Here is a 56,493-nt window from a genome sequence, read left to right as displayed (position 1 = left end):
TCCGGGGCCTTCACGCCTTGTCTGAGCACGGCATCGCCGTCATCGGCGTGCCCGGCACCATCGACAACGATATCGCCTGCTCCAGCTACACCATCGGCTATGACACCGCCTGCAACACCGCCGTGGAGTGTATCGACAAGCTCCAGGATACGATGCAGTCCCACGAGCGCTGCTCCGTGGTGGAGGTCATGGGGCACCGGGCGGGCCACCTGGCTCTCTATGTGGGCTTGTCCTGCGGCGCCACCGCCGTCCTCATCCCGGAAAAGCCCGTGGACTTTGAGGCCGATGTGATCGAGCCTATCCGCCGTGCCCGGCTCACCGGCCGCACCCATTATATGATCATTGTGGCCGAGGGCGTGGGCAGTTCCTACGAAGTGGCGTCCAGGATCAAGGACGCCACCGCGCTGGACACCCGGGTCACCGTGCTGGGTCATATCCAGCGGGGCGGCGCTCCCTCCGCCCGTGACCGTGTCAACGCCACCCATATGGGCTATTCCGCCGTTATGCTTCTGGCCAATGGCCAAACCGACCGGGTCGTGTGCCAGCAAAACAGCCAGTATGTGGACTTTGACATCCGGGAAGCGCTGAGCATGAAGAAGGGGATCGACGAGGACAAGTACACCGTTATGCGCACTATGATCGGACAGGAAACTGTCTGATTGGAACCTCAACATTTAGAATAAAGGAGTTTTGGATCATGCCTCTTGTCACATCTGCTGAAATGTTCCGCAAAGCCTATGATGGCGGCTATGCCATCGGCGCGTTCAATGTCAACAACATGGAGATCGTGCAGGCCATTACCGAGGCCGCGGCTGAGGTGAAGGCCCCCGTGATCCTCCAAGCCTCCGCCGGGGCCCGGAAGTATGCCAAGGGCGTCTACCTGCGCAAGCTGGTGGAGGCCGCCGTGGAGGATACCGGTCTGCCCATCGTGCTCCATTTGGATCACGGCGCGGACTTTGAAACCTGCAAGGATTGCGTGGATGGCGGTTTCACCTCCGTGATGATCGACGCCTCCTCCAAGCCCTTTGAGGAGAATATCGCCATCACCAAAAAGGTGGTGGAGTATGCCCATGACCACGGCGTAGTGGTGGAGGCCGAGCTGGGCGCTCTGGCCGGCATCGAAGACGACGTACAGGTTTCTGCGGAAGACTCTCACTACACCAGACCCGAGGAAGTGGAAGAGTTCGTCTCCAAGACCGGCTGCGACTCCCTGGCCATCGCCATCGGCACCAGCCACGGCGCCTACAAGTTTAAGCCCGGCACCGATCCCAAGCTCCGTTTCGATATCCTGGAGGAGGTCTCCAAGCGGCTGCCCGGCTTCCCCATCGTACTTCACGGCGCCTCTTCAGTACCGCAGCGCTTCGTAAAGATCATCAACGACCACGGCGGCAAGATGCCCGGCGCCATCGGCGTACCGGAGGATCAGCTTCGCCAGGCCGCCCGGCTGGCGGTGTGCAAGATCAATATCGACTCCGATCTGCGCTTGGGTATGACCGCCGGGATCCGGGAGCACTTTGACGCCCATCCGGATCACTTTGATCCCCGCCAATACATGGGGGACGGCCGGGCCTATATCAAGGAGATCGTCAAAGACAAGATCGTCAATGTTCTGGGCTGCGACGGCAAGGCCTGAGACAAATAGAAAAGAGGCGCGGTCATATGACCGCGCCTCTTTTTTCCTTATAGGGGCCGCCCACGCTTACGTCAGATCCTTCAGCGCCTTGAGAAAACCGTCCACGGACTTCATGGACGTGGCAAAGGATGTGACGAAGCGGATGATGGTGTGGCTCTTGTCCGCCTTGCCCCAGACTTCATAGGTACACAGCTTGTCCAAATGGGGGAGCAGCTCGTTGGGGACGATGGGGAAGATCTGGTTGGTGGTAGACTCAGTCATCATGGGGATGCCTAAGTTTTTAAGGCCGCCCTGCAGATATTGCGCCACCTCCACGGCGTTTCGGGCAATTTTGAAGTAGAGCCCGTCCTGCAGCAGTGCCTGGAACTGTACGCCCAACAGCCAGCCCTTGGCCAGCACCGCGCCATGCTGCTTTTTCATGCGGAAAAAGTTTTCTGTCAGCGCCGGGTTGGTGACCACCAGCGCTTCGCCCATCATGGCACCGTTCTTGGTGCCGCCGATGTAAAAAGCGTCGGTGAGCGCGGCGATGTCTGCCAAAGTCAGGTCGTTCTCCACCGAGGCCAGGGCACAGCCCAGACGTGCGCCGTCCAGGAACAGATACAGGTCGTTGGCCTGACAGCAGCGATAAAGGGCGGCCAGCTCCGCCTTGGTATACACGCCGCCGGTCTCCGTGGCGTCGGAGATATAGACCAGCCGGGGCTTCGTCACATGCTCGTCCTTGCAAGCCTCCACGATGGGGAGGATACGGGCGGGGGTAAGCTTGCCGTTGGCGGGCGCCTGAGCTTGGAGGATCTTGTGGCCAGTGGCCTCCACAGCGCCGGCCTCATGGCCGTTGATGTGACCGGTGGTGGGGGAGATGACGCTCTCCCACGGCCGCAGAAGCGCAGCGATGGTGACGAAGTTGGTCTGGGTACCGCCCACCATGAACTGCACATCGGCGTTGGGCGCCTCGCACAGTCCGCGGATCAGATCGGCAGCGGACTTGCAGTAATCGTCCCCGCCGTAACCGATGACACTCTCACCGTTGACAGCGGTCAGGGCCTCCAAGACTTTGGGATGGCAGCCCTCAGAATAATCGTTGCGAAAATGATACATAGCCGCGTCCTCCTTCGACCCTTAGAATTTGAAGCTGTCCTTCAGGCTCACCGCCCGGTTGAAAACCAGATGGCCGGGCTTGGAGTCCTTGCTGTCGGCGCAGAAATAGCCCTGACGCATAAACTGATACCGCTCCTCTACCTTGGGGCAGGAGAGACCGGCCTCCACCTTGCAGCCGGTAAGCACCTCCAGGGAGTCAGGATTCAAGCACTCCATAAAGTCCTTGTCTCCGGCATCGGGCGCCTCGTCAGAGAAGAGGTTGTCGTAGAGCCGCACTTCCGCGTCCAGGGCCGTGGCGGCGTCCACCCAGTGGAGCGTGGCGCCCTTGACCTTGCGGCCATCGGCGGGATCGCCCCCCCGGCTGTCGGGATCGTACTCGGCGGCGATCTCAATGACATTGCCCGCCTCATCGGTCTCATAGCCCACACACTTGATGAGATAGGCCCCCTTCAACCGGCACTCAGGGCCGCCGGGATAGAGGCGCTTATACTTGGGCACCGGCTCAGGCAGGAAATCCTCCGCCTCCACCCACAGCTCCCGGGAGAAGGTGACCTTCCGGGTACCGGCGCTCTCATCGCCGGGGAGATTCTCCACCTCAAACTCCTCACTGCGCCCGGCAGGATAGTTGGTGATGACCAGCTTGATGGGCCGCAGGACGGCCATGACCCGGCAGGCAGTCTCGTTCAAATCCTCCCGAAGGCAATGCTCCAAAAAGCCGTACTCCACCACATTGGCCGCCTTGGCCACACCGATACGCTCGCAGAAGTTCCGGATGGAGCGGGGCGTATAGCCCCGGCGGCGCAGACCGCAGAGGGTGGGCATACGGGGATCGTCCCAGCCGGAGACCTTGCCCTCTTCCACCAAAGCCCGGAGCTTGCGCTTGCTCATAACGGTATGGTCGATGCCCAGACGGGCAAACTCGATCTGCCGGGGCTTGGAGGGCAGGTCGCAGTTTTCCACCACCCAGTTATAAAGGGGACGGTGTGCCTCAAACTCCAGAGAGCACAGGGAGTGGGTGATACCCTCCAGCGCGTCCTGGATGGGGTGGGCAAAGTCGTACATGGGATAAATACACCATTTATCCCCCTGCCGGTGGTGGTGCATATGGTTGATACGATAGAGGACAGGGTCGCGCATATTGAAGTTGCCGCTGGCCAGGTCGATCTTGGCCCGCAGCGTCATGGCGCCATTGGGGAACTCACCGGCCCGCATCCGGGCAAAGAGATCCAGGCTTTCCTCAATGGGACGATCCCGGTAGGGACTGCGGGCCGGAACGCCGATACTGCCCCGGTACTCCTTAAATTGCTCAGGGCTCAGCTCACAGACGTAGGCCAAACCCTTTTTGATCAGGCCAACCGCCTGGCGGTAATCCTCCTCAAAATAGTCTGAGCCATAGAAAAAGCGGTCGCCCCAGTCGAAGCCCAGCCAATGAATGTCCTCCTTGATGGCATCCACAAACTCCTCGTCTTCCTTGGTGGGGTTGGTGTCATCCATGCGCAGGTTGCACAGGCCGCCGTACTTTTCCGCCGTACCGAAGTCAATGGTGAGAGCCTTACAGTGGCCAATGTGTAGATAACCGTTGGGCTCAGGGGGAAAACGGGTATGGACGGTCATCCCGGCAAACTGTCCGCCGGGGGCGATGTCCTCATCAATAAAATCATGGATAAAATTCTGGCTCATGACAGGCTTTGTCTCTTCCGGCATAGCGGATTCGCTCCTTCTCTTTCGAATAAGGTATATTTTACCCTGTAGGGCTTCAAATTGCAATCATTTCTTTTCCAGCCGGGCCGCCCAGTCGGCCTCCTTAAAGCCGAAGAAGGCGAAGTCCTCGCCCACCAGCACAGGCCGCCTCACCAGCATCCCGTCGGAGGCGAGAAGGGCGAACTGCTCCTCTTCGCTCATGGTGGGAAGCTTGTCCTTCAGCTCCAGGGCCTTATACTGAAGTCCACTGGTGTTGAACAGTCGTTTCAGAGGAAGGCCGCTTTTGGCGTGCCATGCGCGCAGCTCGGCCTGGGTGGGATTCTGCGCCTTGATATCTCGGCATTCGCAGGAAAGCCCCCGGCGATCCAGCCATGCCTTGGCCTTTTGACAGGTGGTACATTTGGGGTAGTGGACAAACAACACGAAACATTCCTCCCGCTTCGGTACAATGATTTGGTCTCATCTTATCACATCCCGGCCCCTATGGCAAGAAAAGGTGTTGTTGCCCTGTCGGCCTTATGATATAATGGCAAAAATATCAAGAAAGGGGTTGGGCAAACGATGGATGTACAGGAGTGGAAAGCGCTTTGGAAAGAGGAGGAGGCCCAGGCCCACATCCGCGGCTGGGATTTCTCCCACCTTGCCGGCCGCTATGATCAGGAAACACCGCCGTGGAATTATCGGGAGATCGTTCAAAGCTATCTCACCCCCGGTATGAAGCTGCTCGACATTGGTACCGGCGGGGGAGAATTCCTGCTGTCTTTGGGACACCCCTACGAAAACACTGCCGCCACAGAGGGCTATCCGCCAAATGTAGCGCTGTGCCGAAAGACCCTTCTTCCCCTGGGGATCGACCTTCGGGAGATGACGGACTACGGGCACATGCCCTTTGACGACGCTCAATTCGATATCGTTATCAACCGCCATGGAGATTATCGTGTTTCAGAACTGCGACGGGTGTTGAAAAAAGGTGGATTTTTCATCACCCAGCAGGTGGGGGAGGACAACGACCGGGAACTGGTGGAGCTTCTGCTCCCCGGAACTCCCAAGCCCTTTCCCGGCCTGAACCTGCAGGAACAGAGACGGCTGTTCGAGGCGGCGGGGTTTGAGATCTTAAGGGCAGAGGAGTGCTTCCGGCCCATCCGATTCTATGACATAGGGGCCCTGGTGTGGTTCGCCCGGATCATTGAGTGGGAGTTCCCGGCCTTCTCCGTGGACGCCTGCTTTGACCGCCTGTTGGAAGCCCAGCGTATCCTGGACGAGCGGGGCGTTATCGAGGGGCGCGTCCACCGCTATGTGCTTGTGGCCAGAAGGCCGGAAGATGGTTGACAAATGAAGATCCACATATTATAATACGCCTACAGCGATGAAGAGGCCAAGTAGGCCGTGCGTTTGCCGCAAAGAGAGACCCCGGTTTGGTGGAAGGGGGAGGGCAAAGTGCGGAAGAATACCCCTCGGAGCTGCCGCCCCAACATTTTTAGATCAGTAGGGTAGGCCGGGTGTGCCCGTTACAGCGCCGCCGTGTGTAAGCACGGCATGAGGCCGTTTTCGCGAGAAAATGGCAAACCAGAGGTGGTACCGCGTAAGATCACGCCCTCTGTCCCAAAGGGACAGAGGCGTTTTTTATGCCCCCGAAACAACAGAAAGGATGGATCGACATGACGATTTACGACGAATTGGTGGCCCGGGGCCTCATTGCCCAGGTGACCAGCGAGGAGGAGGTCAAGGAGCTTATCAACAACGGCAAAGCCACCTTCTATATCGGCTTTGACTGCACGGCGGACAGCCTGACGGCCGGCCACTTTGTGGCCCTGACCCTGATGCGGCGGCTCCAGTCGGCGGGCAACAAGCCCATTGCCCTCATTGGCGGCGGCACCACCATGATCGGCGACCCCTCCGGCCGCACCGATATGCGGAAAATGCTCACCAAGGAAGACATCGACCACAACGCCGAGTGCTTTAAGCGGCAGATGGAGAAATTCATCGACTTCGGCGAAGGCAAGGCCATGATGCTCAACAACGCCGACTGGCTGCTGGGGCTCAACTATGTAGAGCTGCTGCGGGAGGTGGGTGCCTGCTTCTCGGTAAACAATATGCTTCGGGCCGACTGCTACAAGCAGCGCATGGAGCGGGGCCTCAGCTTTCTGGAGTTTAACTATATGATCATGCAGTCCTATGACTTCTATCATATGTTCCAGACAGTGGGCTGCAATATGCAGTGCGGCGGCAACGACCAGTGGAGCAATATGCTGGGCGGCACCGAACTCATCCGCCGGAAGCTGGGCAAGGATTCTCATTGCATGACCATTACCCTCCTCACCGACTCCCAGGGCAACAAGATGGGGAAGACCGCCGGCAACGCCGTGTGGCTGGATCCCAACAAGACCAGCCCCTATGACTTCTACCAGTACTGGCGCAATGTGGGGGACGCCGACGTGATGAAGTGCATCCGTCTGCTGACCTTCCTGCCCTTGGAACAGATCGACGAGATGGACACCTGGACTGACGGCAGGATCAACGAGGCCAAAGAGATCCTGGCCTTTGAGCTGACCAAGATGGTTCACGGGGAAGAGGAGGCCAAAAAGGTTCAGGCTGCTGCCCGGGCCCTCTTTGCCGGCGGCGGAGACAGCTCCAATATGCCCTCCACCACCCTGGCAGACAGTGATTTTTCCGAGGGCGCCATCGGCCTTCTCGACCTGATGCTCAAGTGCGGCCTCGCCCCTTCCAAAAAGGAAGCCCGCCGGCTGGTAGAGCAGGGAGGCGTAGAGGTTGGCGGTGAAAAAGCCACCGATCCCACGATCCATTTTGAGCCCGCCGCCTTTGCCGGCGATGGCCTGATTCTTAAGAAAGGCAAAAAAGTGTTCCACCGGGTGGTGACACAGTAAGCTTTTTGTGCTATCATCCAGGAAGAGGAGGGATGGCTCATGGATGAGAGGCCAAGGAAGTGGTATCAGCTGGACAGCCGCAGCCTGTCCAATCTTCTGGTGGTATGCGGCGGGATCCTGCTCTATTTGGTTTTGACCCACCTACCGCAGGTGAAGGCCTTGATGGGCCGGTTTTTGGATGTGCTCAGCCCCTTTATCGCCGGATTCATCATCGCCTATCTTCTGAATACCCCCACCAACTTTTTTGAGCGGAAGGTCTATTACAACAGTGCGCACAAGCGGACGCTGGCCATCGTCACGGTCTATCTCATCGCCCTGGCCGTCATTATGGTGCTTCTTCAGCTTATTCTGCCCCAGGTTGGCGCCTCTATCTTCAGTTTGGTGAACAATCTATCCATCTATCTGGAGAATCTCAACCGGATGGTTCAGGATCTGATCCAGCGCTTCGGTCTGGAGGGGGAAGGCCTCACCGGCTTTGTGGACGACTACCAGACCCTCATTCGTAAAGCCGCTGATTTCCTCACCTCATCAATGCCAAATCTGCTGAACTTCGGCGTGGCGGTCGGAAACGGCGTGGTCACTGCCCTTACCGCGCTCATCGCCTCCATCTATATGCTGTCAGGGAAGAACCGGCTCTCCGGGCAGCTCAAGAAGCTCATTTACGCCCTCTTTCCCGCCAAGGGCGTGCGCCATATCCTGTCGGTATCCAGCCGGGCCAACACCATCTTTGTGGGCTTTATCAACGGCAAGCTGCTGGATTCCGCCATTATCGGCGTTCTCTGCTTTGTGCTGTCCACCATCCTTCGCGTCCCCTATGCGGTACTGATCAGCGTTATCATCGGCGTGACCAATATCGTGCCTTTCTTTGGGCCCATCATCGGCGCGGTGCCCAGCGTAATGATCCTGGTCATTGTGGATCCCTGGGCCGCCCTGCGGTTTCTCATCCTCATCATCGCCCTCCAGCAATTCGACGGGAATATCCTGGGGCCCAAGATCCTGGGTGATTCCACAGGCCTTTCCGCCATCTGGGTGCTGGTGGCCATTGTGGTCGGCGGCGGTCTTTTCGGCTTTACCGGGATGCTCTTGGGCGTGCCTACTTTCGCTGTGCTCTATGCTCTGATGCGGGAGTGGGCAGACCGGCGTCTGATGGAAAAGGGGATCGACGCCGACGGCCGGTCTTTGCGCCCCGGCGGGCCGGAAGACGACCACTCCAATACATAAGCAGCAAAAAGGAGCCGCTGAGTTCTCAGCGGCTCCTTTTGATTCAAATGATCTGTTCCACCAGTTCCTTCATGGAATACAGCCCCGGCTGTTTGACCTGCGCCAGGAATCGTGCGGCCCGAAGCGCCCCAGAGGCGAAGACCTCCCGGCTCATTGCGGAATGCTTCAGCTCAATGACCTCGTCCCGGCCGGCAAAAATGACCTCGTGGTCGCCCACGATACCGCCGCCCCGGACGGAAGAAATGCCGATCTCCCGCTTTTCCCGGGGCTTTCGGACGCTTTGGCGCTCATACACGTATTGCGGCTCGTAGGGAAGGGCCTCCCGGGCGGCCTGGGCCAGCATGAGAGCCGTACCGCTGGGGGCGTCCACCTTTCTGCTGTGGTGACGCTCTACGATCTCTACGTCAAAACTGTCTCCCAAGGCCGCCGCTGTCCGGTTCACCAACTCCATGAGCACATTGATCCCCAGCGACATATTACCTGAACGAAAGATGGGGATAGCCCCGGCTGCCTCGTCAATGGCGTCGAGCTGCGCCTGGGAATAGCCCGTGGTGGCCAGCACCAGGGGAATATTTCGGCTCACCCCCAACTCCAGCAGGGCGGGAAGGGCGGCGGGGGAGGAGAAGTCGATGAGCGCGTCGGCCTCGCCCTGAAAAGCGGCAGGGTGAGAGAGAACAGGGAAGTCCTCCCGCTCCGCGCCCAGTAGGTCGAAGCCGGCCACCACCTCCACATCCCCCGCCTCCTGGCAGATCTGGGCGACAACGTTCCCCATATGTCCGTTACAGCCGGAAATGAGCATCTTCAGCATAGTAAAACGTCCTTTCCGATCTTCAGGCCAGCAGGCCCATGCGCACCATGGAAGAGCGCAGCAGCTCCAAATGCTCCGGCGTCATATCGCACAGGGGAAGCCGCAGGCCGCCCATGTTCCGCCCGGTCAGATTGAGGGCGGTTTTGATAGGGATGGGATTTACGTCCACAAAGAGCGCGTCTATGAAGTCCATATACTCAATTTGGAGCTTGGAGGCGGCGGCAAAGTCGTCCGCCAGGCACAGGTGGCTCATACGCACCATCACCTGAGGAACAATGTTGGCGGCCACCGAGATGACTCCCTGGGCGCCCAGACTCATCATGGGCACTACCTGGTCGTCATTGCCGGACCAAATATAGAAGTCATTCCCGCACAGGAAGCGGGTGTGCGCCAGCAGAGAAAAGTTACCGCTGGCCTCCTTTACCCCGTTGATCTTGGGATTTTCCGACAGCTTTTTATAGGTTTCTGCCGTAAAGCTCACCCCGGTACGGGAAGGCACGTTGTAGAGGATAATGGGCAGCTCCACCCGGTCGGCGATATATTCGTAATGCTTGATAAGACCGCTCTGGGTGGCCTTGTTGTAATAGGGCGTCACCAGCAAAAGGGCGTCCGCCCCGGAATCCTGTGCGTGCTGGGAGAGATAGACGGCCGCAGAGGTATCGTTGCTGCCTGCGCCGGCCACCACCTTCACCCGGTGATCCACCCGCTTGACACAGTACTCTACCACGGCGATGTGTTCCCGAATGGACATCGTCGCGCTCTCGCCGGTGGTGCCGCAGACACAAATGGCATCGATGCCGGCGGCGATCTGCTCCTCAATAAGCGCGCCGAACGCCTCATAATTTACCGCGCCGCTGCTGTCAAAGGGGGTGACGATTGCAGTACAGGCTCCGCTGAATACAGGTTCCCGCATGAAGATCAATCCTTTCTGGCTGCCAGAATTATTTCCGATCCATATAGCCCTTGGCGCAGAGGAGCTCCGCCAGTTCTACCGCCCCGCCGGCGGCGCCCCGGAGCGTGTTGTGGGACAAACACACGAATTTGTAATCATATTGGGTGTCGGGACGAAGGCGGCCGATGGAGATGGCCATGCCCTTTTCCAGATCCCGATCCAGCTTGGCCTGCGGCCGGTCAGGCTCTTCAAAGTAATGGAAGAACTGCTTGGGCGCCATGGGCAGGCCCAATTCCTGGGGCACTCCCTTGAAGTTGGCCCAAATCTCTTTCATCTCCTCCATAGAGGGCTTTTTCCTGAATGTGACAAAGACAGCCGCGGTGTGGCCGTTGGTCACAGGTACCCGAAGACATTGGGCGGTAATGGAGGGGCTTTCCGCATTGACGATGACGCCATTTTCCACCTTGCCCCAGACCTTCAGCGGCTCCTGCTCGCTCTTTTCCTCCTCGCCGCCAATATAGGGGATCAGATTGTCCACCATCTCGGGCCAAGTCTCAAAATTCTTGCCCGCACCGGAAATGGCCTGATAGGTGCAGGCCAATACCTTCTCCAGTCCGAATTTTTCCCGCAGAGGGGAGAGGGCGGGAGCGTAGGACTGGATGGAGCAGTTGGATTTGACGGCGATGAACCCCCGCTTGGTGCCCAACCGCTTGCGCTGGGCGGGGATAACGTCCAGATGCTCCGGGTTCAGCTCCGGCACCACCATAGGCACATCGGGCGTCCAGCGGTGGGCGGAGTTGTTGGATACCACCGGGCATTCCGCTTTCGCATATGCCTCCTCCAGCGCCTTGATCTCTTCCTTTTTCATATCCACGGCAGAGAAGACGAAATCCACCTGACCCGCGATCGTCTCCAGGTCTGCCTCGGCGTCCAGCACCGGCATATCCTTGACTGCGTCGGGCATGGGCACTTCCAGCTTCCAGCGGCCCGCAACCGCCTCACCATAGGGCTTGCCCGCACTGCGGGCACTGGCGGCCAGAGCAGTGAGTTCAAACCAGGGATGCCCGCAGGTCAGGGTGATGAACCGCTGCCCCACCATGCCCGTACAGCCAATGATACCTACCTTGAATTTTTCCATTGCAATCTACCTCCAAATCTTATTCCATATATACGCAGTGAAAAAGAAAAAATCAGCGGCTTTACCAGCGGCTGATTTTGTATTATAATGTCAAAGACAGCATGGTCTCGTCCCATCTCACGCACCGCTTAAATAAGTTTTTTTGATACTACCACAAACGGGCCGGCAGTGTCAATACATAATAAAGGAGTACGCCATGAAACGTAAATGGTTATCTGTGCTATGCGCGCTGACGCTATCCATCGCCGCAGCCTTTCCCGCCGCTCAGGCGACAGAGTCCGCCGGGATCGGGCGCGTCACCCCACCTGTATTCGTGGGCTTAGCTTACGGCACTACCGCCTTGGGGGGCGCCAACCTGGCAAATGACGCCGGCTCCGGCTACCGTCTGGGCTACTTGGATGAGGATCGTGTCTTTGTCCCTCTGGGCTATACCTCCGAGACCGGCATCTCCGTGGTCAAGACTCAGAATGTCTGGTACGGCATCGACTCCAAATACAGCGACTCTCTCAAATGCTATTCCAGCAATATTTCCTCTGACATCGCGGTGGGCTGCTGGCACGTTCAGCTCCCCGCCGAAGCAGTTTTGACCACCTTTGAGGACGCCCTGGCCCAGGCCCAGGCTGTGGGCGGTTTTCCCGCCTGGATCAGCGGAGAGTGGCAGGTTCGCCTGGGGGCCTACACCACGCAGGCCGAGGCGCAGACCGCCGCAGAGACAGCGGGAGGGACGGTGGTGGGCACCAGTTCATATGGCGTCTCCGTGGTAAAGACCGGCACCTCCACCGTCCTGTTCCAGTTTGACGGTGGAAGCGAACGCTCCCTCACCGTTGACCCCGGCCTGGACGACAGCGTCAAGTCCACCACATATTTCCGCAGCAACCGCTATTACGGGGCGTTTCTGTTCCGCCGGGTGAGCGGGGGAGACCTTACCGTCGTCAATGTGGTAGACTTCGAAGACTACACAGAATGTGTCATCTCGCGGGAAATGAGCCGGAGCTGGCCCCTGGAGGCCCTGAAGGCCCAGGCTGTTGCCTCCCGGTGCTACTATGAGACCAGAGCAAACCGCCACGGCTCTCAAGGCTTCGACATCTGCTCCACTACCCACTGTCAGGTCTATTTCGGCATGGCCAACACCGGTGAGCGTACCGCCCAGGCTGTGGCCGAAACGGCGGGGCTGCGGGCCTGGTACGACGGGGAACTGGCCCAGACCTATTATTTCTCCTCTGACGGCGGCGCCACGGAGAACGTCCGCAACGTATGGAGCGGCAACGAACAGATCCCCTACCTGTGCGGTGTGGTGGATCCCTATGAGGCCACTATCTCGGACAAGATCCCCTATTGGAACCATACGCAGACCTTTACCGGTGCGGAGATCACCCGCATCCTCCAAGGCAAGAACTACAACTGCGCCACCATTGTGGACTTTCAGATCACCGAGACCACGCCCACAGGAAACGTAAAGTCTATTGCCTTTACGGACGCAATTGGGAAGACCTTTCCCTTTACCCGGGAGTCTGTCCGAACTATTTTGGGCCTATACTCTATGCACTACACCGTTACCAAGTCGGGCGGAACCACGGCAGAGCCATACTACACCGACGGCGGAGGGACTATCTCCTCTATGAGCGGAGTTTATGCCATCGGCGGAGACGGCAGTACCAGAAAGCTCTCCGGTAATCCCTATGTCATCACCGGCAGCGGTGTTCAGTACCTGCCCGCCCCCGTGGGGGGGACGACTACCGGGGATGCGGCCTTTACCGTTCAGAGCTCCGGCTGGGGGCACCACGTGGGGATGAGCCAGTGGGGGGCCTATGCTATGGCGCAGCAGGGTAAGACCTTTGATGAAATTTTAAAATTTTACTATCCCGGTGTGGAAATCTATTAAAAAAGGGAACTTTTCTATGAAAACCTCGGATTTTTATTATGATCTGCCTCCGGAGCTCATTGCCCAGACTCCGTTGGCACGTCGGGATGGTTCCCGTCTCATGCTTCTGGATAAGGCGACAGGGGAGACCCAGCACAGGCATTTCTATGAGCTGCCCCAGTTCCTCCGGCCAGGCGACTGCCTGGTGCTCAACGACTCCCGAGTGCTCCCCGCCCGACTTTTGGGCCACCGGGAGCCCTCCGGCGGCGTGGCAGAGGTCTTGCTGCTCATCGACCGGGGAGAGAAGCGGTGGGAATGTCTGGTTCGGCCGGGCCGGAAGCTGAAGCCGGGCCAAAAGCTCTCCTTTGGAGACGGCACTCTCCTCTCCGCCACAGTATTGGAGGCGCTCCCCGGCGGAAACCGTATCGTGGAGTTCCACTATGAGGGGATCTTTCTGGAGATCCTGGAGCGGCTGGGCAAAATGCCTCTACCACCCTATATCAAAGAAGAGCTGAACGACCCCGAGCGGTATCAGACAGTCTACTCCCGGGAGGTGGGCTCCGCCGCCGCACCCACTGCCGGCCTCCACTTCACCAAAGAGCTTTTGACGCAGGTGGAGCAAATGGGTGTAAAGGTCTGCTACGTAACACTCCATGTGGGCCTCGGCACCTTCCGCCCGGTGAAGGAGGACGACCCGTTGGAGCATGAGATGCACGCAGAATACTGCATGATCTCCGCCCAAACCGCCGATATCATCAATCAGACCAAAAAAAATGGCGGCCGGGTCATCTGCGTGGGCACTACCTCCTGCCGCACCATCGAAAGCTGGGCAGGGGAGAATGGAGAGCTGAAGGAAAGCGCTGGATGGACAAACATATACATCTATCCCGGCTACCGATTCAAGGCCCTGGACGCGCTTATCACCAATTTCCACCTGCCGGAGAGCACCCTCATTATGCTGGTCTCCGCTCTGGCGGGCCGGGAAAATGTGCTGGCAGCTTATCAGGAGGCGGTAAAGGAGCGATATCGCTTCTTCTCCTTCGGAGACGCCATGTTCATCTCGTAAAGGAGGGTGGATCATGAAACTGACCGAGCTTCCCAACATCGGCCCGGTGCTGGCTGACAACCTCAAAAAAGTCGGCGTGGAGACCCCGGAGGCGCTACGGTCACTGGGGGCGGAGGAGATTTGGCTTCGGATCCGTTTACAGGTGGACGCCGGCGCCTGCCTCCACCAGCTTCAGGCTCTGGCTGGCGCGGAGGCGGGTGTTCCCAAAAAGGAACTGCCTCCGGAGCGAAAAGCGGCTTTGAAGTCCTTCTTCAATTCCCATAAGTAAAGGAGTTTTCCTGTGTTTGAAGTAATAAAAACCGAAGGACGGGCCCGGCGGGGCGTTTTCACCTGCGCCCACGGCACCGCCCAAACCCCTGTATTCATGAATGTGGGGACGCAGGGGGCGATCAAAGGGGCGGTATCCGCCCACGATCTGAAGGCCATCGGCTGTCAAATCGAGCTTTCCAACACTTATCACCTCCACCTGCGGCCCGGGGACGATGTGGTACGCCAGCTGGGCGGCCTCCATAAATTTATGGATTGGTCGAGCCCTATCCTTACCGATTCCGGCGGCTTTCAGGTCTTCTCTCTGGCCGGACTCCGGAAGATAAAGGAGGAGGGGGTCTATTTTTCCTCCCACATCGACGGCAGGAAAATTTTCATGGGCCCCGAGGAATCCATGCAGATCCAGTCTCATCTGGGCAGCGATGTGGCCATGGCCTTTGATGAGTGTGTGGAGAACCCCGCAGAATACGACTATGCCAAAGCCTCCTGCGAGCGGACGGTTCGGTGGTTGGAGCGCTGCAAAGCAGAGCACGACAAGTTAAACTCCTTGCCAGATGTTGTAAACCCGCAGCAGATGCTTTTTGGCATCAACCAGGGGGCCACATACCCCGATCTGCGGATCTGGCACATGGAGGAGATCCGGAAAATCGACTGTGACGGCTACGCCATCGGAGGCTTGGCGGTGGGGGAGCCCACCCAGGTAATGTACGACATCATCGACGCGGTAGAACCCCATATGCCGACGGACAAGCCCCGGTATCTCATGGGGGTGGGCACGCCCTCCAACATCATTGAGGCGGTGGCGCGGGGCGTAGACTTTTTCGACTGCGTCATGCCTGCCCGGAACGCCCGCCACGGAAAGCTCTACACCTGGGAGGGCTCCATCAACCTAAAAAATGAGAAGTATAAGCTGGACGATTCTCCCATCGACCCCACCTGCCATTGTCCCGCCTGTCAGCACTTCTCCCGCGCTTACCTGCGCCACCTCTTTGTAGCGGGGGAGATGCTGGCTATGCGCCTGGCCGTGCTCCACAACCTCTATTTTTACAACACCCTCATGGAGCGCATCCGCGCCGCCCTGGACGCCGGGGAGTTTGCCGCCTTCCGCCGGGAGTATTCCGGGAAGCTGGACGGAAAAATCTGAGTTTCTTTTGGGAAAGACTTGCAAAACAGACAGGTTTAGGCTATACTGGCATTATTGCACAAATAGTTCAAAATTATTTTTGGAGGGAATTTATTTTGGATTACATGACTATTATCATGCTGGTGGTAATGATCGCCATCTTCTACTTCATGCTGATCCGCCCGGAAAACAAGCGGAAGAAGGAAGCGGAGGAGATGCGCTCCAACCTTCAGGTAGGGGACGTGATCACCAGCATCGGCGGCATTGTCGGCACCGTATGCGCTGTGAAGGAGAACACCATCGTCATCGAGACCGGCGCTGACCGTGTCCGCATCGAGTTCACCAAGTGGGCTGTATCCAGCAAGGGCGCCCAGACCACCGAAACCGCCGCCAAATAAGATCGGTAGACATGCTAAATACCCTCTCCGCATAGGATGTGATGAAAACATCCGTGTGGGGAGGGTATTTTTTATGCGGAAAAACGAGGAAGATCATGGTGCCGTGCTCTTACGGTATGGAAAGAGTATTCTGCTGGGAGGCGGAGCGGCGCTCCTGCTGTGTCTTGGATTCCTGCTTCTGGCCGCCGTAGGCATCTCTCGGGGGCTTCTGGATGCCTCCATTCGTTATCAGCTCACGGTGGTAGCCTGCGTACTGGGCAGCTTCTGCGGAGGAGGGATCGCTGTGCGCCGGTGCGGTACACGGGGACTCTTTGTTGGCCTGGCCGTGGGTGGGGTACTGTTTCTTCTGCAGCTCACCATCGGCCTGCTGCTCTTCGACACCTTCTCCCTGGACAGTGGCGCCCTGGGTCTCCTTTTTGGTGCCCTTTGCGGCGGCGCCGCCGCTGGGATCCTGATCGGGGGAGGGGGGCGCCGGGGCGGCGTCCGGGAAAAAAAGAAGCGGCGGCGTTGACATTTTTTCGGAAGGGTGACTGTAAGCGTTTGTCAATGGTGACATAAAAGAAGAAAAGTAAATGTTGTGTGAAGTACAGCTCTCGGACGCCCTATATTGTGCCGAGGGCTGTATTTAGAATCTGTCCGCTTTCCGCTTCCTTTCTTTTCAGGTCAAAGGTAGACATAATTCATTTTACATAATTTTGCCACATAATGAATTTTTTTCAAAAGGGGCTTGCTTTGTAGAAGAAAGTAGATTAAAATAGAGCTACACTGTTCGATGCGGTTTTCACTGGAGGCATGGTCTTGTCCTCACCGGCATAGATTTCTTCTATGGAGGTGAGCGCCATGGGAAGAGCAGTTACGGGATTCTGGTGGTCGCCGACGACAGAGGGCACCCCAACTCTTGTCGTTACGGCGGTCTTTTTTGCGTTCGGAGGACTGGCTGGCTGCCTGATTGCCTTAAGTGTGGCGGGGGGCGGCGCCGAGGCTTTGCAGATCTATCTGGAAAGCTTTCTCACCGCGGCACAGACTGGGGCCATGACCACCCCGTCCACAGTTGAGGTATTGTGGAGAACCTTCCGTTGGTTCCTGGCGGTCTTTTTATTGGGATTCACCGCCCTTGGGATCTTCGGTATCCCGGCGCTGGTCTCCGCCCGGGGGTTCTTTCTGGCTTTTTCTGTGGCTGCCTTTGCCCAAGCCTATGGACGCCGAGGGCTCACTATCGCATTCTTTCTGATGGGGATCCCCGGTCTGTTCTCGATTCCGGCCCTCTTCCTGTTATCGGCCCAGAGTCTTCACGCCTCTTGGCGGTTGGCGCTGCGCGCCCCGGGACAGGGCAGGCGCGAGCTTCCATACCATCGCGATTATTTTTTGCGTAGCGGCTTTTGTGCCGCCGCTGTGTGTTTTGGCTTTCTTTTGGAGCGATATCTGGTTCCCGTTCTTGTGACGGGCGCCGCAAATGTTATGCTCCAATAGAGGGTACTTTGGCAAAGGAAGAGGGTGAGAAAATGGATCTGTTGGCTGCCTACCAACACTTTTTGACGGAGGAAAAGGGCTCTTCCGAAAACACCGTCAGCTCCTACGTCCGCGATATCAGTCAATACCTCCATTGGCTCACCAGTGAAAGCGTCTCTCCCGAGAGCGCCACACAATCCGATGTGGATCGCTACACCAAATATTTATTGAGCCTGGGGAAGTCCAACGCTACTGTTACCCGGTCTCTCGCCTCTCTCAAATCCTTCTACGCCTATCTCCAGCGGGAGGGGATCGTCCCCGCCAACCCCGCCAAGGGCCTCTCCCTGGAAAAGGTGGAGCGCAAGCTGCCCCAGATCCTCACCAGCAAAGAGGTGGAGCTATTCAAGGAGATCACCCCACACACCCTGCGCCATTCCTTCGCGGCCCATCTGTTGGAAAACGGCGCCGACCTTCACTCCATTCAGGAAATGCTGGGGCATGCTGATATCTCTTCCACGCAGGTATATACCCGGGTCATCAATCCCAAGCTGAAGGACGTTTACAACAAGGCCCATCCCAGAACGTAAAAAGACGGTTTTCCACTGTGGAAAGCCGTCTTTTTTCATTGGATAAATATTGAGCTTATCACATCTATAAAAAAGTTCGTTTTCCTGTTGAAAAAAGTCTATAAACGAGATATACTATATGCGTGCAACAACGACTTTTACCATTTGGAGGTAACATATCATGGCACAGATCACCAAAGATACCATCATTGGCGATATCCTGGATATCGCCCCTCAGTCCGCTCCTCTTTTCATGTCTATTGGCATGCACTGCCTGGGCTGCCCCTCCTCCCGCGGTGAGACCGTGGAGCAGGCCTGCATGGTTCACGGCGTGGATGTGGACGCTCTGCTGGCAGAGATCAACAAGCTGATCCCCGCCGCCCAGTAAGTTCCAAACCTGAAAGGGGAGCGGCATCGCCGCTCCCTTTTCTTCTTTTGAAGGGAGGCCCCATCGTGAAACGTCCGTTCTCTCTCTCTCCGCGGCTCCAGGCGGTGGCCGACCTGGTGCCCCCCGGCGTCCGTCTGGCCGATGTGGGCACCGACCACGGGCGGCTGCCTGTATGGCTGGTTCAGCACGGCCGCGTTGATCGCGCTATATGCTCCGACCTGCGCCCCGCCCCCCTGAGCCGTGCCAGGGCTTTGGCTGCGCGCTGGGACGTCTCAGACAAAATCTCCTTCCGTTTGTGCGACGGTCTTTCCGACATCCCCGCCCAGGAAGCAGAAGTGGTCACCATCGCCGGCATGGGCGGCGAGACCATTGCCGACATCCTCCACGCCTCCCGCTGGACAGGGGAGGCCGGACACCGATACATCCTTCAGCCTATGAGCGGGACGGATGGCCTGCGCCGCTATCTCTCCGCCAGTGGGCTTGCCGTCTTTCAGGAGGTATTGGTACCGGAGGGGGAGACGCTGTACGTGATCCTGCTGGCTGAGCCGGGAGAGATGAAGCCGCTCACCGAGGGAGAAATATGGGTAGGCCGGCAGAGCCGGGGCATGGAAAGCCCCCTGCGTGGCCGCTATTTGGAGCAGGAGCTTCAAAGGCTCCGCCGGGCGGTGATTGGGCTGGAGCGGTCTCAGCGTCCGGAGGACGCGGAGAAGCGGAAATGGTATGAACTTGCCGCTTGGGAGATCGGAAACATGAAAAAGGAGTGGGATTCATGGCAGCAGTAAAGGAAATCGAAGCATTTTTGTTCTCCAAGGCCCCCAAAGACCTGGCCATGAGCTGGGATAACGTGGGACTTCTGGTGGGGTATCCGGATCGCGAGGTCAAAAAGGCACTGGTCGCCTTGGATATCACAGAGGAGGTCGCCGCTGAGGCCGCCGAGCTTGGCGTGGAGCTCATCGTGGCCCATCACCCCGTGATGAACTGCGCCTGGGAAAAGGTGCAGACGGTGCGCGACGACACACTTCAGGGCCGTATTCTTATCAAGCTGCTCACCAACGGCATTTCCGGCATCTGTATGCACACCAACTTAGATGCGGTGGAGGGGGGCGTCAATGACGCCCTGGCCCATCGGCTGGGCCTGAAAAATATTCGGCAGCTCCACCAGGAGGGCTTGGATCCCCAGGGCCGCCCCTATGGCATCGGCCGGGCGGGGGATGTCGGTGGTTTTGACGATCTGCACGCCTTTGCCTCCTTTATTCGGGATACGCTGAACGCCAACGGTCTCCGCCTGGAAGACGCAGGCCGGCCCGTCCGCAGGGTGGCGGTGGGCGGCGGCGCCTGCGGGGATATGCTCTCTGACGCAGCGGAGCTGGGTTGTGATACCTTTGTCACCGCCGACGTGAAATATAACGTCTTTCTGGATGCCCGCGCCATGGGGATCAATCTCATTGACGCCGGCCACTTCTCTACAGAAAATGTGGTCTGCCCTGTGTTGGCGGATTGGCTGGGAAAGGGCTTCCCAAATATGGAGATTTTCCTCTCAAAGCGGCATAAAGAGGTATTTTCCTCCCTTTGACCCGTTGCAAAGCGTTTCTTTTTGTGGTAAACTATACCCGCAATTTTTCAAGAAGGGATAGATACTATGTCTGGACATTCCAAATGGCATAACATCCAGAAGACCAAGGGAGCGCAGGATGCCAAGCGCTCTGCCGCCTTTACCAAGATCGCCAAGGAGATGATCGTGGCGGTAAAGCAGGGAGGCAGCGGCGACCCCGCCAACAACTCCCGCCTGGCCACCGTGATCGCCAAGGCCCGGGCAGCCAATATGCCCAACGACAACATTAAGCGCACCATCGACCGGGCCCTGGGCTCCGGCAACACGGACAGCTACGAGAGCGTCACCTACGAGGGGTACGGCCCCTCCGGCGTGGCCATTATTGTAGACGCCCTCACCGACAACCGTCAGCGCACCGCTCCTGAAGTCCGCCACCTGCTGGATAAGTATGGCAAGGGCCTGGGCGCCACCGGCTGCGTGTCCTGGTCTTTCGACCAGAAGGGCGTTATCGTCATCGAGAAGGAAGACCTGGATGAGGACACCGTGATGATGGACGCGCTGGACTGCGGCGCCGAGGACATGAGCGCGGAGGAAGAGGTTTTTGAGATCACCACCACGCCTGAGGATTTCGGCTCCGTACTGGAAAAGTTGGAGGCCAAAGGTTACGCCTTCCTCAGCGCCGCTGTGGAGATGGTTCCCCAGAACTACGTGAAGCTGGAGTCCGAAGAGGATGTAAAGAACATGGAGAAGCTGGTAGAGCTCCTGGAAGCCAACGACGATGTGCAGAATGTCTGGCACAACTGGGATCAGAACTGACACTCACAATTACAGTATTTGAACGAAAAGGAAGGCCCGGCAAGATCCTGCCGGGCCTTCCTTTATCGAATAGAGGGTGTACAGAGGGGTTATTGCGCGCCGGTGGCGATGGCCAGGGGCATGGCAATGGCCGCACAGCCGGGCAGTGACCAGAAAAAATCTGAACGCACATATAAAAAGGGCGCCGCTGTATGAGCGGCGCCCTTCCATATTGCGCAAGTAAGCCTGTAAGCCGGGTTCTGTCTTTTAAGACAGCCATCTATCTCGACGCGCCGTTGCCGACGCGCTCCAGCCGCCTCCTGAACACAGCCGGGCCGGCTATATGTGTTCCCACGGCGTTGCTCCGGATAGAGTTTACAGCGATGGACGCTTCCACGCCATCGGGTGAGCTCTTACCTCACCTTTCCACCTTTTCCCGCCCTTTCAGGCAGGTAGTCTATTTCTGTTGCACTTTTCCTGGGGTCGCCCCCGGCGGGTGTTACCCGTTATCCTTGCCCTGTGGAGCCCGGACTTTCCTCAGAGCGGGCCTTTCGGCCTCGCCCCGCGGCTGCCCAGCTTGCTTGCCCATATATTTTATCTGATTCCCCCTTGAAAGTCAAACTTGTTTTCATTGAAATTCGGGATAAAACCTACTATAATATCCCTGTATGCCGCTTATAATAGTTTTGCCAATATTTTCTGTGAGGAGGAAGTGCATATGAGCCTCACCATGCGAGATTATCTCAATACGCTCAAGGGAAAACAGGTGGCTGTGCTGGGCCTCGGCGTTTCCAATGTCCCCTTGGTCAAGCTGCTTTTGAACGCCGGGATCTCCGTTACTGCCTGTGACAAGCGGGAGGCGGCCGATAGCCAGATGGAGGCCCTTGCGCGGCAGGGGGCCCGTCTCTGCCTGGGAAAAGGCTATCTGGACGCCCTGGACGGGTACGATGTGATCTTCCGCACCCCCGGCATGCGGCCTGACCTGCCCCAGCTTCTGGATGCGGTAAAACGTGGAAGTGTGCTCACCTCCGAGATGGAGGTTTTTTTCCAGGTCTGCCCCTGTCCCATCATCGGCATCACCGGCAGCGACGGAAAGACCACTACCACCACCATTATTGCCGAGCTGCTGAAGGCGGCAGGATACACCGTTCACCTGGGGGGCAATATCGGCAAGCCCCTTTTGCCTGAAGTCGAGCAGATCGCTTCCACTGATTTCGCTGTGGTGGAGCTCAGCTCCTTTCAGCTTATGACCATGGATATGAGCCCCCACATCACCGTGGTCACCAACCTGGCCCCCAACCATCTGGACGTACACAGATCCATGGAGGAATATGTCTCCGCCAAGGAGAACATCTTCACCCACCAGAGCAGGGAAGACCGCCTTATTCTCAATGCCGACAATGACATCACCCACTCTTTTATCGGCATGGAAAAGGGCGCCCTCACGCTCTTCAGCCGCAGGGGAGAGCCGCAAGGCTCCGCGGTGTTCCTCCGGGACGGCGTCATCTGTCTTCGAGACGATCGAGGGGAGAGGGCCGTCCTGCCCCGGAACAGCATCCTGCTCCCCGGCGACCACAATGTGGAGAACTACATGGCGGCCATCGCCGCGGTGAACGGTCTGGTGTCCGACGAGGTCATCCGGGCCTTTGCCGCCAAATTCAGCGGAGTGGAGCACCGCATCGAGCTGGTGCGAACGCTGAACGGGGTGCGCTACTATAACGACTCCATTGCCTCCAGCCCCACCCGCACTATGGCAGGGCTCAAGTGCTTCCCGGAAAAGGTCATCCTCATTGCCGGCGGCTATGACAAGCGCATTCCCTTTGATGTGCTTGGCCCTTCTATTGCAGAGCATGTAAAGCTTCTTATCTTGACGGGCGATACCGCCGCTAAGATCCGTGCCGCAGTAGAGGCCGCCCCGGACTATTCTCCCGGCCGCCCCGTCATCGAGGAGTACGACAGCCTTGCCGAGGCGGTAAATGCCGCGCATGCCGCAGCTCAGAGCGGCGATGTGGTGCTGCTCTCTCCGGCCTGTGCCTCCTTCGACAGATTCAAGAATTTTATGGAGCGCGGAAATACCTTTAAACGGTTGGTGCAGGCGCTGGATGACTGAAAAGGAGCAAAAGAATGGAGCTTTATGACACGCTGAACCATTTGTGTTCTCTTCCCGGCCCATCCGGCTTCGAGTTCCCTGTGGCCCAGGCCTCCCAAGAGCTGCTGGCCCCTTGGGTGGACGAGGTCTCCATCGACCGGATGGGGAATGTCATCGGTCTTCGTCGGTGCGGCAGGCCCAACGCCAAGCGGCTTTTGTTGGACGCCCATCTGGACGAGATCGGCCTCATCGTCACCGGGATCGAAGAGGGATTCCTCCGCTTTGCGCCCATTGGCGGCGTGGATCCCAGAATGCTTCCCGCCAGGGAGCTGACCATTCTCACCAAGCCGAAGCCCCTCTTTGGCGTTGTGGCCTGTCTGCCGCCGCATGTACAGACCGCCGCCGACCAGGACAAGGCAGCGGCCATCGAAGACCTGCGCGTAGACGTGGGCCTTACCCAGTCCCAGGCGGAAGCCCTTATCCCCATCGGCACCCCCATGGTCTACCGGGAAAGCTGCACCCCCTTGGCCGGAGGCCAGGTCTGCGGCAAATCTCTGGATGACCGCTCCTGCTTTACCGTCCTGCTTCGAACGGCGGAGCTTTTACAGAAGGCCGAGCTGGATGTAGACCTCTATATTATGGGCAGCGTCCGGGAAGAGATCTCCGGGGCAGGAGCCATTGTGGGCGCCAACGCCATAGCCCCGGACTGGTGCGCAGCGGTGGATGTGACCTTTGCCCGCACGCCCGGCCTCTCTGAGGACGACGTCCCCTGCAAACTGTACGGCGGCCCTGCCATCGGCGTGGGGCCAAATATGACCCGGAGCCTGACCCAGCGGCTGATCTCGAAGGCCAAAGTGGGAGATATCCCTTACCAATTAGAGGTCATGGAGGGTCATACGGGCACCAATGGCTGGCATATGCAGATCTGCCGGGAGGGGATCCCCACGGCCGTGGTATCCCTGCCCCTGAAGTATATGCACAGTCCCATTGAGGCCGTGGCGCTGGAGGACATGGAGCACACCGCCCGCCTCCTGGCCGCCTTTACCCAGGATATCGGAAAGGAGGCGGTCTGAGTGCTGCTGGACACCTTGAAGGAGCTGTGCGCCCTTAACGGCCCCTCCAGCTTTGAAGCCCCTGTCCGAGACTATTTGAAGCGCCGTGCCCAGGCCGCCGGAGCCAAGATACGGGTCGACGGCATGGGAAATCTCATCTGCTTCAAGGCGGGGGCCCAAGCCGCCCCCAACCGGCTGATGCTCTGCGCCCATATGGACGAGGTCGGTCTCATCGTCAAGCGTATTACCGACGAGGGTTACCTGAAATTTGCCTGCCTGGGCGGCGTCGACCACCGGGTGCTTATTGGAAAACAGGTTTTTCTCGGAACGGCGGGCGTCCCCGGGGTCATTGGACTAAAGGCCATTCACCTTACCACCGCTGAGGAGCGAAAGAAGACCCCCGAGTTGGAAAGCCTCTTCATCGACATCGGCGCCAAGAACAGGGAGGAGGCAGAAGCTCTCACCTATGTGGGAGATTTTGGTGTCTTTTCCGGTGAGATCGTGGAATATGGCGACCGTATGCTCAAGGCCAAAGCTATCGATGACCGCATCGGCTGTGCTGTAATGATCGAGTTGCTGGAGCGGGAGCTCCCCATGGACGTGACCTTTGCCTTTACCGTCCAAGAGGAGGTAGGCACCCGCGGGGCCTTTGGCGCGGCCTTCTCCGTGACGCCGGAACTGGCGCTCATCCTGGAGGGCACCACCGCCGCCGACACTCCCGCCACCGAACCCCATCGGCGGGTCTGCCGCCCCGGCGGCGGGCCGGTGATCCCCTATATGGACGGCACCACGGTCTACGATCTTGAGCTTTTCTCTCTGCTGTGTACTCTGGCGGAGGAAATGGGCATTCCCTGGCAAACCAAGGAGTACCTCTCCGGCGGCACTGACGCCAAAGCTGTCCAACGTACCAAAAGTGGTGTGCGGGTAGGGGCGCTCTCCGCCGCCGTTCGATATCTCCACTCGCCCTCCAGCGTGGCCGCTATGGCCGATTTTGAGCATATTCAGGCGCTTGCGTTTCACTTCATCGAGGCCGTCGCCCAGGGGAGGATCTCATAATGAAAATGGAACTTTATGAATTATTCACACAACTCGCCGCCATCCATGGCCCTTCCGGCCGGGAAGGGCCAATATCCCAAGCTATTTCCAAGCTGGCCACGCCCTTTGCCGACGAGTTGACCACCGACGTGATGGGAAATCTTATCATCCACAGAAAGGGAAGTGGCCCCAAACTGATGATCTGCGCCCACATGGATACTGTCGGCCTGGTGGCCACCTATCTGGAAGACAATGGCTCCATTCGCTTTGGCAGGTTGGGCGGCACTCAGCCCCAGGCGCTGGTGAACGTCCCAGTCCTCTTTGAAAACGGTACGGCCGGCGCGGTGAAGCTCCAGGGCAGCAGTGACAGCGCCAAGCCCGCTTTAGACGACCTCTACGTGGATATCGGCGCGGGGAGCCGGGCGGAGGCCGCCGCCCTGGTCAACCCCGGCGACACCGCCGTCTACGCCGGGCAAACTATGAAAACAGGGAACCGGATCATTTCCCCCCATTTGGATAACCGGATCGCCTGCGCCGCCCTCCTTAAGGTATTGAAGCGGCTAAAGGGCAGGGAAAATGACCTCTACTTCGTTTTCTCCGTCCAAGAGGAGGTGGGGCTGCGGGGCGCCAAGCCCGCGGCCTACGGGATCGATCCGGATTACGCTCTGGTGGTAGATGTCACCGGGGCCTACGACTATCCTGACGCGCCCAAGGTCGGCAGCGCCCAACTTGGAAAGGGCGCCGCCATCAAGGTCATGGACACCTCTGTGATCTGCCATCCGGCCATGGTGGAACGGCTTACCACGCTGGCCACCGAGCAGGGGATCCCCGCCCAGATGGATGTCCTCACCAAAGGCGGCACTGACGCCGGGCCTATCTGTCACACCCGCCTGGGCGTGGTCACCGGCGGCGTATCCATCCCTTGCCGGTATATTCATACCCCCACTGAGGTCGCAGACCTCTCCGACGCAGCGGCGTGTGTCAGGCTTATATCCGCGCTGGCAGAAAGCACTTTATAAAGAAAAATAAGGATGTGTAAAATAAAATGGCTTTACAGATAAGCGAGAAGACTCGCCTTTTGGGGCAGCAGGCAGAAGCTGACCTGGCAGAGCAGTTTCATCTTGTAGACACCATTGCTCAAACCAATGCCGAGAAGGTCTTGGAGGCCTTCCAGGCTCTTCGGGTATCGGAGGGCGACTTTGCCGGCACCACGGGCTATGGCTACAATGACCAGGGGCGGGACAAGCTGGAGGCGATCTATGCCCATATTTTTCGTACAGAGGACGCTTTGGTTCGTGTTCAATTCGTCAACGGCACCCATGCCATCTACTGCGCTCTCTGCGGTGCCCTAAAACCAGGTCAGACCCTTCTCTACGCCGTCGGAGCGCCCTATGACACCATTCAGAGCGCCATTGGCATCACCGGCAATGCTCCAGGATCCCTCAAGTCCTATGGTATTGGCTACCGTCAGGTAGATCTCACTCCCGACGAAAAACCTGACCTGGAGGGGATCGCACAGACGCTTCGGTCGGACGCTTCCATCCGGGCAGTAATGATCCAGCGCTCCAGAGGCTACGCCACCCGGGCATCTCTGTCTGTCGCGGAGATCGGCGCCATCTGTGATGCTGTCCACAGCGTTCGGCAGGATGTGTCTATTCTTGTAGACAACTGCTACGGCGAGTTTGTGGAGCTTCTGGAGCCCACGGAAGTCGGGGCTGATCTTGTGGTGGGTTCTCTCATCAAAAACCCCGGCGGCGGATTGGCTCCCACCGGGGGATATATTGCCGGCCGCCGAGATCTGGTCGAAGGCGCCGCTATGCGCCTCACCGTCCCCGGCATCGGGAAGGAGTGCGGATGCAGCTTAGGCAACAACCGCAGTCTCTATCAAGGGCTTTTCCTTGCACCCCATGTGGCGGCGCAGGCGGTCAAGACCGCCCTTTTTGCCGCCCGTATGATGGAACTTCTGGGCTATGACGCCAATCCCGCATCCAGCGAGATCCGCCATGACATCATCCAGATGATCCGTTTTGGATCGCCGGAACCACTGAAAAAGTTCTGTAAAGGAATTCAGCTTGGCGCTCCTGTGGACTCTTACGTAACTCCTGAGCCCTGGGATATGCCGGGCTATGACGATCCCGTCATTATGGCGGCGGGCGCTTTCATTCAGGGCGCCTCTATCGAACTGTCCTGCGACGGCCCTATGCGCGCTCCCTACACCGCCTATCTTCAGGGCGGATTGAGTTACGAATCCGGCAAGCTTGGCATCCTTTTGGCTGTGGAAGCTCTGAAGTCCTGAAACAAGCCCCTTTCCGCATAGTCTTTTTCAGGAGGTGAGATTATGCAGATAAGGCGGCGTATTCCCTTTCCCTGGCTGCGACCGGCAAGAGGCCGCCGTGAGGGGAGGGGACAGCTTTTTCTTTCCGTCCTCCTTGGCCTGGGACTGGCCCTTTTTCTTATTCATCAGTTTGACGCCGCTTTGCGGCCGCAATTGATCGCCCTGGCGGAAACTCGCGTGCGCAACAAGATCACTCTTATCGCCGACCAAGCGGTCTCTCAGGCGCTGTCTGACCAAGCGCTTTCCTATACGGATATGGTACGTCTGCAGACAGATGGGGGCGAAATTGCCACCCTCTCCACGGATACTGTCCGGCTGAATCTTCTTCGCACCTCGATCCTGGAGGAGATCGTTACCCAGGTCGAAGACCTGGACAGTCACTTCCTGGATGTCCCTCTGGGAGCTCTCACTGGGATCGACCTGCTCTCCGCGCTGGGCCCTGCACTTCCTGTCCAGGTGCTCTCCGTGGCCTCGACAGAAGGGAGCTACCGCAATGACTTTACCAGCGCCGGGGTCAATCAGACGATTCACCGCATCCTGTTGGATGTCTCCATCACCGCACGGCTCCTTCTGCCCGGCGGCATCGTAGAGACCCAGATCGACACGCCCGTATGTATTGCCGAGACCGTTATCATCGGCCAGCCGCCCCAGACCTACCTCAACCGGAACCAATGAAAGGGGGGAAGTGGATGTCCACTATCGCCTCATACTTCATCAAAATGACGCTTCCCGCCATAATGGGAGCGCTTCTCTGGGCCATCAGCCGCCCGCTGCGAAAACGCCGCCTGGCCCTTCAAGGCCGGCGGGCGGGCTCCGCGCGTGAAGGGGCTCTGCTGCTGCTTTTCATGTTCGTGTGCGGGCTTTTATGGCTCACCCTTACGCCGCCGGATCTAAACTATTTTCTCCGCACCGGCCAATGGCTCTATACTCCCGGGGTGCCATTTCAGGGCGGGATCAATTTGATCCCGTTTGCGGAAAGCCTGCGGCTATTTCAGTTCTATGTCAAAAACGAGATGTGGAGCGCCATTTGGGTCAATTTCCCCGGAAATGTTATCATGTTTTTGCCCATTGGCTTCTTTGCCGGCCTTTTATCGGACAAGCCCAAATGGTGGAAAAGTACGGCTATTACCGCTTTTTTATCCCTTTTTATTGAATGTTTTCAGATTTTTGTCGCCCGGGGAACTGATGTGGACGACCTCATTTTGAACACCTTGGGCTGGATTTTGGGCCACAGCCTTTTTTTGTTGCTTCGTCGGATCGATCCCGGCCTTGTACGCCGCTGCCAAAAGGTATAAAGGAGAATCGCTTGATATGGATATCAAACAGGAGATCGCGCAGCTCCGAGACGAGTTGGAGCGGGCCAGCTACGAGTATTACATGTTAGATGCTCCCACAATGTCGGACTACGAATTCGACCATAAGCTCCGCCGTCTGGAGGAACTGGAGGCCGAGCACCCCGACCTCATTACCCCCGACTCGCCCACGCAGCGAGTGGGGGGACGGGTGGCGGAAGGCTTTACCGAGGTGACCCATCAGGTGCCTCTGGAAAGCCTTCAGGATGTCTTTTCCATGGAGGAGCTATCCGAGTTCGGTCAGCGGGTAGGGGAGGCCGTAGAGGGCGTATCTTACGACGTGGAGCCCAAGGTGGACGGACTCTCCGTTGCCTTGGAATACGAAAACGGCGTTTTTGTGCGGGGCGCTACCCGGGGCGACGGCAGGGTGGGGGAGGATGTAACGCAAAATCTGCGCACCATTCGCACCATTCCCCTGCGTCTTCCCGAGGCCCTGCCCAGGCTCATCGTACGGGGAGAAGTCTTCATGCCGAAATCAGTCTTCCATAAGCTCAATGAAGAGCGGGAGCTGAACGGTCAGCCTCTTTTCGCCAATCCCCGGAACGCCGCCGCCGGGTCTCTGCGGCAGCTGGATCCCAAGATCGCCGCGGAACGGAAGCTGGACATCCTGATCTTCAACATCCAGCATGTAGAGGGGAAGTCCTTTACAGCCCATCTCGAAGCCCTGGAATACCTGGAATCCCAACATTTTCGTGTGATCCCACACATACGTTGCACTTCCATCGATGAATGCTTTGGGCATATTCAAGCCATCGGTGACAATCGCGAAAGGTTTGAATTTGATATTGACGGCGCTGTTGTAAAGGTAAATTCCCTTGCAGATAGAGAGGCCCTCGGCAGCACTGCTAAGTTCCCCCGCTGGGCCGTCGCCTATAAATATCCCCCCGAACAGAAGGAGTCTACAATTGTAGACATCCTTGTCCAGGTAGGCCGCACCGGGGTCTTGACCCCGAAAGCGGTGGTAGCTCCGGTACGGCTGGCGGGCACCACCGTCACCAATGCCACACTGCACAACCAGGACTTTATAACGGAAAAGGACGTTCGGATCGGAGACACTGTCCTCGTCCAAAAGGCAGGGGAGATCATCCCGGAGATCGTCTCTGTTCTCAAGGAGCGGCGGCCGCCGGACACCGTGCCTTATCATCTGCCGGATCACTGTCCTGTTTGCGGGGCTCCCGTGGTTCGGGATGAGGATGGCGCTGCTCTGCGCTGTACCGGTGCCGAATGTCCCGCCCAACTTCTCCGGCACCTGGCACATTTTGCCTCCCGGGATGCCATGGACATCGAGGGGCTGGGGAGTGCCAATGTGGAGAATCTGGTCAACGCCGGCCTTCTGAAGACCCCCGGCGACCTATACAGTCTTCGGGCCGAAGACGTTGCCAAGCTGGAGCGCATGGGGAAAAAGTCGGCGGAGAACCTTATCTCCGCCATTGAAAAATCTAAGGAAAACGATCTTTCGAGGCTTCTTTATGCCTTTGGCATTCGTCAGGTCGGCCAGCGCGCCGCCCAGCTCCTGGCCCGCCAGTTCGGTTCTCTGGACGCCCTGATCGCCGCTACAGAAGAGGACCTGGCCGCAGTGCCCGACATCGGCCCCGTCACGGCTCAAAACATCACCGCCTGGTTCGCCGATCCACAATCTCAGCATTTGGTGGAGACCCTCCGTACGGCTGGGGTAAATATGGAAAGTCGCGCCCAGCCGGTGGGTGACAAGTTCTCCGGGCTTACCTTTGTCCTCACCGGTGAGCTGACCGGCTTCACCCGGAAGGAAGCAGGGGAGCGTATTCAGGCGCTGGGCGGGAAGGTCTCCGGCTCCGTATCCAAGAAGACCTCCTATGTGGTCGCGGGCGAGGCTGCCGGCTCTAAGCTCCGCAAGGCTCAGGAGCTGGATGTTCCCATATTGGACGAGGCCGCCTTCCTCCAATTATTGGAGCAATAAATATGTCGAAAAACACCCCTATGGGCCTGTTCCCAGAGGGGTGTTTTTTCAACGACCCTTGACTTTTTTCAAATCATCTTCTTTTTGATTGTGAAAAAGTTTGACAAGTTGGCTCGGATAGGGTAGACTTAGTATAGAAAGACGCAGAAACAAGGAGTTGCAAATACCATGAAGAAGGACAAAGTTTCCAGCGCTGTTATCCGCCGCTTGCCCCGATATTACCGGCATCTTAGCGATCTGGCCCGGCAGGGCGTTGTGCGGATCTCCTCCAGTGCTCTGGGCAAGTCCATGCATCTCACCGCCTCCCAGATCCGTCAGGATCTCTCCTGCTTTGGCGAGTTCGGACAGCAGGGGTATGGCTACAATGTGGAGTCGCTCCGCAAGGAGGTCGCGGATATTTTAGGCATGAATCAGGGCCACACCGCAGTTATCCTGGGCGCCGGCAACCTGGGGCGGGCCCTGCTGGAAAACTTCCACTTTGACCGCAGCGGCGTACGTCTCACCGCCGCCTTTGACGTGTGTCCGGAGCTCATTGGCCACGATATCTCCGGCGTGCCCATTTACCCCATTGAGGAGCTTGAGCACTATCTCAGCGCTCACCCCACCAGCATCGGTGTTCTTACCGTTCCCGGCTCTGTAGCAGGGGAGATGTCGGAGCGTCTCATTGCCGGCGGCGTAAAGGGGATCTGGAACTTTACCAACTCAGAACTCCATGCGGATTCCGGCATCGTGGTGGAAAACGTCCACTTTGCCGACAGCCTCCTGGCGCTCAGCTACTTTATTTCGGAGGCGTCATGAAACACCGAAAGGTAATGGCCTTGCTGTTGGCAGGGACTCTCATCTGCGCCGGCGGCGCCATCGCCGCGGATCCCGGCTCTGCCGCCGATCCTCTCATTGCCCTGGGCTGGCTGAAAAGCACCTTCATTCCCAACGCTGTCACCCAGGCAGACGCCAGGGCAGAGGAGCGCATAGACGCATTGGAGAACTCCTCCACCTCCAGTGGTACTGAGCTGCGCATCAAGCGGGGAGACGTGCTTCGGTTGGACAGTGGCGCGGCCCTAACTCCACTGGCAGGGGGACTTTCGCTCTCCAGTGCCGGCACGGTAGTGGACATCACCACCGGAGAAGAGCACACCGGCTTACCTGTGACCGGCCATCGCTATCTGGCTGCGGAGCAGACCCAGGCCGCTTTCTCCGTCACCACCGATACGGCGGTGGTACGTCTCACCGGCCCCTATCAGCTCAGTCCCAGCACTGAGACGGACTACAACGCCCTGGCTGACGCATTGAAGACCATGGGCCTTTTTAAGGGCACTGACACACCCTATGGCTCCGGCTACGACTTGGAGCTGGCCCCAACCCGTATTCAGGGCCTCGTCCTTTTCCTGCGCCTGATGGGGGAGGAGCAGTCCGCGCTCAGCTACCCCGGCAGCGGGATCCACTTTACCGACGTCCCTGACTGGGCGCTGCCCTATGTCGCCTATGCCTATGATAGAGGCTATACCAAGGGGCAGGGCGTAGACGAGCAGTGGCGGGTCATCTTCGGCAGCGACGCCCCCATCTCCGCTGGAGACTACACCACCTTTCTCCTGCGGGCTTTGGGCTATATGGAGGGCAGTGATTTTCAGTGGGAGACCGCTTTGACCGACGCGCAGACCTTGGGCGTCCTGACCGCAGGGGAGGGCACGCTGCTCGCGCAAAAGCCCTTCCTGCGGGCACAAACCGTCTACCTGTCCTACTTCGCCCTATCGGCAAAAACCGCAGGGGAGGGGGGAGGCACCCTTCTGGAACGCCTGGCCGCAGCGGGCGCCATTGATGCCGCCACAGCCCAAAGTGCCATGTCAGGTCTTTCTTCTCAGCGTTTGTAAAGGGAATTGCCTTTTCGTCATTTATAATTAAAACCGCTGCCGAACGAATTCGGCAGCGGTTTCTTTTTCTTCTGCGGCGGCATAGGATGGCGGGAAAGGAGGGACGCTTATGACCACTCTCACGCTCCCTTACGACCGTGCTGCCGCCGTGGCCTACGCCCACCGATGGGCATATGGCCGCAATCCCAAATTCTATGACTACGAAGAGATCGGCGGCGACTGCACCAACTTCGCCTCACAGTGTCTTTACGCCGGCACCGGCGTGATGAATTACACCCCGACCTACGGTTGGTATTACATTGATGCCAACAATAAGGCCCCCGCCTGGACCGGAGTCGAGTACTTCCGCAACTTTCTCCTGCGCGGCAAGCCTACACCAGGCCCCTTTGCCACCGAGGTCGGCCTTCAGGATCTGCTGCCTGGCGACTTCATTCAGCTCAATTTCAAGGGCGAGATCTATTCTCATACACCCATTATAGTATCCATAGGCCGCCCGGCCACGCCGGAAACGATACTCCTGGCCGCCCATTCCTATGACGCGGACTACCGGCCCCTGAGCACCTATACCTATCAGGCCATCCGATATCTCCACATATTGGGGGCAAACCCGCCGGAAAATTTTACTTCGGCTCCTCCTGACCGGCCGTCTTTTTCTTCTTTGGGCTGACTTTTCCCAGGGGGTTGGCCATGGCCGCCAGACGGAGGTTTTCATTGTCCACGTGGGTATAGATCTGTGTGGTGTTCAGGTTGTCGTGACCCAGCACCTCCTGAAGCGTACGCACATCCACACCACTCTGAAGCATCAGTGTCGCGGCGGTGTGACGAAGCTTGTGCGGTGAGTATTGACTGGCGTCCAGCCCCGCCTTTGTCAAATACTTCTTCACAAGCTTCTCCACTGCCGCCTTAGAAATGCGCGTCCTGCGCCGGCTGAGAAACAGCGCCCGCTTATCAATGGTCTGTTCAGAACCTCTAACCGTCAAATAGTCCTGAATTGACTGGATACAGGCATCATTTAGGTACAAAATCCGCTCTTTATTGCCCTTGCCCAAAACCCGGAGCTGATCGCCCCGCACATCGGTTAGGTTTAATCCAATTAGTTCCGAAATCCGAACTCCGCAGTTCAAAAACAGGGTCAAAATGCACCGATCCCGCTCCTGAAATGGGCCGTCAACGCTTTCCAGCAGCTGGATCGAGCTATCCAGATCCAGATACCGGGGCAGCGATTTTTTCATCCTGGGGGAATCCAGATCCTGCATGGGATTTTCAGTAAGCACTTTGGCCTTATTGGTGAGATATTTATAAAAGGATCGGATCGCCGCCACTTTGCGAGCCCTGGAGGTGGCTTTGAGGCCATATCCAGTCTGATCGCTGTTGGGATGCTGCGCCCGGTCGCGGCTGAGATAGTTCATATAGGAGTAGACGTCGGACAGGCTCACAGAGCGGACAAGATCCAAGTCCACATCTCCGATATCAATGTCATCCAGTTCGGCTGTTCTGGGCACAAGACCTTTTTCCAGTTTGATGTAACGAAGGAAATTGCGCAGGTCTAAGAAGTATTCATCCACAGTTTTCTTGGAGTGTCCCTGAATACTTTCGTGGTAGGTCAGAAAATCCCGCAGAATGGGTGGCGCTTCCGTGCGATAGTCCATATTGTCCATAGAGGCTTTGAAGAGAGCAAAACGACCCATTTGGTCAAAAGCCCTGAAACCAGGCCCTTTTTCCCTCCCCTGAAGTAAACAAAATTTTTATTTTGTTTACTTTTGAATCTACCTCCAAAACCTCCCCTCTGTTTTTCATGGGCGCCCGTTTTCTGTCATAACACCGCCGACAGTACCTCCCGGATATTCCGCACCTTGATCAGTTGCAGACCGTCAGGCGCAACTACCTTGCCGCAGCGGGACGGGATCATGCATTTCGTAAAGCCAAGCCGCCGCACTTCGCTCAGGCGCTGGTTCAGCGCGTTCACGGAGCGAAGCTCGCCGGTCAAGCCCACCTCACCGATGGCTGCCAGGTCGCCGGGAACGCTCTTATCCCGGAAGCTGGACGCCAAAGCGATGACTGTGGCCAAATCAACGGCGGGTTCCTCCAGCTCCAAGCCGCCCACCACATTCACATAGGCGTCGCAGGAGTGAACTAACAGACCTCCCCGCTTCTCCAGTACCGCCAACAAAAGCATGGTGCGGTTAAAGTCCACGCCGGACACCATCCGCCGTGGCCGGTCGGAGCTAGTGGGCGTCAGAAGCGCCTGCACCTCGGCCAGCACCGGCCGCACGCCCTCCATGGCACAGGTGACGCAGGTGCCCGGCGTATCGGTGGGCCGGCCCTCCAGCAGCATCTCAGAGGGATTCGGCACCTCGGTAAGCCCGGTATCCGCCATCTCAAAGACGCCGATCTCGTTGGTGGCTCCAAACCGGTTTTTGGCCGCCCTGAGGATCCGGTAGGTCGTCTGCTGCTCCCCTTCAAAGTAGAGCACACAGTCCACCATATGCTCCAGCACCTTGGGCCCGGCGATGGAGCCCTCCTTGTTCACGTGTCCGATAACAAATACCGTAATCCCTCGCCCCTTGGCGATGTTCATCAGCGCCAGGGTACAGTCCTTCACCTGGCCCACGCTGCCCGGCGAGGTGGTCAGATCGCCGTTATAGAGGGTCTGGATAGAATCCACGATAAGGACGTCGGGCTTGAGCTCGTCCACCGCCTCCAGAATGTTCTCCAGATTGGTCTCCGCCAGCAGGTAGAGACCCTCCCCCCTTACCCGAAGCCGCTCTGCGCGCAGCTTGATCTGCCGCTCTGATTCCTCACCGGAAACATATAAAACATTGGCAAAACGGCACAAACTATCACAAATTTGCAGCATAAGTGTGGATTTCCCGATGCCGGGAGCTCCGCCCACCAGCACCAGAGAGCCCTTCACGGCGCCGCCGCCCAGTACCCGGTCAAGCTCGTTCATCCCCGTCTCAAAGCGAAGCTCATCCGTAGTCTCCACCTCGGCAATGGGCCTGGGGCGGGCATAGCTCAGGCCCCCGCCCTCCCGCCGTCCTGAGGTGGACTTGGGCGCCTTGCTCTTGGGCTCGGCGGGCTGCTCTACGATGGTGTTCCAAGCGCCGCAGGCCGGACATTGGCCTTGCCACCGCAGGACTTCATTGCCGCAATCGGTACAGTAGAATACAGTCTTGGCTTTGGCCATTGCTCTCTCCCCTGTTTCTTCATTGGTTTGTTCGATTATAGCACATTCTCCCCTATTTCGCCACCCACTTGTTGGGGAACCGGAAAACAATTTTGAAGGGGCGGCCATTCCTTTCGGATGGCCGCCCCTCACTTTTTTCAAATATTTGATATCTCAGGCGTTCCTTCCCCGCCGGCCTCTTCCCCACTCCTTAGAAGTGCCGAGGTAATGCACAGCGCCAGTTGGGTCTGGTAGCCATCCTGCCGAAGCCTTGCCTCCTCCCCAGCGTTGGACAGAAAGCCACACTCTATCAGGATCGCCGGGCAATTGATATGCTTCATCAGATATACTGAGTCGGGGATCTTGGTCGGCGTGCGCTTATTCTCCGGGTCAAGGCCCTGCCGCAGCGTTTCCTGGGTCAGCTTTGCCAAGGCTTCACTTTCCTCCCCCTCCCGGAAAAAGGTCTGCGCCCCATGATAGGCTGGATTGGAAAAGGTATTCTGGTGGATGCTCACAAGCAGGGCGTTCGGTGTGGATTCCACTGTAGCCACGCGATTGTGGAGGTCGGAGACCTTCTTCTGCCGCAGCGTTTCGCAGCCCGGATCATAGAGGGACACGTCGGTCTCCCGCAGCAGGATGGGCGAAAGGCCGTAAAAGCCCAAAAGCTGATCCAGCTTCAATGTCACCGCCAGGTTGATGTGACTCTCCGGCACCCCGGTGATAGAAACCGCGCCGCCGTCCTCCCCGCCATGGCCCGCGTCTAAAATGAGCTGCCGCTGTGTAAGCCGCACTGGGGCAAAGCTCTCCACCGCGCGTCTCCGCCGTCCGCCCACGCCCACAGAAGCCAATACCGCCACAGCAAGCATCATGGCCAAAACTTTTTTCCCGCTCCATTTTTTCATCATACATTCCTCCCTCTGCCACTTTATGGACTGTCCCGCCCGGTTATGCCCGTCCCCTTCACGCCCGCCTTCTCTCCTCCGCCCGATTTAGAACATAGGATATCACGGAGGATATTTTCTCCAATCAATTGCCAAGGAGGAAAACGCATTGTATCCCGATCAAGGAACAAATAAGCCTGCCTGCGCCGACAGCTGCGGTACCCTGCCGGAGTGCGCCCCGCTGGCAGTTCCCTATGTCCCCTTTCAGCAGACAAGTCCCAAGCGTTATGAGGCCAATGACGCTTTGAGCAATGGCACCCTCTTCCCCGGGCTCAACCTGCCCTTTCACCTGAAAGTAGATGCTCCCAATGCCGTCAGCGGCCCTCTGGGCGAGCTCCAGGCCCTGGAATTCGTCCTGTTGGAGCTGGGACTTTACCTGGATACCCACCAGGCCGACGAGGAGGCCTTTGCCCTGTTCCAGCAGTACGCCGCCCTGGAGAAGGCCGGCCGGGAAAAGTATGAGGCCATGTGCGGCCCGGTCACCCTGTTCGCCACGGCCGATCAAAAGAGCTTTTCCACCTGGATCAACAACCCCTGGCCCTGGGACTACCCGGAAGGAGGCAAAAAGTAAGCCATGTTCATGTATGAAAAGAAGCTCCAGTACCCTGTCAAGATCAAGAACACCAGCCCCAAGCTGGCCTCAGTCATCATCAGCCAATACGGCGGGCCTGACGGTGAACTGGGCGCCGCCATGCGCTACCTCTCCCAGCGCTATGCCATGCCCTATCCCGAGCTGAAAGCGCTGCTCACCGACATCGGCACCGAGGAGCTGGGCCATATGGAGATGGTGGCCGCCATCGTCCATCAGCTCACCCGGAGCCTCACCGAGGAGCAGATCCGGACTGCCGGCTTTGACACCTACTTTGTGGATCACACCACCGGCATCTATCCCCAGTTCGCCTCCGGTTATCCCTGGTCTGCCTCCACCATGCAGTCCACCGGCGACATCCTGGCCGACCTTACGGAGGATCTGGCGGCGGAGCAGAAGGCCCGGCTGACTTACGACAATATTCTTCGGCTGTCCGATGACCCGGACGTCAACGACGTCATCCGGTTCCTACGGGAGCGGGAGATCGTCCATTTCCAGCGCTTTGGCGAGGCCATTCGTCTGGCCAAGGAGCGCATGGATCAGAAAAACGTCTATTTTGTCAATCCCGCCTTCGACGCCCCCAAAAAGAGCTGAAACCGTCTGTTTCATCTGCGTTTGGCAAAAGCCCCACCCTGTTTTAAAACAGGGTGGGGCTTTTTGTTACAGATTGGTGTACCCCATAAGGGATTGGTCGATCTCACGAGCGGCACCGCGGCCCTCCCGGATCGCCCAAACCACCAGGGACTGGCCCCGGCGCATATCGCCGGCGGCAAAGATATTCTCCACATTGGTGGCGTAACTCTCAGGGACAGTCTTCACATTCGAACGCGCCCCCGTCTCTACGCCAAAGGCTCGCGGCACATAGGCCTGGGGTCCCAGGAAGCCCGCCGCGATGAGCAACAGGTCACAGGGCAACTCCTCCTCCGTTCCTGGAAGGGACTTCAGATCCCCGCCCAGCCTCACTGTTTTGACCCCCCTGAGCCTGTTTTTCTCATCGGAAAGCAACGCAGTCACCGTGGTCTGATACACACGGGGATCCGCGCCGAATTTGGCAATTGCCTCCTCCTGCCCGTAATCGGTCTTACAGATCCGGGGCCACTCCGGCCAGGGGTTGCCCTCTCCCCTGCCCTCCGGCGCCTTTGGCATCATCTCCAGCTGGATCACGCTCTTGCATCCGTGACGGATACAGGTGCCCACACAGTCATTGCCCGTATCGCCGCCTCCCACGATGACGACCCGCTTATCCTTGGCGGAGATAAATTTTCCATCCTTCAGACCGGAATCCAGCAGACTTTTGGTTGTCTGTGTGAGAAAATCAACCGCAAAGTGCACTCCCTTTACGCCCCTGTTCTCCACTTGCAGATCTCGGGGCTGGGCCGCACCGCAGCACAAAAGCACCGCGTCATAATCCCGCCGCAGCTCCTCCGCCATCACGTCGTGTCCCACGTCGACGCCGGTACAGAACCGCACCCCCTCCGCCTCCATGAGCCGGAGCCGGCGCAAAACGATCTCTTTTTCCAGCTTCATATTGGGGATACCGTACATCAGCAGACCACCGGCCCGGTCGGCGCGCTCGTAGACGGTGACCAGGTGGCCCCGGCTGTTGAGCTGCTGGGCCGCAGCCAGGCCGGAGGGGCCGGAGCCCACGATAGCCACCCGCTTTCCCGTCCGGGTCTTGGGCGGCCGTGGAACGATCCATCCGCCGGCCCATGCCTCCTCAATGATGCCCAGCTCGTTGGCTTTTACGGTAACTGCATCCCCGTGAAGGCCGCAGGTGCAGGACGCCTCGCACAACGCAGGGCAGACCCGTCCGGTAAACTCAGGGAAGCTGTTGGTTTTCAGGAGCCGCTCCAGCGCATGGCGAAAATTTCCCGTATATACAAGGTCATTCCACTCTGGGATCAGGTTGTGGAGGGGGCAGCCGGAGGCCATCCCTCCAAGCACCGCTCCGGACTGGCAAAAGGGTACGCCACACTCCATGCAGCGGCCGCCCTGCCTTTGCCGCTCCTCTCGGGGCAGGCGTGGATGAAATTCCCTATAGTGCCGGATCCGCTCCAGGGGCGCTTCCGCCGGGTCATTTTTGCGGTCAAATTCCAGAAATCCTGTGGGCTTACCCATTACCGTACACCTCCCTTGGCATTGGCGTAGAATGCCTCGATCTCCGCCTGTTCCCGGCTCATCCCCTTCTCCTCCATGCGGCCGATGGCCTGGAGCATCCGGTCATAGTCATGGGGCATGATCTTCTTGAAAAGGGGCAGATAATGGTCAAAGTCAGCCAGGATCTCCCGGCCGCGGAGAGAACCTGTAGCCTCTGTATGGCGCTCAATAAGGGTGCGCAGTTCAGCCACATCGTGCTTTTCCGTCACCAGCTCCATCCCTACCAGCTCCTTGTTGAGCCGCAGGTAGAGATCCCGCTTCTCATCCAGAACGTAGGCCACTCCCCCGGACATGCCGGCGGCGAAGTTTTTTCCGGTGGGGCCCAAAATCACCACACGGCCGCCGGTCATGTACTCACAGCCGTGGTCGCCCACCCCCTCCGCAACAGCTGTAGCTCCGGAATTTCGGACGCAGAACCGCTCTCCCGCCTGTCCGGCGATAAAGGCGGTACCGGAGGTGGCGCCATAGAGGGCCACATTGCCGATGATAATATTGTCGCAGGCCCGGAAGGGGGACTTTTTCGGCGGGAACACAATGAGTTTTCCGCCGGAGAGCCCCTTACCGAAGTAATCGTTGGAGTCGCCCTCCAGCTCCAGGGTCAGGCCCTTGGGAAGGAATGACCCAAAGGACTGACCGCCGCCGCCGGTACAGTGGACGGTGAAGGTATCCTCGGGCAAGCTTTGACCAAACCTTCGGGTGATGTCGCTGCCCAAGATGGTTCCCAGTGTCCGGTCTGTACTTGACACGGAGAGGGAAAGCTCCCCCTTCTCCCCCGTCTCCAGCGCTTTTCTCAGTTTCTCTTCCAGCAGCTTCAGATCTACGGTATCCTCCAAGTGGAAATCATAGATATCGGCGGGATCAAAATGGGTTTTGGGCCGGCCCACACAGGAGGGATCCAATATGGCGGAAAGATCCACTGCGGCGGCCCGGCCGCTGACGCCCGCCCGACGGCGGAGCAGATCCGTCCGCCCCACCAGCTCATCCACCGTGCGAACGCCCAGCTTTGCCATGTGCTCCCGCAGCTCCTGGGCAATAAAGCGCATAAAGTTCACCACATATTCCGGTCTGCCACGGAACCGCTTGCGCAGCTCCGGGTTCTGGGTGGCCACACCCACGGGGCAGGTATCCAGATTGCACACCCGCATCATCACGCAGCCCATGGTGACCAGGGGCGCGGTGGCGAAGCCGAACTCCTCCGCGCCCAGCATGCAGGCGATAGCCACGTCACGGCCGGACATGAGCTTGCCGTCGGTCTCCACCACCACCCGGGAACGAAGTCCATTTGCGATGAGGGTCTGGTGGGTCTCGGCCAGCCCCAACTCCCAGGGAAGGCCCGCGTTGTGGATCGAGGTGCGGGGAGCGGCTCCGGTGCCGCCGTCATAGCCGGATATCAGCACCACCTGCGCCCCCGCCTTGGCTACGCCGGCGGCGATGGTGCCCACCCCGGCCTCCGAGACCAGTTTTACCGAGATGCGGGCCTGGCGGTTGGCGTTTTTCAGATCGTAGATCAGCTGGGCCAGATCCTCGATGGAGTAAATATCGTGGTGGGGCGGCGGGGAAATGAGGGTCACGCCGGGGGTGGAGTGGCGGGTCTTGGCGATCCACGGATAGACCTTTCCGGCCGGAAGGTGTCCTCCCTCCCCCGGCTTGGCCCCTTGGGCCAGTTTGATCTGGAGCTCCTGGGCAGAGACCAGATACTCACTGGTCACGCCAAAGCGTCCGGACGCCACCTGTTTAATGGCAGAGTTCTTCTCCGTTCCGAGCCGTTCAGGCACTTCCCCGCCCTCACCGGAGTTGGATTTGCCGCCCAGCCGGTTCATGGCCTGTGCCAGGCACTCATGGGCCTCCTGGGAGATGGAGCCATAGCTCATCGCTCCGGTCTTGAAACGTTTGACAATGGACTCCACGCTCTCCACCTCTTCTATGGGGATGGGGGCTTCGGCGTAGCACAGCTCCATGAGCCCCCGAAGGGTGTGGGGCCGGGTCTCGTCGTCCACCAGGGCGGTATACTGCTTGAACAGGTCGTAATCCCCCCGGCGGGTGGCCTCCTGGAGCAGGTGGATGGTCTGGGGGGAATAAAGGTGATCCTCCATTCCGGAGCGGGCCTTGTGGGCTCCGGCGGAGTCCAGCGTGGGTGCATCTCCCAATCCCAGCGGATCAAAAGCCTTGGCGTGGTTGCGCTCCACCAGCGCCTCGATCTCCTCCAGGCCAATGCCTCCCACCCGGCTCACCGTATTCGTAAAATAGGCGTCGATGACCGTCTTGCTGATACCCACGGCCTCAAATATCTGGGCCGACTGATAGGACTGGATGGTAGAGATGCCCATTTTGGAAGCGATCTTTACGATGCCGTGGAGAATGGCGGAATTGTAATCGTCGATGGCGGTGTGGCAGTCCTTGTCCAGCAGCCCCTCCTCAATGAGGGCCGCAATGGTCTCCTGGGCCAGGTAGGGGTTGATCGCCCGCGCGCCGTATCCCAAAAGGGTGGCAAAATGGTGGACGTCCCGGGGCTCAGCAGATTCCAGGACAATAGAAACCGCCGTGCGCTTCCTGGTGCGCACCAAATACTGCTCAATGGCGGAAACCGCCAGCAGAGAAGGAATGGCCAGGTGGTTTTCATCCACGCCCCGGTCGGAGAGAATGATGACATTGGCTCCGTTGCGGTATGCCCGGTCCACCGCCACAAAGAGGCGATCCAGCGCCCTTTGGAGGGGGGTGTTCTTGTAAAAGAGAATGGAGACCGTCTCCACATGGAAGCCGGGCCGCTCCATGGCCTTGATCTTCATCAGGTCGGTAGAGGTCAGAATGGGATTGCGCACCTGGAGCACTCTGCAATTGGAGGGCTTCTCCTCCAAAAGGTTCCCATCGTCGCCGATGTAAACGGTGGTATCGGTGACCACCTCTTCCCGCAGAGCGTCGATGGGCGGGTTGGTCACCTGGGCGAAAAGCTGCTTAAAATAATTGAATAGGGGCTGATCCCTGTCATCCAGCACCGCCAGTGGGATGTCGATACCCATAGCGGCCGTCGGCTCCGCGCCGGTGCGGGCCATGGGGAGGATGGTATCCTTCACATCCTCCCAGGTGTATCCGAAGGCCTTCTGGAGCCGGACGCGCTCCTCCGCGCCCACGGTCTCCACCTTCCGGTTGGGGATCGGCAGGTCGCTGAGGTGGATGAGGTTTCCGTCTAACCACTCCCCGTAGGGCTGGCGTCTGGCACAGCTCTCCTTGAGCTCCTCGTCCTCAATGATCCGCTTTTGCCGCAAGTCCACCAGGAGCATCTTGCCTGGCTCCAGGCGGGATTTCTTTACGATCTGCTCCGCCGGAATGTCCAGTACCCCCACCTCAGAGGAGAGAATGAGCCGTCCGTCGGCGGTAATATAGTACCGGGACGGGCGCAGGCCATTGCGATCCAGTACCGCGCCCACGCAATCGCCGTCAGAGAAAAGGATAGCGGCAGGGCCGTCCCAGGGCTCCATCAGGATGGCGTAATATTGATAGAGATCCCGCTTAGACTGGGACATGGTTTTGTCTCCCTGCCAGGGCTCCGGGATGGCGGCCATCACGGCCAGAGGCAAGGGCATGCCGCTCATCATCAAAAATTCCAGGGTATTGTCCAGCATTGCGGAATCGGAACCCTCTCCATTCACCACCGGAAACACCTTGTCCAGATCCTTCTCCAGCAGGGGCGAGGACATGGTCTCCTCCCGGGCCAGCATGCGGTCGATATTGCCCCGGATGGTGTTGATCTCGCCATTGTGAAGGATGAGGCGGTTGGGGTGGGCCCGCTCCCAGGAGGGGTTGGTATTGGTGGAGAAGCGGGAGTGGACAAGGGCGATGGCGCTTTCATAATCTTCGCTTTGCAGGTCGGGATAAAAGTCCCGGAGCTGTCCAACCAGGAACATGCCTTTGTAAACAATGGTGCGGCTGGACAGAGAGACCACATAGGTGTCGCCGCCGGACTGCTCAAAGGCCCGGCGGGCCACATAGAGCCGCCGGTCGAAATCCAATCCCCGCGCAACGTCCTCCGGCCGCTTAATAAAGCACTGCTCAATATACGGCATCTTATCCAGTGCCTTGCGCCCCAGGATCTCAGGTCTGACAGGCACCGTCCGCCAGCCCAGCAGCTCCATCCCCTCTTTTTCCAGGACGATCTCAAACATCTTCTTGGCCCGGGAACGTTTGAGCGTCTCCTGAGGGAAAAAGAACATACCGACACCGTAGTCCCGGGGGGCGCCGAGCGTAAAGCCAAGTTCCTTTGCAGTCTTGCAGAAGAAGCGGTGAGAAATTTGCAGAAGGATGCCCACGCCGTCGCCGGTCTTGCCCTCGGCATCCTTCCCTGCCCGGTGTTCCAGCTTTTCCACGATCTTCAGCGCGTCGTCTACTGTCTGGTGGGAGGTTCGTCCCTGGATATCCACCACTGCGCCGATCCCGCAGGCATCGTGCTCAAAGGCGGGCTCATAGAGACCGCGGCGGGAAAAGCCCTCACTTCTGGTCGGTTCCATTTGTATGACCCCTTTCCGGGTAAAAATCAAAAAAGGGCGCGGCACGCTGCGCGGAAAGAAACGCTCCGGCACAGCGGCCCGCACCCCATTGCGCGTTCCGTCTCGTTTTCCGTTTACAGGATCTCCCGAATGCGCGCCACAGCCTCTTGGGTAGCGTCGGCGTCTCCAAAGGCGGTCAGGCGGATATAGCCCTCCCCGCTGGGCCCGAAGCCCGCACCGGGGGTGGTGACCACACAGGCCCGCTTCAGCAGGACGTCAAAGAAATCCCAGGAGGAGATCCCTTTTGGCGTCTGGGCCCAGATATAGGGGGCGTTAATGCCGCCATAGACTGTGAGACCCGCGGCGGCAAGACCTTCCTTAATGATCCTGGCGTTATTGAGATAGAAAGCGATGGTCTCCTTGATCTGCTTTTGTCCCTCAGTGCTAAAGGTGGCCTCAGCGGCCCGCTGGACAATGTAGGATACGCCGTTGAACTTGGTGCCCTGGCGGCGGCTCCAAAGGGCGTTGAGCCTTGCCCCTTCCCGCTCTAATGCCTTGGGGATGACGGTATAGGCGCACCGGGTACCGGTAAAGCCGGCGGTCTTGGAGAAGGAGCGGAACTCAATGGCACAGGTCTTGGCCCCCTCGATTTCAAAGATACTGTGGGGGATACCCGGCTGCGTAATAAATGCCTCGTAAGCAGAATCGTACAGGATCACGCTCCCATGGGCGTTGGCGTAGTCCACCCACCGCTCCAGCTGCTCCTTGGTGGCGGCGGCGCCGGTGGGGTTATTGGGCGAACAGATATAGATGAGATCGGGGGCTTTCCCTGTGGGAAGCGCCGGGAAAAATCCATTTTCCGCAGTGCAGGGCAAGTACACAAGCTCCGTCCACTTCTCCCCATCATAATCCCCCGCTCTACCCGCCATGGCGTTGGTGTCCACATAGACGGGATAGACCGGGTCACAGACCGCCACAATGTTGTCCAAGCCAAAAATATCTCCAATGCTGCCACAGTCGCTCTTGGCCCCATCAGAAACGAATATCTCATCGTCGGCAACCTCCACACCGGCAGCTTTATAAGAATCCCGGATGGCGAAGCGCAGGAAGTCATAGGCGCAGCAGGTCTCCTCACAATAGCCCCGGAAGGTCTCCTTGTGCCCCATCTCCTCCACGGCCTTGTGCATCGCCTCAATAACGGCGGGCGCCAGGGGCTGTGTCACATCGCCAATGCCCAGGCGGATCAAGGGCTTGGGCGGGTTTTCCGCCGAGAAGGCCCGCACCCGGCGGCCGATCTCGGGAAAGAGATAGCCTCCCGGCAGCTTCAAAAAGTTCTGATTGATATGCGCCATGTCAATTCCCTCCTTGGAATTTGCCCTCCGGCCACTCGCCCTCAAAGACAGTGACAGCCGGGCCGGTCATATAGATGTGTCCGTCGGTCTCATCCCAACGGATGTGAAGATCGCCGCCCAACAGGGTCACGGTGACCTCCCTGCCGGTTAGGCCCTGGCTGGCACAGGCACAGACCACGGCGCAGGCCCCGGTTCCACAGGCCAGGGTTTCCCCACTTCCCCGCTCCCATACCCGCATGCGGACATGGCCGGGCGTCAGCACCTCCACGATCTCCACATTGACCCCATTGGGAAAGGCAGGATTGGGAACCGAAAGAGGCGCATGGATCTGCAGGTCAAAATCCTTTACAGACGCGACAGGAAATACAATATGAGGATTCCCCATAGAGACAGGGCGGCCCCGATACTCCATTCCCTGGCAGGTTATGGTACGGGGTTCCTCCGGGATCGGAATCCCCATATCCACGGTGACCGCCGTTACCCGTCTGTCCTGTGTGTGGAGCTCCAGCGTCTTGATCCCCGCCAGAGTCTCGATGGTGAGGGTGGTCTTATCAGTCAGTCCCCTGTCGTAGACCAGCTTGCCCACACAGCGGATGCCATTGCCGCACATCTCTCCCTGGGAACCGTCGGCGTTAAACATCTTCATCTGGAAATCTGCTCTCTCCGATGGAAAAACGCAGATGAGACCGTCGCTGCCGATGCCGAAGTGCCGGTCGGACACCGCCCTGGCCAGAGCCGGCAGGTCTGCCGGGGCCGCCTTGGTACAGTCCAGATAGACATAGTCGTTGCCCAAGCCCTGCATCTTGATAAAATGCATAGAAAACTCCCCTTTGAGTTTTGTTCTATTGATAAACGGCGGCAGTCAAGCCGTCTTGACTGCCGCCGTGAGGCGTTCACGCTGAAAGACCGCCTTTGTCCTTCTATGTCAATCGTTCCACAGGCCATCCAAAACCATTTGGGCGGTCTGTGTCAGTCGGGCGCCGGAATCCATGCTCTTTTTCTGAAGGAACCGGTGGGCCTGTTCCTCCGTCATGCTGTGACGATCCATAAGCACAGCTTTCGCCGCTTGGATCAGCGCCGTCTCCTCGCCGCTGCGCTGGGGCCGCACAAAGCGTTCCATCTTATGGGAAACCTGAAGAAGCATCCGCACCGAGGACAACAGGTCGTTCCGGGCCACCGGGGCTGCCAACTTGAATACGTTGTCGCCGCACATGAGATCCAGATAACTCTGGACTGCCAGAACCAGCACAGAGCATGTCAAGGGCAGATCCTCCGCCATGTTTTCGGCGGTCTCATCCCGCAGCTTATAGCCGCAGATAACGATGCCGATATGCTGTTTATGGATCAGTCGCTTCACTTCGGCGGCAGAGTGACAGACCAAACAGGTTGCCAGACCGGCGCCTTCCAGGATATCCCGAACTCGCTCAGCAGTTTTTTCCCCCTCGAAAGCCAGGATCACCTTTTCCATTCCCATTCACTCCTTCCCTATGAGGAGCTTACCTGGCAGAGCGGCTCAATAGATAACGATGTACTTCTCTCTCTCCCAAGAGGAGACACGGGTACGGTACTCGTCCCACTCCTTCATCTTGCCCTCAATGTAGTTCTCCGCCACATGATCGCCCAAGACAGCCATCACCAGCGCGTCGTTCTGCATGGCCTCAATAGCCTCCTCCAAAGAGCCGGGCAGGCTCTCAATGCCATGGCGCTTCCGGGTCTCGTTGTCCATCTGGAAGATGTTCTCGGTGATCTCGGGCGGCGGGGTCATCCCCTTCTCGATGCCGTCCAGACCGGCGGCCAGCAGAACAGCCAGCTCCAGATAGGGGTTACAGCAGGGATCGGGGCTGCGCAGCTCCACACGGGTTCCCATGCCCCGGCTGGCGGGGATCCGAATAAGGGCGGAGCGGTTGGAGGCAGACCAGGCCAGATAGCAGGGAGCCTCATAGCCGGGCACCAGCCGCTTATAGGAGTTGACCAGAGGGTTCGTGATTGCGGACATGCCCTTCACATGGGCCAGCAGGCCGGCGATAAAGGCGTAACACTCCTTGGAAAGGCCCTTCTCCCCGTTGGGGTCGGCGAAGACATTCTTGCCGTCCTTGAACAGGGACATATTGGTGTGCATGCCGGAGCCATTGATGCCGAAGATGGGCTTGGGCATAAAAGTGGCGTGGAGCCCGTTCTTCTGGGCCAAAGTCTTCACTGTGAGCTTGAAGGTCATGATATTGTCGGCGGTATGGAGGGCGTCGGCATATTTAAAATCGATCTCATGCTGCCCCTGAGCCACCTCATGGTGGCTGGCCTCGATCTCAAAGCCCATCTGCTCCAGTGCCAGGCAGATCTCCCGGCGGGTGCCCTCGCCGTGATCCAGGGGGCCCAGATCAAAGTAGCCGGCCTCATCGTTGGTCTTGGTAGTGGGCTTGCCGTCATCATCCGTCTGGAACAGGAAGAATTCCGCCTCGGGCCCCACGTTAAATACATCATAGCCCATCTTTTTGGCCTTTTCCAGCACCTTCTTCAGAACGCCCCGGGGGTCGCCCACAAAGGGCGTACCGTCAGGATTGTACACATCGCAGATAAGCCGGGCCACTTTGCCGTGCTGAGGCCGCCAGGGAAAGATGGTGAAGGAGTCCAGGTCGGGGTAGAGATACTGGTCGGACTCATTGATCCGCACAAAGCCCTCAATAGAGGAGCCGTCCAGCATGATCTCATTGTTGACAGCTTTCTCCACCTGGGAGGCCGTAATGGCAACATTCTTAAGCTGACCGAAAATGTCGGTGAACTGCATGCGGATGAACTCGATGTCCTCCTCTTTCACCATACGGATGATGTCTTCCTTGGTATAAGCCATTGTCAGGCTCCCCTTTCCATATTGAAGATAATGGATTCTACTCTCATACCGGGTGATACAGAAGAAGGCGCTCCGCCCATGGGGTCGGAACGCCTTCGTCCTCAACTGATATACCGAGTATACGAGTTTTTGGAGATGTTGTCAAGATTTTTTCGTAGCAAGTTCCATCTTTGTATCATCTGGCAAGGTACATGGTCTGGACACTCCACTGATTTATGCAATTTGAAAACTATTGGTTTTCAAATTGCAGTAGTAGTTGTACCACGAATCCCGTTCTGTTGGCGTGAGCGTTTCATCTGGTGCATCCACAAGATCTCCCGCAAATCCTACATCAGTGAGGTGGATGCCCCTGACCTCGTCCGGATAGCGCGCGGCGAGATAGCAGGTCACGCCCCGGCCCATGTCGCCGCCGGATGCCACATATTCTTGATAGCCCAACACTTCCGTCATGAGCCTATGCCACAATTCAGCAACTTCTGCGTTATTAAAGAAACCTTTTGCCGGCAATGTGGAAAATGCAAAACCAGGGGGTGACGGCACTACAAGGTCAAAGTCAGAAAGCAGAGAAAAGAGATATTGATCGTCTGTTCCCAGCGTCCAGTCTTCTTTTTCCATCAATTTTGGCAGTCTTGTATAACTAATTCGACGGCGAAGTTCCTCAAATTGTCGATCGTCAAAATGAATACGAAATTCTCTCCTCATTTTTAAGATCGCCCCTTCAAAGCCCGAGTTGTCATTTTCATTAGAGCCAATGTTGCCAAATCGTTGCCACAGAAGGGGGCAAGTCTTGAAAAATCCTGCTATATCGAGGCTTCCCCGTCCTCCGAAATCACTCCCACTCGTTGTTGGGCATCATATTTAACGGATTTTGCTTCATAAATTTGATACCTCATTTTTTTGATTATTTGATGTGTCCATATTATCCAGCCCTATACGATGGGCTGTTATCAAATTGTTATCGGTGGTGATAACGGGGGGTAGCAGGGTTGTTGTTTTCTCTGGTGGTTTACAACTACATTTTACCACGAAAGGCAGGGAAATGCAATAACCATCCTTGCTGTGGCGTATCAAGGAATCTTACTGAACATATGGCGCACCTTATCCAAACGGCTGTTTGGACGACGGGGCTGGATGATTGGCTCGCCGACAGTGGCCTGATACCCTTTCAGTTCCGTCAGGCACACACTCCGCCCGTTGGTGTAAAAGGCCAAATCAGTACGGTATGCCTGTATGCAACGGGCGGGAATCTCGCCAGTAAAGACAACTTCATCCTTTTTTATCTGGGCCGTTTCGATGGTGGCACAGTATTTCGGCGCATCATGATAAGCCCTGGAAAGGTATTCCTGGGGCGCATAGAGGGTGAAGGAGAGATAAGGTTCCAGCAACTGCGTCCCAGATTTCTTCAATGCCTGTTCCAATACAATCGGGGCCAATGAGCGGAAGTCCGCCGGCGTACTGACCGGGCTATAGTAAAGTCCGTATTCAAAGCAAATCTTACAGTCCGTTACGTTCCAGCCACACAAGCCTTGCCCCAAACCGTAACGGATACCATCCATGACAGCGTTTTGAAAACTCTGGTTCAGGTATCCCAGGGAAACCCGGCTCTCGTATTTTACACCGGAGCCAAGCGGGAGCGGTGTAACAGACAGTCCGATAGATGCCCAAAACGGGTTAGGCGGCACCTCGATATGGATGGTGTGACTGGCCACTTTGAGCGGCCGCTCTAAATAAATGACGGTGGGTTCCTTCACTGCTGTTTCAATCTTGTATTTTTCCGTCAGCAAAGCGGAAACAACCTCCAACTGCATCCGACCCAAAAAAGAAAGAATGATCTCATGGGTGGTGGAATCCACCTCGTAGTGCAAAAGCGGGTCAGTATCCGCAATTTGCGTAAGAGCGTCCAGCAACCGGTCTCTTTGCTCTGCCGTTTTTGGCGTAATCGTCGTCCGCAGCATAGGGAAGGGAACATCACTCCACATTTCACGAGGAAGTTGGGTTTTGTCCCCCAATATATCGTTTAATCTCAAGCTGTCGCTGGGAAGGATGACAATTTCGCCCTTATGGGCGGTATCTGTCCGAACAATCTCCCCTTTGGATGGAATACGCATCTCTGTGATTTTCAGCTTTTCTCTCCCGGCTAGGGCCACCGTATCCCGCAGACGCAGCGTTCCGCTGTATAGCCGCAGATAGACAAGCCTCTGGCCGCAATCTGTATACTCCACCTTAAAAACTCTACCGCACAGGGCGGCGCTCCCCTGTTCCTTGGTCGATTGGAACAGCCCTATCACCGCATCCATCAACTGTTGAATGCCAAGGCCGTTTTTGGCGCTACCATGATAGACCGGGAGCAGGGAGGCGTCTTGAACTCGCCGCTGTTCTTCTTGCGCAAGTTCTTTCTGACTGATTGATTCTCCTGCGATATACTTTGCCAATAACTCATCGTTATTTTCGATGACCGAATCCCACACCTCTGCACTAGTGTTTTCTGTCAGAGTTATTTTCGAGGACAGCGACACTGTCTGCTTGATGATAATATCAGCGGAGAGCTTATCCCGAACAGACTGATATACGCTCTCCAAATCAATGCCAACCTGGTCGATCTTGTTGATAAAGATAATGGTGGGGATGTTCAATTTCCGTAGGGCATGGAACAGAACACGGGTCTGGGCCTGCACGCCATCTTTAGCGGAGAGCACCAAGATGGCCCCGTCCAAAACAGCCAGAGAGCGGTATACCTCTGCCAAGAAATCCATGTGGCCGGGAGTATCCACAATATTGACTTTACAACTGTGCCACTGGAAAGAAGTGACTGCCGTTTGAATGGTAATTCCACGCTGCCGCTCCAAAAACATAGTGTCCGTTCTCGTTGTCCCTTTTTCGACGCTCCCCGGCTCTGAAATGGTTCCGCTGGCATACAGCAGGCTTTCTGTCAGTGTCGTCTTGCCCGCATCTACATGGGCAAGAATCCCGATATTGATAATGTTCATGTCTATCCTCCATACAAGGCCCAAAAGGGCGCAAAAATCCCCAGCGGCAAATACTTTTACCGCTGGGGATCATGACTTCGGATACATAGAAACGCATTCAGCTAACATGAGCCGTTATCCGTCACGATATTTGATAAAAAGGCAAAAGCATTCTTAAATTGGGTACAAAAACCAAGCCCCTGCAAGGGGCAATTATTTTTGTGCCCATTATCAAATTTTATTTAAGAATACCTTGCCGCATGTTGAATAGACTCCTCAAATCAGGATGACAGCAGTATAGCATAGCACACTCTAAAATGCAAGAAGTTTTTACCCGCTGTCCCAAATAAATCAGGAGGGCATTCACCGGGACACCCTCCGATTTGGGGCCTCATGCGCAAATAATTTCTGTGTCCACGATTTCCGCCGCACACGCCCGAATATTGTTAGTCCCTCTGCAACTCATACCACAGACCGTTGCCCTCGTCAAAGATGTACTTTTCCATGAAATTACCTCCATTTTTTGTGATTATCGTGCGCCTACCCTTATTTTTGACCTTGCACCCCATTTCTGCTCCTTTTCGACCTGTTCCTGCTGGTAAGCTGCCTCCAGTATCCTGTCCGCCTGTTCCGGGCCAATGGCCCGTCTGACCCGCTCATAGTCCCTGACTTGCCCTTTCAAGCCGTCCCTCTCGGCACAAACCTCATAAATCCTGGCTGACAGGGAGCCGTTCTTACTGACCTCACGATCATAGGCGCTCTGCAACCGCTCAAACTTGCTCTTGAGGTCGAAGTAGGCCCGGTAGACGGAGCGCAGCACCTTGACGATCTTCTCCCAAAGGGGCTTGGCCTTTTTCTCCCGGTAGGACTTGGCCGATTCCAGCGGCCCCGCCTCCGGCAGCGTCCGCTCCGGGTCGTCGGAGAAGTCCGCCGCCAGTTTCTCCATGCCCTTGAGCAAGGGCGCTACATCGTCCAGCTTAGCCCTGGCCTGGGCCGCTTTCTTCTCAGCTGATGCTGCCTCCTTATTCTTTTTGTCGGCCTCAACCTGGGCCAGCGCCGACACCTCTTGAAGCTGTGCAAGCCGTTCCTGCTCACGCTCCGTCTTGAACTGCGTAACAGTCAAATGTTCTTCGGAACTACCACGTTCCCCACGCTCTACATCGTCATAGCCAGCGGAGCGCATATGCTCAAAGAAATCATCTTGCAGGACACTGTACGACTTTCGTAGAACGGGTTTGCCCTTAGCTGTGCGTAACGGCTCCCCGGTAGTTTCGTCCAGAATGGGCTTGGACGCCCACTTCTTGCTCATGCTCACCTGCATGATCGTTTCCTTGACCTTGCCCACCAGGGACTTGTCCTTGCACCGCTTTGTCCAGCGTATCTCCTTCTCCACTACCGGGATATAAACCACATGGAGGTGGTAGTGGTACACGTCCTCCCCCAGCGCCTCGGACATGGCCCGGTTGCGCTCGTCAGCGTGCATGACCGCCGACAAAATATACTGCTCTCCGCCCACGATTTTGATTGCGGCTTTATAGGCTTCGGTGTAAAATTGTTTTGCGAAGTCATACCCGCCGTGATTGTAGAAGTAAGCGGAGTTTACATCAAAGACCAACTCACCGTATCGAAAGGCATCCTCCTTGATGCCACGGGTGGAGATCACGCCGTCGGCCTCCATTTGAGCAAACATCTCCCGATACCCGGCAGACGGGGTTTTGAAATGGACATTGAGCGGCGTCCGCTCCAGTACAATGTCCTGATTGACATAGGAATCCTTCTCACGCTCGTTGTGCTGCTGGGTGTTACCGATCTTGGTTTCGGTCAGCCTCATATTTCTTGCGTTGGTACGGTCAATACCGTCGCCTCTCGCCATAGGCAAAAATCCTCCTGTTTCAGATGTTGGGTTGTTGAAAGAGGACGGGGGTTCGGGGGAGGCACTTCCTGCAGGAAGTGTAATAACCCACTATGACACTTTCATCCCTTCGGTCTGCAAAGTGTCGTGGGCTCTCCGAGGGGGTGTGGGGGCTTTGCCCCCGGCAACTGCGGTTGCCTCCCCCAGCAGGGCCGCCCTTTGAAAAGGGCACCCTGCACCCCGCCTAAACTTTGCTGCTCCCCGTGACAGCCGTGACGACCGTGACGATGTTTCAGACACCGCCGCCACTCTCAAAAAAGCCGTCACAGCCGTCACGGTCGTCACGCCTGGGACGGTTCCAGCGTCAGGCTGATACTTCTCCCGGCGTGGCTCCTGCTGTTCTCATAGCGGATGTGGTAGTCTATCAGCAGCTTCCCGGCCCGGACGTTTAGCCGCATCGCCAGGGCGTTGGGCTTCATGTCGGTCTGGAGCGCCGCTACCAGCTCGGTGGCCGTACCACCCCAGGTCGGCTTCTCCGCCGTCACAAGGGCGGCTATGGCCTCCAGCACCGGGTCGGGCGGCTCTGTCCATGCCTCCGTTTCCGTACGCTCCAGCGTCCATATCAGCCGTTCCTTGTCCCTGGTAAGATAGAATCGCTGGTCTTGCTGGTCACGCCCGGCCACGTCCAGAACGGCGCTGCCGTCTGTCCGCTTCTCCTTTTGAAGAAGAAAGGCCCCGTCCGCCGCTCCCAGCAGACCGTTGGTGCCGGAGATCATATCGAATTTGTCATCTGCCTGTTGCTTTCGAGTGTGGTGTACCAGCAGGAGGCAGACGCCGCAATCATCGGCAAGGCGTTTCAGCTTACCCACCACCTCGTAATCGTTGGCGTAGCTGTACTTATCCCCACCAGCCTCCCGGATTTTCTGGAGGGTGTCAATGATAATCAGCTTGGTGTTCGGGTGTTCCCGGACGAACTTCTTTAGCTGTTCCTCCAGGCCAACGCCAAGCTGTTTGGCGTAGACCGCAAAGAGCAGATTGTCGGTGCCCTCTGTGCCGAACATTCGGTATAGCCGCCCCTGCAAGCGGCGGTGGTCGTCCTCCAACGCCAGATAGAGGACAGTCCCCTTGTGGACAGGGTAGCCCCACAGGGGGAGGCCCATGCTGACATGGTAGGCAAGCTGGGCCATCAGGAACGACTTGCCCACCTTGGGCGCTCCCGCAAAGAGGTACGTCCCAGGGTAGAGCAGACCGTCTATTACGGGCGGTCTGCTCTGGTAGATGTTCTGGTAAAGGTCGTTCATGGAAACTGTGTGGAGGTAGGCTGGGTCGTTCATGCGCCGCATATCCCGGAGCATTTCCTCTAAATCTTTCTCTTGGGGGTTGTTTTCAGCCGTTTCCTCTGCTATACTTTGGGTAGTTGTTTGAGAATTGGGCTGTTCCCCGTCTGCGCCAACAGACGGAACCGGGACAGTCCTTTTCGTTTCTCTGGAATCCATCAATCTATCAATCCTCCTTCATGCCGCCCAGCGTCACTGAGATAAGGTCAATGGTGGCGAGAAGTTCATCCCCCACGTCGCCCCCGGCCTCAATGCGCCGCAGTTCCCCCAGGACGGCGGCGAGTTGGTCACGCAGGGCCTTGTAGACCCTGGGATTGCCCTGCACCACCACGGCCCGGTCTAAGAGCCGCCGGGTGATGTAGTCCTGCTTCGTCAGGCCAGAGAGCCGCACAGCGGCGTCAATCTGCTTGTTTTCCTCCGGGGATACCCGGAAGGCCACGGTCTTGTTCCTCCAGCGGTTGTGAGTGTCCAAATTCTTAGCTGACATTACGCTCCCATCCTTTCAAAGTCCAATTTGTCTGCCATTTCCGTCTGTTTGGACGGAAACAGGTGGGCATAGCGATAGGTGATCTCGATACTCTCATGCCCCACACGGTCAGCAATCGCCACAGCGGAGAAGCCCATGTCAATCAGAAGTGAGATGTGCGAATGCCGGAGGTCGTGGATTCTGATACGCTTGACCCCTGCCGACTTCGCCCCTCTGTCCATCTCATGGTGGAGATAGCTTTTCGTGATGGTGAAAATGCGCTCCTTCTTCTTGATACCGTAGAGCATCCCCAGGTAATCCTTCATCTCGTCACAGAGGAAGTTGGGCATTTTAATGGTGCGGTTGCTTTTCTTCGTCTTTGGCGTGGTAATGACGTCCTTGCCGTGGAGCCGCTGATAGGACTTGCTGATTTTCACCGTCCCGGCCTCAAAGTCAAAGTCTGCCGGGGTCAGGGCCAGCAGTTCCCCCTCCCGAATACCACACCAGTAGAGCATTTCAAAGGCGTAGTAGGAAACGGGCTTGTCCATCATGGCATCTGCAAACTTCTGGTACTCCGCTTTCGTCCAGAACAGCATTTCCTTCCGTTCCTCTGACCCCATGTTCCCAGCCTTGGCGGCGGGATTGGAGCGCAGCTCATAGAAGCGGACAGCGTGATTGAAGATGGCGCTAAGCTGGTTGTGCAGGGTTTTGAGGTAGGTAGCCGAGTAGGGCTTGCGCTTCTCGTCCCGGTAGGCCAGCAACTCGTTCTGCCATGCGATCACGTCCTTGGTGGTGATCTCGCTAATCTTCCGCTTGCCAAAGTAGGGCAGAATTTTCTTCTGGATGATGTTCTCCTTGGTCAGCCAGGTGTTCTCCTTGAGCCGGGGTTTCATATCCTTGGTGTAAAGCTCGGTAAAGGCTTCAAAGGTCATATCCAGGTCGCCGGAGGTCTGCATCTGGAAACTGCGCTCCCACTCCTGGGCCTCCCGTTTGGTGGCAAAGCCACGCTTGCACTTCTGTTTGCGCTCCCCCGTCCAGTCCTGATACCGCACCATGACGTACCATGTTCCTCTTGCTTCGTCCTTAAAGACTGGCATTTAGTTCCCTTCCTTTCTGGCCCCGTAGAGCCGTTCGTTGAAATACTGGCGGTTGACCCGCCCTGCGATGGTGATGAAGCCCTTGTCCTTCAATTCTTCGTTGAGCTGCCGGATGAGTTTATAGGCGTAGGGCTTCGATACACCCAGCTCGTCCGCAACTTCTTCCGCCCGGATGAATCTGTTCTCCATATGGATTCCTCCTTTCTTTTGATTTAACGCTATTTGCTTAACGTAGTCCTATTATACTAACTCTATTCCGTTATGTCAAGACCTTCCAACGAGAAAATATAAACAAATTTATTTATTTTTCTCTTGACTGGTCTAAACATATCTGTTATACTTCAAGTGTCCCCATTACATAGATTGGAGTTGGCAGTTATGGCGATTGGTGAACGTATTCGTTTCTTCCGCAACATGAAGGGCATCACACAGAAGTATCTTGGCATGGTGGTGGGTTTCCCGGAACGCTCCGCCGATGTGCGTATGGCACAGTATGAAACCGGGAGCCGCACCCCCAAGGCCGACCTGACAAAGACCCTGGCTGACTTCTTTGATATTTCCCCTGATGCCCTGACCGTCCCTGACATAGATACCGACATCGGCCTGATGCACACCCTCTTTGCTTTGGAGGATATTCGGGGGCTGACTATTGGGGAGATTGACGGCGAGGTTTGTCTGCGTCTGGACAAATCCAAAGGCAAGACCTATGCCAATATGCTTGATATGCTGTCCGCCTGGG

The 56,493-nt window shown here is 57.5% G+C and carries 53 protein-coding genes, 1 other RNA gene and 1 other annotated feature (2 of these 55 running past the window's edge); of the genes, 31 read left to right on the top strand and 23 right to left on the bottom strand.

Annotated elements, in window-relative coordinates; genetic code table 11:
- On the top strand, nt 1–659 hold the 3' portion of the coding sequence (locus tag NFR87_RS01120) for an ATP-dependent 6-phosphofructokinase (RefSeq protein ID WP_251445102.1). The gene continues 328 nt to the left of window position 1, outside the view; the window shows 659 of its 987 coding nt (coding positions 329–987); the start codon falls outside the window, past its left edge; the stop codon is at nt 657–659.
- A gap of 38 nt (nt 660–697) precedes the next feature.
- Complete coding sequence (fba, locus tag NFR87_RS01115) at nt 698–1,633, top strand: class II fructose-1,6-bisphosphate aldolase (protein WP_251445099.1); 936 nt, start codon at nt 698–700, stop codon at nt 1,631–1,633.
- A 66-nt stretch (nt 1,634–1,699) separates the two neighbouring features.
- On the opposite strand, the gene NFR87_RS01110 is transcribed toward fba, so the two are convergent.
- From NFR87_RS01110 to NFR87_RS01100, 3 genes are all read right to left on the bottom strand, one after another.
- Nucleotides 1,700–2,728 (bottom strand): threonine aldolase family protein, encoded by a 1,029-nt coding sequence (locus NFR87_RS01110; RefSeq protein WP_251445096.1) that lies wholly within the window; start codon nt 2,726–2,728, stop codon nt 1,700–1,702.
- 21 nt (nt 2,729–2,749) lie between these two features.
- A complete protein-coding gene (locus tag NFR87_RS01105) occupies nt 2,750–4,432 on the bottom strand; it encodes a glutamine--tRNA ligase/YqeY domain fusion protein (RefSeq protein ID WP_251445093.1) in 1,683 nt (560 codons plus the stop codon).
- A gap of 63 nt (nt 4,433–4,495) precedes the next feature.
- Nucleotides 4,496–4,852 carry an arsenate reductase family protein gene (locus tag NFR87_RS01100; RefSeq protein WP_251445090.1) on the bottom strand — a complete coding sequence of 119 codons (357 nt, stop codon included), beginning with the start codon at nt 4,850–4,852 and terminating at the stop codon, nt 4,496–4,498.
- 138 nt (nt 4,853–4,990) lie between these two features.
- Between NFR87_RS01100 and NFR87_RS01095 the strand changes: the two genes are divergently transcribed.
- The 3 genes from NFR87_RS01095 to NFR87_RS01085 all read left to right on the top strand — a co-directional run bounded on the left by NFR87_RS01095 (nt 4,991) and on the right by NFR87_RS01085 (nt 8,535).
- Nucleotides 4,991–5,758, top strand: a complete 768-nt coding sequence (locus tag NFR87_RS01095; RefSeq protein ID WP_251445087.1) for a class I SAM-dependent methyltransferase — start codon at nt 4,991–4,993, stop codon at nt 5,756–5,758.
- 28 nt (nt 5,759–5,786) lie between these two features.
- Nucleotides 5,787–6,030, top strand: a binding site (T-box leader).
- Between the two features lie 57 nt (nt 6,031–6,087).
- A complete protein-coding gene (gene tyrS, locus NFR87_RS01090) occupies nt 6,088–7,314 on the top strand; it encodes a tyrosine--tRNA ligase (RefSeq protein WP_251445084.1) in 1,227 nt (408 codons plus the stop codon).
- 39 nt (nt 7,315–7,353) lie between these two features.
- Nucleotides 7,354–8,535 carry an AI-2E family transporter gene (locus NFR87_RS01085; RefSeq protein WP_251445081.1) on the top strand — a complete coding sequence of 394 codons (1,182 nt, stop codon included), beginning with the start codon at nt 7,354–7,356 and terminating at the stop codon, nt 8,533–8,535.
- A gap of 43 nt (nt 8,536–8,578) precedes the next feature.
- Here the strand turns inward: NFR87_RS01085 and dapB are convergent, their stop codons facing one another.
- Genes dapB through asd form a run of 3 tightly spaced genes read right to left on the bottom strand, consistent with a single transcriptional unit; the run spans nt 8,579 to nt 11,373 of the window.
- Nucleotides 8,579–9,343: a 4-hydroxy-tetrahydrodipicolinate reductase gene (gene dapB / locus NFR87_RS01080; protein ID WP_251445078.1), complete on the bottom strand. Its 765-nt coding sequence runs from the start codon at nt 9,341–9,343 to the stop codon at nt 8,579–8,581.
- Nucleotides 9,344–9,365: 22 nt separating this feature from the next.
- Complete coding sequence (dapA, locus tag NFR87_RS01075) at nt 9,366–10,256, bottom strand: 4-hydroxy-tetrahydrodipicolinate synthase (protein WP_251445074.1); 891 nt, start codon at nt 10,254–10,256, stop codon at nt 9,366–9,368.
- Between the two features lie 28 nt (nt 10,257–10,284).
- On the bottom strand, nt 10,285–11,373 hold the full coding sequence (asd, locus tag NFR87_RS01070; protein ID WP_251445071.1) for an aspartate-semialdehyde dehydrogenase: 1,089 nt from the start codon (nt 11,371–11,373) through the stop codon (nt 10,285–10,287).
- 196 nt (nt 11,374–11,569) lie between these two features.
- On the opposite strand from asd, the gene NFR87_RS01065 reads away from it, so the two are divergent.
- From NFR87_RS01065 to NFR87_RS01010, 12 genes are all read left to right on the top strand, one after another.
- A complete protein-coding gene (locus NFR87_RS01065) occupies nt 11,570–13,255 on the top strand; it encodes a SpoIID/LytB domain-containing protein (RefSeq protein ID WP_251445068.1) in 1,686 nt (561 codons plus the stop codon).
- Nucleotides 13,256–13,271: 16 nt separating this feature from the next.
- Nucleotides 13,272–14,300: a tRNA preQ1(34) S-adenosylmethionine ribosyltransferase-isomerase QueA gene (queA, locus tag NFR87_RS01060; protein ID WP_251445065.1), complete on the top strand. Its 1,029-nt coding sequence runs from the start codon at nt 13,272–13,274 to the stop codon at nt 14,298–14,300.
- A gap of 13 nt (nt 14,301–14,313) precedes the next feature.
- Nucleotides 14,314–14,568 (top strand): TfoX/Sxy family DNA transformation protein, encoded by a 255-nt coding sequence (locus tag NFR87_RS01055; protein WP_251445062.1) that lies wholly within the window; start codon nt 14,314–14,316, stop codon nt 14,566–14,568.
- A gap of 12 nt (nt 14,569–14,580) precedes the next feature.
- On the top strand, nt 14,581–15,711 hold the full coding sequence (tgt, locus tag NFR87_RS01050; RefSeq protein ID WP_251445059.1) for a tRNA guanosine(34) transglycosylase Tgt: 1,131 nt from the start codon (nt 14,581–14,583) through the stop codon (nt 15,709–15,711).
- A 104-nt stretch (nt 15,712–15,815) separates the two neighbouring features.
- Complete coding sequence (gene yajC, locus NFR87_RS01045) at nt 15,816–16,088, top strand: preprotein translocase subunit YajC (protein WP_251445151.1); 273 nt, start codon at nt 15,816–15,818, stop codon at nt 16,086–16,088.
- Between the two features lie 73 nt (nt 16,089–16,161).
- Entirely contained in the window at nt 16,162–16,599 is a 438-nt protein-coding gene (locus tag NFR87_RS01040) for a TIGR04086 family membrane protein (protein WP_251445056.1), read from the top strand.
- A 329-nt stretch (nt 16,600–16,928) separates the two neighbouring features.
- The gene (locus tag NFR87_RS01035) at nt 16,929–17,558 is read left to right on the top strand and encodes a stage II sporulation protein M (RefSeq protein WP_251445052.1); all 630 of its coding nucleotides are present in this window, start codon (nt 16,929–16,931) and stop codon (nt 17,556–17,558) included.
- Nucleotides 17,559–17,590: 32 nt separating this feature from the next.
- A complete protein-coding gene (locus NFR87_RS01030; protein ID WP_251445049.1) occupies nt 17,591–18,124 on the top strand; it encodes a tyrosine-type recombinase/integrase in 534 nt (177 codons plus the stop codon).
- A gap of 160 nt (nt 18,125–18,284) precedes the next feature.
- Complete coding sequence (locus NFR87_RS01025; RefSeq protein WP_251445046.1) at nt 18,285–18,491, top strand: DUF1858 domain-containing protein; 207 nt, start codon at nt 18,285–18,287, stop codon at nt 18,489–18,491.
- A gap of 65 nt (nt 18,492–18,556) precedes the next feature.
- Nucleotides 18,557–19,273: a tRNA (adenine(22)-N(1))-methyltransferase gene (locus tag NFR87_RS01020; RefSeq protein WP_251445043.1), complete on the top strand. Its 717-nt coding sequence runs from the start codon at nt 18,557–18,559 to the stop codon at nt 19,271–19,273.
- Nucleotides 19,261–20,064, top strand: a complete 804-nt coding sequence (locus tag NFR87_RS01015) for a Nif3-like dinuclear metal center hexameric protein (RefSeq protein WP_251445040.1) — start codon at nt 19,261–19,263, stop codon at nt 20,062–20,064. Before NFR87_RS01020 ends, NFR87_RS01015 begins: the two co-directional genes overlap by 13 nt.
- Nucleotides 20,065–20,130: 66 nt before the next feature.
- Nucleotides 20,131–20,859, top strand: a complete 729-nt coding sequence (locus NFR87_RS01010; protein WP_251445037.1) for a YebC/PmpR family DNA-binding transcriptional regulator — start codon at nt 20,131–20,133, stop codon at nt 20,857–20,859.
- A gap of 212 nt (nt 20,860–21,071) precedes the next feature.
- On the opposite strand, the gene rnpB is transcribed toward NFR87_RS01010, so the two are convergent.
- An RNA gene (gene rnpB, locus NFR87_RS01005) (RNase P RNA component class A) lies at nt 21,072–21,422 on the bottom strand.
- Between the two features lie 134 nt (nt 21,423–21,556).
- On the opposite strand from rnpB, the gene murD reads away from it, so the two are divergent.
- The 11 genes from murD to NFR87_RS00950 all read left to right on the top strand — a co-directional run bounded on the left by murD (nt 21,557) and on the right by NFR87_RS00950 (nt 33,172).
- Complete coding sequence (murD, locus tag NFR87_RS01000; RefSeq protein ID WP_251445034.1) at nt 21,557–22,948, top strand: UDP-N-acetylmuramoyl-L-alanine--D-glutamate ligase; 1,392 nt, start codon at nt 21,557–21,559, stop codon at nt 22,946–22,948.
- A 14-nt stretch (nt 22,949–22,962) separates the two neighbouring features.
- Nucleotides 22,963–24,000: a zinc-binding metallopeptidase family protein gene (locus NFR87_RS00995; RefSeq protein ID WP_251445031.1), complete on the top strand. Its 1,038-nt coding sequence runs from the start codon at nt 22,963–22,965 to the stop codon at nt 23,998–24,000.
- Nucleotides 24,001–25,035, top strand: coding sequence for a M42 family metallopeptidase (locus NFR87_RS00990; RefSeq protein ID WP_251445028.1), 1,035 nt, complete (start codon nt 24,001–24,003; stop codon nt 25,033–25,035).
- On the top strand, nt 25,035–26,033 hold the full coding sequence (locus NFR87_RS00985; RefSeq protein WP_251445026.1) for a M42 family metallopeptidase: 999 nt from the start codon (nt 25,035–25,037) through the stop codon (nt 26,031–26,033). Before NFR87_RS00990 ends, NFR87_RS00985 begins: the two co-directional genes overlap by 1 nt.
- A gap of 26 nt (nt 26,034–26,059) precedes the next feature.
- Nucleotides 26,060–27,310 (top strand): methionine gamma-lyase family protein, encoded by a 1,251-nt coding sequence (locus NFR87_RS00980; RefSeq protein WP_251445023.1) that lies wholly within the window; start codon nt 26,060–26,062, stop codon nt 27,308–27,310.
- Nucleotides 27,311–27,352: 42 nt separating this feature from the next.
- Nucleotides 27,353–28,024, top strand: a complete 672-nt coding sequence (yunB, locus tag NFR87_RS00975; protein ID WP_251445018.1) for a sporulation protein YunB — start codon at nt 27,353–27,355, stop codon at nt 28,022–28,024.
- A gap of 14 nt (nt 28,025–28,038) precedes the next feature.
- Nucleotides 28,039–28,644: a VanZ family protein gene (locus tag NFR87_RS00970; RefSeq protein WP_251445015.1), complete on the top strand. Its 606-nt coding sequence runs from the start codon at nt 28,039–28,041 to the stop codon at nt 28,642–28,644.
- A 16-nt stretch (nt 28,645–28,660) separates the two neighbouring features.
- A complete protein-coding gene (gene ligA / locus NFR87_RS00965; RefSeq protein ID WP_251445012.1) occupies nt 28,661–30,637 on the top strand; it encodes an NAD-dependent DNA ligase LigA in 1,977 nt (658 codons plus the stop codon).
- A 168-nt stretch (nt 30,638–30,805) separates the two neighbouring features.
- A complete protein-coding gene (locus NFR87_RS00960; protein WP_251445010.1) occupies nt 30,806–31,435 on the top strand; it encodes a redox-sensing transcriptional repressor Rex in 630 nt (209 codons plus the stop codon).
- The gene (locus NFR87_RS00955; protein ID WP_251445007.1) at nt 31,432–32,505 is read left to right on the top strand and encodes a hypothetical protein; all 1,074 of its coding nucleotides are present in this window, start codon (nt 31,432–31,434) and stop codon (nt 32,503–32,505) included. The genes NFR87_RS00960 and NFR87_RS00955 overlap by 4 nt, the downstream gene beginning before the upstream one ends.
- Before the next feature lie 109 nt (nt 32,506–32,614).
- Nucleotides 32,615–33,172, top strand: coding sequence for an amidase domain-containing protein (locus tag NFR87_RS00950; RefSeq protein WP_251445004.1), 558 nt, complete (start codon nt 32,615–32,617; stop codon nt 33,170–33,172).
- Here NFR87_RS00950 and NFR87_RS00945 read toward each other — a convergent pair.
- From NFR87_RS00945 to NFR87_RS00935, 3 genes are all read right to left on the bottom strand, one after another.
- On the bottom strand, nt 33,126–34,154 hold the full coding sequence (locus NFR87_RS00945) for a tyrosine recombinase XerC (RefSeq protein WP_251445001.1): 1,029 nt from the start codon (nt 34,152–34,154) through the stop codon (nt 33,126–33,128). The genes NFR87_RS00950 and NFR87_RS00945 overlap by 47 nt on opposite strands.
- Before the next feature lie 164 nt (nt 34,155–34,318).
- On the bottom strand, nt 34,319–35,692 hold the full coding sequence (gene radA / locus NFR87_RS00940; protein ID WP_251444997.1) for a DNA repair protein RadA: 1,374 nt from the start codon (nt 35,690–35,692) through the stop codon (nt 34,319–34,321).
- Nucleotides 35,693–35,829: 137 nt separating this feature from the next.
- Complete coding sequence (locus NFR87_RS00935) at nt 35,830–36,576, bottom strand: N-acetylmuramoyl-L-alanine amidase (RefSeq protein WP_251444994.1); 747 nt, start codon at nt 36,574–36,576, stop codon at nt 35,830–35,832.
- 145 nt (nt 36,577–36,721) lie between these two features.
- On the opposite strand from NFR87_RS00935, the gene NFR87_RS00930 reads away from it, so the two are divergent.
- Nucleotides 36,722–37,183, top strand: a complete 462-nt coding sequence (locus NFR87_RS00930; RefSeq protein WP_251444991.1) for a spore coat protein CotJB — start codon at nt 36,722–36,724, stop codon at nt 37,181–37,183.
- A gap of 3 nt (nt 37,184–37,186) precedes the next feature.
- Nucleotides 37,187–37,795 (top strand): manganese catalase family protein, encoded by a 609-nt coding sequence (locus tag NFR87_RS00925; RefSeq protein WP_251444988.1) that lies wholly within the window; start codon nt 37,187–37,189, stop codon nt 37,793–37,795.
- A 66-nt stretch (nt 37,796–37,861) separates the two neighbouring features.
- Here NFR87_RS00925 and NFR87_RS00920 read toward each other — a convergent pair whose 3' ends face one another.
- The 13 genes from NFR87_RS00920 to NFR87_RS00860 form a co-directional block, all read right to left on the bottom strand.
- The gene (locus NFR87_RS00920; protein WP_251444986.1) at nt 37,862–39,319 is read right to left on the bottom strand and encodes a glutamate synthase subunit beta; all 1,458 of its coding nucleotides are present in this window, start codon (nt 39,317–39,319) and stop codon (nt 37,862–37,864) included.
- Nucleotides 39,319–43,860, bottom strand: coding sequence for a glutamate synthase large subunit (gene gltB, locus NFR87_RS00915; RefSeq protein WP_251444983.1), 4,542 nt, complete (start codon nt 43,858–43,860; stop codon nt 39,319–39,321). The genes NFR87_RS00920 and gltB overlap by 1 nt, the downstream gene beginning before the upstream one ends.
- Nucleotides 43,861–43,973: 113 nt before the next feature.
- A complete protein-coding gene (locus NFR87_RS00910; RefSeq protein ID WP_251444980.1) occupies nt 43,974–45,191 on the bottom strand; it encodes an LL-diaminopimelate aminotransferase in 1,218 nt (405 codons plus the stop codon).
- Nucleotide 45,192: 1 nt separating this feature from the next.
- On the bottom strand, nt 45,193–46,008 hold the full coding sequence (gene dapF, locus NFR87_RS00905) for a diaminopimelate epimerase (protein WP_251444977.1): 816 nt from the start codon (nt 46,006–46,008) through the stop codon (nt 45,193–45,195).
- 108 nt (nt 46,009–46,116) lie between these two features.
- The gene (locus NFR87_RS00900; RefSeq protein WP_251444974.1) at nt 46,117–46,659 is read right to left on the bottom strand and encodes an ANTAR domain-containing response regulator; all 543 of its coding nucleotides are present in this window, start codon (nt 46,657–46,659) and stop codon (nt 46,117–46,119) included.
- A 45-nt stretch (nt 46,660–46,704) separates the two neighbouring features.
- On the bottom strand, nt 46,705–48,036 hold the full coding sequence (gene glnA / locus NFR87_RS00895; RefSeq protein WP_251444971.1) for a type I glutamate--ammonia ligase: 1,332 nt from the start codon (nt 48,034–48,036) through the stop codon (nt 46,705–46,707).
- Between the two features lie 213 nt (nt 48,037–48,249).
- The gene (locus NFR87_RS00890; RefSeq protein WP_251444968.1) at nt 48,250–48,738 is read right to left on the bottom strand and encodes an alpha/beta fold hydrolase; all 489 of its coding nucleotides are present in this window, start codon (nt 48,736–48,738) and stop codon (nt 48,250–48,252) included.
- 365 nt (nt 48,739–49,103) lie between these two features.
- Entirely contained in the window at nt 49,104–51,023 is a 1,920-nt protein-coding gene (locus NFR87_RS00885) for a tetracycline resistance ribosomal protection protein Tet(W) (protein ID WP_011526261.1), read from the bottom strand.
- 508 nt (nt 51,024–51,531) lie between these two features.
- On the bottom strand, nt 51,532–52,875 hold the full coding sequence (locus NFR87_RS00880; RefSeq protein WP_036376036.1) for a plasmid recombination protein: 1,344 nt from the start codon (nt 52,873–52,875) through the stop codon (nt 51,532–51,534).
- A gap of 320 nt (nt 52,876–53,195) precedes the next feature.
- On the bottom strand, nt 53,196–54,350 hold the full coding sequence (locus NFR87_RS00875; protein WP_031583915.1) for a helicase RepA family protein: 1,155 nt from the start codon (nt 54,348–54,350) through the stop codon (nt 53,196–53,198).
- Between the two features lie 7 nt (nt 54,351–54,357).
- Nucleotides 54,358–54,678, bottom strand: a complete 321-nt coding sequence (locus tag NFR87_RS00870) for a plasmid mobilization protein (RefSeq protein ID WP_019541684.1) — start codon at nt 54,676–54,678, stop codon at nt 54,358–54,360.
- The gene (locus NFR87_RS00865; RefSeq protein WP_019541685.1) at nt 54,678–55,754 is read right to left on the bottom strand and encodes a site-specific integrase; all 1,077 of its coding nucleotides are present in this window, start codon (nt 55,752–55,754) and stop codon (nt 54,678–54,680) included. The genes NFR87_RS00870 and NFR87_RS00865 overlap by 1 nt, the downstream gene beginning before the upstream one ends.
- The gene (locus NFR87_RS00860; RefSeq protein WP_016412724.1) at nt 55,755–55,943 is read right to left on the bottom strand and encodes a helix-turn-helix transcriptional regulator; all 189 of its coding nucleotides are present in this window, start codon (nt 55,941–55,943) and stop codon (nt 55,755–55,757) included.
- A 189-nt stretch (nt 55,944–56,132) separates the two neighbouring features.
- On the opposite strand from NFR87_RS00860, the gene NFR87_RS00855 reads away from it, so the two are divergent.
- Nucleotides 56,133–56,493 carry the 5' portion of a helix-turn-helix domain-containing protein gene (locus tag NFR87_RS00855; protein WP_019541686.1) on the top strand. The gene runs 173 nt beyond the window's last position, so only the first 361 of its 534 coding nucleotides appear in the window; its start codon is at nt 56,133–56,135; the stop codon falls past the right edge of the window.

Source organism: Vermiculatibacterium agrestimuris (assembly GCF_943193085.1).
Lineage (GTDB): Bacteria > Bacillota > Clostridia > Oscillospirales > Oscillospiraceae > Vermiculatibacterium > Vermiculatibacterium agrestimuris.
The sequence above is the reverse complement of the archived record's forward strand: the minus strand, read 5'-3'. Positions and strand labels throughout refer to the sequence as shown.

Excerpts from the sequence above, each read along its gene's own strand:
- fba (WP_251445099.1), top strand. The coding sequence starts at position 698 with ATGCCTCTTGTCACATCTGCTGAAATGTTCCGCAAAGCCTATGATGGC.
- NFR87_RS01110 (WP_251445096.1), bottom strand. The coding sequence starts at position 2,728 with ATGTATCATTTTCGCAACGATTATTCTGAGGGCTGCCATCCCAAAGTC.
- NFR87_RS01105 (WP_251445093.1), bottom strand. The coding sequence starts at position 4,432 with ATGCCGGAAGAGACAAAGCCTGTCATGAGCCAGAATTTTATCCATGAT.
- NFR87_RS01095 (WP_251445087.1), top strand. The coding sequence starts at position 4,991 with ATGGATGTACAGGAGTGGAAAGCGCTTTGGAAAGAGGAGGAGGCCCAG.
- tyrS (WP_251445084.1), top strand. The coding sequence starts at position 6,088 with ATGACGATTTACGACGAATTGGTGGCCCGGGGCCTCATTGCCCAGGTG.
- NFR87_RS01085 (WP_251445081.1), top strand. The coding sequence starts at position 7,354 with ATGGATGAGAGGCCAAGGAAGTGGTATCAGCTGGACAGCCGCAGCCTG.
- dapB (WP_251445078.1), bottom strand. The coding sequence starts at position 9,343 with ATGCTGAAGATGCTCATTTCCGGCTGTAACGGACATATGGGGAACGTT.
- dapA (WP_251445074.1), bottom strand. The coding sequence starts at position 10,256 with ATGCGGGAACCTGTATTCAGCGGAGCCTGTACTGCAATCGTCACCCCC.
- asd (WP_251445071.1), bottom strand. The coding sequence starts at position 11,373 with ATGGAAAAATTCAAGGTAGGTATCATTGGCTGTACGGGCATGGTGGGG.
- NFR87_RS01065 (WP_251445068.1), top strand. The coding sequence starts at position 11,570 with ATGAAACGTAAATGGTTATCTGTGCTATGCGCGCTGACGCTATCCATC.
- queA (WP_251445065.1), top strand. The coding sequence starts at position 13,272 with ATGAAAACCTCGGATTTTTATTATGATCTGCCTCCGGAGCTCATTGCC.
- NFR87_RS01055 (WP_251445062.1), top strand. The coding sequence starts at position 14,314 with ATGAAACTGACCGAGCTTCCCAACATCGGCCCGGTGCTGGCTGACAAC.
- yajC (WP_251445151.1), top strand. The coding sequence starts at position 15,816 with ATGACTATTATCATGCTGGTGGTAATGATCGCCATCTTCTACTTCATG.
- NFR87_RS01040 (WP_251445056.1), top strand. The coding sequence starts at position 16,162 with ATGCGGAAAAACGAGGAAGATCATGGTGCCGTGCTCTTACGGTATGGA.
- NFR87_RS01035 (WP_251445052.1), top strand. The coding sequence starts at position 16,929 with ATGGGAAGAGCAGTTACGGGATTCTGGTGGTCGCCGACGACAGAGGGC.
- NFR87_RS01030 (WP_251445049.1), top strand. The coding sequence starts at position 17,591 with ATGGATCTGTTGGCTGCCTACCAACACTTTTTGACGGAGGAAAAGGGC.
- NFR87_RS01025 (WP_251445046.1), top strand. The coding sequence starts at position 18,285 with ATGGCACAGATCACCAAAGATACCATCATTGGCGATATCCTGGATATC.
- NFR87_RS01015 (WP_251445040.1), top strand. The coding sequence starts at position 19,261 with ATGGCAGCAGTAAAGGAAATCGAAGCATTTTTGTTCTCCAAGGCCCCC.
- NFR87_RS01010 (WP_251445037.1), top strand. The coding sequence starts at position 20,131 with ATGTCTGGACATTCCAAATGGCATAACATCCAGAAGACCAAGGGAGCG.
- murD (WP_251445034.1), top strand. The coding sequence starts at position 21,557 with ATGAGCCTCACCATGCGAGATTATCTCAATACGCTCAAGGGAAAACAG.
- NFR87_RS00995 (WP_251445031.1), top strand. The coding sequence starts at position 22,963 with ATGGAGCTTTATGACACGCTGAACCATTTGTGTTCTCTTCCCGGCCCA.
- NFR87_RS00985 (WP_251445026.1), top strand. The coding sequence starts at position 25,035 with ATGAAAATGGAACTTTATGAATTATTCACACAACTCGCCGCCATCCAT.
- NFR87_RS00980 (WP_251445023.1), top strand. The coding sequence starts at position 26,060 with ATGGCTTTACAGATAAGCGAGAAGACTCGCCTTTTGGGGCAGCAGGCA.
- yunB (WP_251445018.1), top strand. The coding sequence starts at position 27,353 with ATGCAGATAAGGCGGCGTATTCCCTTTCCCTGGCTGCGACCGGCAAGA.
- NFR87_RS00970 (WP_251445015.1), top strand. The coding sequence starts at position 28,039 with ATGTCCACTATCGCCTCATACTTCATCAAAATGACGCTTCCCGCCATA.
- ligA (WP_251445012.1), top strand. The coding sequence starts at position 28,661 with ATGGATATCAAACAGGAGATCGCGCAGCTCCGAGACGAGTTGGAGCGG.
- NFR87_RS00960 (WP_251445010.1), top strand. The coding sequence starts at position 30,806 with ATGAAGAAGGACAAAGTTTCCAGCGCTGTTATCCGCCGCTTGCCCCGA.
- NFR87_RS00955 (WP_251445007.1), top strand. The coding sequence starts at position 31,432 with ATGAAACACCGAAAGGTAATGGCCTTGCTGTTGGCAGGGACTCTCATC.
- NFR87_RS00950 (WP_251445004.1), top strand. The coding sequence starts at position 32,615 with ATGACCACTCTCACGCTCCCTTACGACCGTGCTGCCGCCGTGGCCTAC.
- NFR87_RS00945 (WP_251445001.1), bottom strand. The coding sequence starts at position 34,154 with ATGGACTATCGCACGGAAGCGCCACCCATTCTGCGGGATTTTCTGACC.
- radA (WP_251444997.1), bottom strand. The coding sequence starts at position 35,692 with ATGGCCAAAGCCAAGACTGTATTCTACTGTACCGATTGCGGCAATGAA.
- NFR87_RS00935 (WP_251444994.1), bottom strand. The coding sequence starts at position 36,576 with ATGATGAAAAAATGGAGCGGGAAAAAAGTTTTGGCCATGATGCTTGCT.
- NFR87_RS00925 (WP_251444988.1), top strand. The coding sequence starts at position 37,187 with ATGTTCATGTATGAAAAGAAGCTCCAGTACCCTGTCAAGATCAAGAAC.
- NFR87_RS00920 (WP_251444986.1), bottom strand. The coding sequence starts at position 39,319 with ATGGGTAAGCCCACAGGATTTCTGGAATTTGACCGCAAAAATGACCCG.
- gltB (WP_251444983.1), bottom strand. The coding sequence starts at position 43,860 with ATGGAACCGACCAGAAGTGAGGGCTTTTCCCGCCGCGGTCTCTATGAG.
- NFR87_RS00910 (WP_251444980.1), bottom strand. The coding sequence starts at position 45,191 with ATGGCGCATATCAATCAGAACTTTTTGAAGCTGCCGGGAGGCTATCTC.
- dapF (WP_251444977.1), bottom strand. The coding sequence starts at position 46,008 with ATGCATTTTATCAAGATGCAGGGCTTGGGCAACGACTATGTCTATCTG.
- NFR87_RS00900 (WP_251444974.1), bottom strand. The coding sequence starts at position 46,659 with ATGGAAAAGGTGATCCTGGCTTTCGAGGGGGAAAAAACTGCTGAGCGA.
- glnA (WP_251444971.1), bottom strand. The coding sequence starts at position 48,036 with ATGGCTTATACCAAGGAAGACATCATCCGTATGGTGAAAGAGGAGGAC.
- NFR87_RS00890 (WP_251444968.1), bottom strand. The coding sequence starts at position 48,738 with ATGAGGAGAGAATTTCGTATTCATTTTGACGATCGACAATTTGAGGAA.
- NFR87_RS00885 (WP_011526261.1), bottom strand. The coding sequence starts at position 51,023 with ATGAACATTATCAATATCGGGATTCTTGCCCATGTAGATGCGGGCAAG.
- NFR87_RS00880 (WP_036376036.1), bottom strand. The coding sequence starts at position 52,875 with ATGGCGAGAGGCGACGGTATTGACCGTACCAACGCAAGAAATATGAGG.
- NFR87_RS00875 (WP_031583915.1), bottom strand. The coding sequence starts at position 54,350 with ATGGATTCCAGAGAAACGAAAAGGACTGTCCCGGTTCCGTCTGTTGGC.
- NFR87_RS00870 (WP_019541684.1), bottom strand. The coding sequence starts at position 54,678 with ATGTCAGCTAAGAATTTGGACACTCACAACCGCTGGAGGAACAAGACC.
- NFR87_RS00865 (WP_019541685.1), bottom strand. The coding sequence starts at position 55,754 with ATGCCAGTCTTTAAGGACGAAGCAAGAGGAACATGGTACGTCATGGTG.
- NFR87_RS00860 (WP_016412724.1), bottom strand. The coding sequence starts at position 55,943 with ATGGAGAACAGATTCATCCGGGCGGAAGAAGTTGCGGACGAGCTGGGT.